Origin of the sequence: Vibrio sp. (assembly GCF_048266485.1) — a bacterium.
Taxonomy (GTDB): Bacteria; Pseudomonadota; Gammaproteobacteria; order Enterobacterales; family Vibrionaceae; genus Vibrio.
Genome location: NZ_JBLWZK010000017.1, coordinates 1 through 57,671 on the forward strand (window position 1 = coordinate 1; position 57,671 = coordinate 57,671).

General features: G+C 42.3%; 56 protein-coding genes (1 of these 56 running past the window's edge). 33 read left to right on the forward strand and 23 right to left on the reverse strand.

Annotated features, from left to right (window positions below):
* Positions 1-189, forward strand: a 189-nt coding sequence (locus ACN0T8_RS14635; RefSeq protein ID WP_417881364.1) for a KTSC domain-containing protein, incomplete at its 5' end; no start/stop codon positions are given.
* A gap of 68 nt (positions 190-257) precedes the next feature.
* On the opposite strand, the gene ACN0T8_RS14640 is transcribed toward ACN0T8_RS14635, so the two are convergent.
* From ACN0T8_RS14640 to dnaA, 5 genes are all read right to left on the reverse strand, one after another.
* Positions 258-695, reverse strand: coding sequence for an Hsp20 family protein (locus ACN0T8_RS14640; protein ID WP_417881365.1), 438 nt, complete (start codon positions 693-695; stop codon positions 258-260).
* Between the two features lie 357 nt (positions 696-1,052).
* Positions 1,053-3,491, reverse strand: a complete 2,439-nt coding sequence (gene gyrB, locus ACN0T8_RS14645) for a DNA topoisomerase (ATP-hydrolyzing) subunit B (RefSeq protein WP_417881366.1) — start codon at positions 3,489-3,491, stop codon at positions 1,053-1,055.
* An 18-nt stretch (positions 3,492-3,509) separates the two neighbouring features.
* Positions 3,510-4,589: a DNA replication/repair protein RecF gene (recF, locus tag ACN0T8_RS14650; RefSeq protein WP_417881367.1), complete on the reverse strand. Its 1,080-nt coding sequence runs from the start codon at positions 4,587-4,589 to the stop codon at positions 3,510-3,512.
* A complete protein-coding gene (gene dnaN / locus ACN0T8_RS14655) occupies positions 4,590-5,690 on the reverse strand; it encodes a DNA polymerase III subunit beta (protein WP_417881368.1) in 1,101 nt (366 codons plus the stop codon). It abuts the gene before it with no gap.
* Positions 5,691-5,753: 63 nt separating this feature from the next.
* Entirely contained in the window at positions 5,754-7,163 is a 1,410-nt protein-coding gene (gene dnaA / locus ACN0T8_RS14660; RefSeq protein WP_417881369.1) for a chromosomal replication initiator protein DnaA, read from the reverse strand.
* A 329-nt stretch (positions 7,164-7,492) separates the two neighbouring features.
* On the opposite strand from dnaA, the gene ACN0T8_RS14665 reads away from it, so the two are divergent.
* The 24 genes from ACN0T8_RS14665 (at position 7,493) to glmU (ending at position 29,603) form a co-directional block, all read left to right on the forward strand.
* Positions 7,493-8,254, forward strand: a complete 762-nt coding sequence (locus tag ACN0T8_RS14665) for an amino acid ABC transporter substrate-binding protein (RefSeq protein ID WP_417881370.1) — start codon at positions 7,493-7,495, stop codon at positions 8,252-8,254.
* Between the two features lie 247 nt (positions 8,255-8,501).
* Positions 8,502-10,241, forward strand: coding sequence for an ABC transporter ATP-binding protein/permease (locus ACN0T8_RS14670; RefSeq protein ID WP_417881371.1), 1,740 nt, complete (start codon positions 8,502-8,504; stop codon positions 10,239-10,241).
* A gap of 8 nt (positions 10,242-10,249) precedes the next feature.
* On the forward strand, positions 10,250-10,921 hold the full coding sequence (locus ACN0T8_RS14675) for an amino acid ABC transporter permease (protein ID WP_417881372.1): 672 nt from the start codon (positions 10,250-10,252) through the stop codon (positions 10,919-10,921).
* Positions 10,918-11,655, forward strand: coding sequence for an amino acid ABC transporter ATP-binding protein (locus ACN0T8_RS14680; RefSeq protein ID WP_417881373.1), 738 nt, complete (start codon positions 10,918-10,920; stop codon positions 11,653-11,655). The genes ACN0T8_RS14675 and ACN0T8_RS14680 overlap by 4 nt, the downstream gene beginning before the upstream one ends.
* 221 nt (positions 11,656-11,876) lie before the next feature.
* Positions 11,877-12,011, forward strand: coding sequence for a 50S ribosomal protein L34 (rpmH, locus tag ACN0T8_RS14685; protein WP_017024264.1), 135 nt, complete (start codon positions 11,877-11,879; stop codon positions 12,009-12,011).
* 46 nt (positions 12,012-12,057) lie between these two features.
* Entirely contained in the window at positions 12,058-12,381 is a 324-nt protein-coding gene (gene rnpA / locus ACN0T8_RS14690; RefSeq protein WP_417881374.1) for a ribonuclease P protein component, read from the forward strand.
* Positions 12,348-12,605: a membrane protein insertion efficiency factor YidD gene (yidD, locus tag ACN0T8_RS14695; protein WP_417881375.1), complete on the forward strand. Its 258-nt coding sequence runs from the start codon at positions 12,348-12,350 to the stop codon at positions 12,603-12,605. Before rnpA ends, yidD begins: the two co-directional genes overlap by 34 nt.
* 2 nt (positions 12,606-12,607) lie before the next feature.
* Entirely contained in the window at positions 12,608-14,254 is a 1,647-nt protein-coding gene (yidC, locus tag ACN0T8_RS14700) for a membrane protein insertase YidC (protein WP_417881376.1), read from the forward strand.
* A 122-nt stretch (positions 14,255-14,376) separates the two neighbouring features.
* Positions 14,377-15,738: a tRNA uridine-5-carboxymethylaminomethyl(34) synthesis GTPase MnmE gene (gene mnmE / locus ACN0T8_RS14705; protein ID WP_417881377.1), complete on the forward strand. Its 1,362-nt coding sequence runs from the start codon at positions 14,377-14,379 to the stop codon at positions 15,736-15,738.
* 13 nt (positions 15,739-15,751) lie between these two features.
* Complete coding sequence (mioC, locus tag ACN0T8_RS14710; protein ID WP_417881378.1) at positions 15,752-16,192, forward strand: FMN-binding protein MioC; 441 nt, start codon at positions 15,752-15,754, stop codon at positions 16,190-16,192.
* A gap of 538 nt (positions 16,193-16,730) precedes the next feature.
* A complete protein-coding gene (gene mnmG, locus ACN0T8_RS14715) occupies positions 16,731-18,626 on the forward strand; it encodes a tRNA uridine-5-carboxymethylaminomethyl(34) synthesis enzyme MnmG (protein ID WP_417881379.1) in 1,896 nt (631 codons plus the stop codon).
* Positions 18,623-19,273, forward strand: coding sequence for a 16S rRNA (guanine(527)-N(7))-methyltransferase RsmG (rsmG, locus tag ACN0T8_RS14720; protein WP_417881380.1), 651 nt, complete (start codon positions 18,623-18,625; stop codon positions 19,271-19,273). Before mnmG ends, rsmG begins: the two co-directional genes overlap by 4 nt.
* Before the next feature lie 10 nt (positions 19,274-19,283).
* Positions 19,284-20,066, forward strand: coding sequence for a ParA family protein (locus ACN0T8_RS14725; RefSeq protein ID WP_417881381.1), 783 nt, complete (start codon positions 19,284-19,286; stop codon positions 20,064-20,066).
* 37 nt (positions 20,067-20,103) lie between these two features.
* Complete coding sequence (locus ACN0T8_RS14730; protein ID WP_417881382.1) at positions 20,104-20,988, forward strand: ParB/RepB/Spo0J family partition protein; 885 nt, start codon at positions 20,104-20,106, stop codon at positions 20,986-20,988.
* Positions 20,989-21,138: 150 nt separating this feature from the next.
* Positions 21,139-21,486, forward strand: a complete 348-nt coding sequence (locus tag ACN0T8_RS14735) for an ATP synthase subunit I (protein WP_417881383.1) — start codon at positions 21,139-21,141, stop codon at positions 21,484-21,486.
* A 12-nt stretch (positions 21,487-21,498) separates the two neighbouring features.
* Positions 21,499-22,275 (forward strand): F0F1 ATP synthase subunit A, encoded by a 777-nt coding sequence (gene atpB, locus ACN0T8_RS14740; protein ID WP_417881384.1) that lies wholly within the window; start codon positions 21,499-21,501, stop codon positions 22,273-22,275.
* A gap of 44 nt (positions 22,276-22,319) precedes the next feature.
* Complete coding sequence (atpE, locus tag ACN0T8_RS14745) at positions 22,320-22,562, forward strand: F0F1 ATP synthase subunit C (protein WP_017024253.1); 243 nt, start codon at positions 22,320-22,322, stop codon at positions 22,560-22,562.
* A gap of 50 nt (positions 22,563-22,612) precedes the next feature.
* A complete protein-coding gene (gene atpF / locus ACN0T8_RS14750; RefSeq protein WP_417881385.1) occupies positions 22,613-23,083 on the forward strand; it encodes a F0F1 ATP synthase subunit B in 471 nt (156 codons plus the stop codon).
* A gap of 15 nt (positions 23,084-23,098) precedes the next feature.
* The gene (atpH, locus tag ACN0T8_RS14755) at positions 23,099-23,629 is read left to right on the forward strand and encodes a F0F1 ATP synthase subunit delta (RefSeq protein ID WP_417881386.1); all 531 of its coding nucleotides are present in this window, start codon (positions 23,099-23,101) and stop codon (positions 23,627-23,629) included.
* A gap of 13 nt (positions 23,630-23,642) precedes the next feature.
* Positions 23,643-25,184 (forward strand): F0F1 ATP synthase subunit alpha, encoded by a 1,542-nt coding sequence (atpA, locus tag ACN0T8_RS14760; protein ID WP_417881387.1) that lies wholly within the window; start codon positions 23,643-23,645, stop codon positions 25,182-25,184.
* An 82-nt stretch (positions 25,185-25,266) separates the two neighbouring features.
* Positions 25,267-26,133: a F0F1 ATP synthase subunit gamma gene (gene atpG, locus ACN0T8_RS14765; protein ID WP_089138007.1), complete on the forward strand. Its 867-nt coding sequence runs from the start codon at positions 25,267-25,269 to the stop codon at positions 26,131-26,133.
* 69 nt (positions 26,134-26,202) lie between these two features.
* Positions 26,203-27,606 (forward strand): F0F1 ATP synthase subunit beta, encoded by a 1,404-nt coding sequence (atpD, locus tag ACN0T8_RS14770; RefSeq protein WP_089138006.1) that lies wholly within the window; start codon positions 26,203-26,205, stop codon positions 27,604-27,606.
* Between the two features lie 69 nt (positions 27,607-27,675).
* A complete protein-coding gene (locus ACN0T8_RS14775; protein ID WP_417881388.1) occupies positions 27,676-28,098 on the forward strand; it encodes a F0F1 ATP synthase subunit epsilon in 423 nt (140 codons plus the stop codon).
* Positions 28,099-28,241: 143 nt separating this feature from the next.
* Positions 28,242-29,603 (forward strand): bifunctional UDP-N-acetylglucosamine diphosphorylase/glucosamine-1-phosphate N-acetyltransferase GlmU, encoded by a 1,362-nt coding sequence (gene glmU / locus ACN0T8_RS14780; RefSeq protein WP_417881389.1) that lies wholly within the window; start codon positions 28,242-28,244, stop codon positions 29,601-29,603.
* Positions 29,604-29,712: 109 nt separating this feature from the next.
* Here the strand turns inward: glmU and punC are convergent, their stop codons facing one another.
* Complete coding sequence (gene punC, locus ACN0T8_RS14785; RefSeq protein ID WP_417881390.1) at positions 29,713-30,900, reverse strand: purine nucleoside transporter PunC; 1,188 nt, start codon at positions 30,898-30,900, stop codon at positions 29,713-29,715.
* A gap of 162 nt (positions 30,901-31,062) precedes the next feature.
* Between punC and punR the strand changes: the two genes are divergently transcribed.
* On the forward strand, positions 31,063-31,962 hold the full coding sequence (punR, locus tag ACN0T8_RS14790; protein WP_417881391.1) for a DNA-binding transcriptional activator PunR: 900 nt from the start codon (positions 31,063-31,065) through the stop codon (positions 31,960-31,962).
* A gap of 44 nt (positions 31,963-32,006) precedes the next feature.
* Here punR and murQ read toward each other — a convergent pair whose 3' ends face one another.
* The 6 genes from murQ to ilvG form a co-directional block, all read right to left on the reverse strand.
* Complete coding sequence (gene murQ / locus ACN0T8_RS14795; RefSeq protein WP_417881392.1) at positions 32,007-32,906, reverse strand: N-acetylmuramic acid 6-phosphate etherase; 900 nt, start codon at positions 32,904-32,906, stop codon at positions 32,007-32,009.
* A gap of 115 nt (positions 32,907-33,021) precedes the next feature.
* Positions 33,022-34,569, reverse strand: coding sequence for a threonine ammonia-lyase, biosynthetic (gene ilvA / locus ACN0T8_RS14800; protein ID WP_417881393.1), 1,548 nt, complete (start codon positions 34,567-34,569; stop codon positions 33,022-33,024).
* 5 nt (positions 34,570-34,574) lie between these two features.
* Positions 34,575-36,416, reverse strand: coding sequence for a dihydroxy-acid dehydratase (gene ilvD, locus ACN0T8_RS14805; protein WP_417881394.1), 1,842 nt, complete (start codon positions 36,414-36,416; stop codon positions 34,575-34,577).
* A gap of 201 nt (positions 36,417-36,617) precedes the next feature.
* Positions 36,618-37,553, reverse strand: a complete 936-nt coding sequence (ilvE, locus tag ACN0T8_RS14810) for a branched-chain-amino-acid transaminase (protein WP_417881395.1) — start codon at positions 37,551-37,553, stop codon at positions 36,618-36,620.
* Positions 37,554-37,581: 28 nt separating this feature from the next.
* Positions 37,582-37,839: an acetolactate synthase 2 small subunit gene (gene ilvM, locus ACN0T8_RS14815; RefSeq protein ID WP_193000045.1), complete on the reverse strand. Its 258-nt coding sequence runs from the start codon at positions 37,837-37,839 to the stop codon at positions 37,582-37,584.
* Positions 37,839-39,485 (reverse strand): acetolactate synthase 2 catalytic subunit, encoded by a 1,647-nt coding sequence (ilvG, locus tag ACN0T8_RS14820; protein ID WP_417881396.1) that lies wholly within the window; start codon positions 39,483-39,485, stop codon positions 37,839-37,841. The genes ilvM and ilvG overlap by 1 nt, the downstream gene beginning before the upstream one ends.
* Positions 39,486-39,923: 438 nt before the next feature.
* Between ilvG and ACN0T8_RS14825 the strand changes: the two genes are divergently transcribed.
* Positions 39,924-41,447 carry a YifB family Mg chelatase-like AAA ATPase gene (locus ACN0T8_RS14825; protein ID WP_417881397.1) on the forward strand — a complete coding sequence of 508 codons (1,524 nt, stop codon included), beginning with the start codon at positions 39,924-39,926 and terminating at the stop codon, positions 41,445-41,447.
* Between the two features lie 144 nt (positions 41,448-41,591).
* On the opposite strand, the gene ACN0T8_RS14830 is transcribed toward ACN0T8_RS14825, so the two are convergent.
* The 5 genes from ACN0T8_RS14830 to ACN0T8_RS14850 all read right to left on the reverse strand — a co-directional run bounded on the left by ACN0T8_RS14830 (position 41,592) and on the right by ACN0T8_RS14850 (position 45,357).
* Complete coding sequence (locus tag ACN0T8_RS14830) at positions 41,592-42,191, reverse strand: thiol:disulfide interchange protein DsbA/DsbL (protein ID WP_417881398.1); 600 nt, start codon at positions 42,189-42,191, stop codon at positions 41,592-41,594.
* A 32-nt stretch (positions 42,192-42,223) separates the two neighbouring features.
* Positions 42,224-43,225, reverse strand: a complete 1,002-nt coding sequence (locus ACN0T8_RS14835) for a serine/threonine protein kinase (protein ID WP_417881399.1) — start codon at positions 43,223-43,225, stop codon at positions 42,224-42,226.
* 60 nt (positions 43,226-43,285) lie between these two features.
* Positions 43,286-44,668, reverse strand: a complete 1,383-nt coding sequence (gene ccoG / locus ACN0T8_RS14840) for a cytochrome c oxidase accessory protein CcoG (protein WP_417881400.1) — start codon at positions 44,666-44,668, stop codon at positions 43,286-43,288.
* A 186-nt stretch (positions 44,669-44,854) separates the two neighbouring features.
* A complete protein-coding gene (locus ACN0T8_RS14845) occupies positions 44,855-45,121 on the reverse strand; it encodes a YihD family protein (RefSeq protein ID WP_027695038.1) in 267 nt (88 codons plus the stop codon).
* A gap of 110 nt (positions 45,122-45,231) precedes the next feature.
* Positions 45,232-45,357 carry a hypothetical protein gene (locus ACN0T8_RS14850; protein ID WP_417881401.1) on the reverse strand — a complete coding sequence of 42 codons (126 nt, stop codon included), beginning with the start codon at positions 45,355-45,357 and terminating at the stop codon, positions 45,232-45,234.
* A gap of 207 nt (positions 45,358-45,564) precedes the next feature.
* On the opposite strand from ACN0T8_RS14850, the gene ACN0T8_RS14855 reads away from it, so the two are divergent.
* Complete coding sequence (locus ACN0T8_RS14855) at positions 45,565-46,350, forward strand: sporulation protein (protein ID WP_417881402.1); 786 nt, start codon at positions 45,565-45,567, stop codon at positions 46,348-46,350.
* 85 nt (positions 46,351-46,435) lie between these two features.
* Positions 46,436-47,086: a PAQR family membrane homeostasis protein TrhA gene (gene trhA / locus ACN0T8_RS14860; RefSeq protein ID WP_417881403.1), complete on the forward strand. Its 651-nt coding sequence runs from the start codon at positions 46,436-46,438 to the stop codon at positions 47,084-47,086.
* Between the two features lie 279 nt (positions 47,087-47,365).
* Here trhA and ACN0T8_RS14865 read toward each other — a convergent pair whose 3' ends face one another.
* The 5 genes from ACN0T8_RS14865 to def form a co-directional block, all read right to left on the reverse strand.
* Entirely contained in the window at positions 47,366-48,811 is a 1,446-nt protein-coding gene (locus tag ACN0T8_RS14865; protein WP_417881404.1) for a TrkH family potassium uptake protein, read from the reverse strand.
* A 15-nt stretch (positions 48,812-48,826) separates the two neighbouring features.
* Entirely contained in the window at positions 48,827-50,248 is a 1,422-nt protein-coding gene (trkA, locus tag ACN0T8_RS14870) for a Trk system potassium transporter TrkA (RefSeq protein ID WP_417881418.1), read from the reverse strand.
* A 68-nt stretch (positions 50,249-50,316) separates the two neighbouring features.
* Positions 50,317-51,597, reverse strand: a complete 1,281-nt coding sequence (rsmB, locus tag ACN0T8_RS14875; protein ID WP_417881405.1) for a 16S rRNA (cytosine(967)-C(5))-methyltransferase RsmB — start codon at positions 51,595-51,597, stop codon at positions 50,317-50,319.
* Positions 51,598-51,716: 119 nt separating this feature from the next.
* On the reverse strand, positions 51,717-52,697 hold the full coding sequence (gene fmt, locus ACN0T8_RS14880) for a methionyl-tRNA formyltransferase (RefSeq protein ID WP_417881406.1): 981 nt from the start codon (positions 52,695-52,697) through the stop codon (positions 51,717-51,719).
* 26 nt (positions 52,698-52,723) lie between these two features.
* Positions 52,724-53,236: a peptide deformylase gene (def, locus tag ACN0T8_RS14885; protein ID WP_417881407.1), complete on the reverse strand. Its 513-nt coding sequence runs from the start codon at positions 53,234-53,236 to the stop codon at positions 52,724-52,726.
* 130 nt (positions 53,237-53,366) lie between these two features.
* Between def and ACN0T8_RS14890 the strand changes: the two genes are divergently transcribed.
* The 4 genes from ACN0T8_RS14890 to ACN0T8_RS14905 are packed head-to-tail and all read left to right on the forward strand — an operon-like array spanning position 53,367 to position 56,819.
* Positions 53,367-54,518 carry a LysM peptidoglycan-binding domain-containing protein gene (locus ACN0T8_RS14890; RefSeq protein WP_417881408.1) on the forward strand — a complete coding sequence of 384 codons (1,152 nt, stop codon included), beginning with the start codon at positions 53,367-53,369 and terminating at the stop codon, positions 54,516-54,518.
* Positions 54,519-54,567: 49 nt separating this feature from the next.
* On the forward strand, positions 54,568-55,719 hold the full coding sequence (gene dprA, locus ACN0T8_RS14895) for a DNA-processing protein DprA (protein ID WP_417881409.1): 1,152 nt from the start codon (positions 54,568-54,570) through the stop codon (positions 55,717-55,719).
* Between the two features lie 24 nt (positions 55,720-55,743).
* Positions 55,744-56,214, forward strand: a complete 471-nt coding sequence (locus tag ACN0T8_RS14900) for a DUF494 family protein (RefSeq protein WP_027695029.1) — start codon at positions 55,744-55,746, stop codon at positions 56,212-56,214.
* A 14-nt stretch (positions 56,215-56,228) separates the two neighbouring features.
* Entirely contained in the window at positions 56,229-56,819 is a 591-nt protein-coding gene (locus tag ACN0T8_RS14905) for a type I DNA topoisomerase (RefSeq protein ID WP_417881410.1), read from the forward strand.
* Between the two features lie 98 nt (positions 56,820-56,917).
* On the opposite strand, the gene ACN0T8_RS14910 is transcribed toward ACN0T8_RS14905, so the two are convergent.
* On the reverse strand, positions 56,918-57,671 hold the 3' portion of the coding sequence (locus ACN0T8_RS14910) for a 5-(carboxyamino)imidazole ribonucleotide synthase (protein WP_417881411.1). The gene runs 383 nt beyond the window's last position; the window shows 754 of its 1,137 coding nt (coding positions 384-1,137); its start codon lies beyond the right edge, outside the window — the gene reads right to left on this strand; its stop codon occupies positions 56,918-56,920.

Genomic DNA, 57,671 nt, shown 5'->3' on the forward strand with positions numbered 1-57,671 from the left:
GCTATGACAAGTTATGGTTACTCATATCTTAGTAAAGTATTTGATATTAAATTTAGAGATTCATCTGTTTATCGGTATAACTACGTACCTAGTGATGTGTTTGAATCGTTTGAAATGGCCGAGTCAAAAGGTGCATTTTTTAATACCGAAATAAAAGGAATCTACCCTTATATTAAACTCTCGGAATAACCCAAAAGGGTGCCCCATTGGCACCCTTCTCTTCCTTTCGTCGCTGACTAGATTAGCCATTTTCTAACTTACTGGTTTTCTAGCAGCTCTTTACCGTTAATCGCGATTTTACGTGGTTGCATCGTTTCTGGGATTTCACGTTCCAGATCGACGTGCAATAAACCATTTTCCATATTCGCGCCTAACACTTTTACGTAGTCCGCGAGCTGGAATTTACGCTCAAAATCACGCTCTGCGATACCTTGATAAACGTAGTTTTTGCCTTCTTCCGGCTGACGTTCACCACGAACGATTAGCATGTTTTCATGCTGAGTAATATCAAGATGCTCTTCCGAGAAACCTGCCACCGCCATTGTAATACGGTAGTGGTTATCGTCTTTTTTCTCGATATTGTATGGAGGGTATCCGCCTGAGGTATTTTTGGCGTTATTGGTTTCCATTAGGTTTAATAAACGATCAAAACCAATGGCGTTACGGTATAAAGGTGAGAAGTCTACATTACGCATAATACTATCCTCTAATTTAAGCAATAGTGTGCAAGTTTTCGACTCGAGCCGAAACTCGCGATTTAGTTTAAGTGCCTACCTATAACCCTATCGGCGAAATAGATTCAGCGTTGCAAGGGTCCACTCTTTATCGTTATCACAAAGTCTTTATAAGAAAAAACTTCAGAGTCAGAGCTTATCGGCATCCCTTTCAAGATCATATATAAGGTCGAAAAAATGGCTTTCAAGAGGATAATTAAATTTTTTAATCTATTTTTCTATTTCCCTAAAAACAAAAAAACCCTTTGCATGAACAAAGGGCTTTTAAAGATTTCAGTTAGCGTTTCAGACTACACGTCTAAATCTAAACATCCAAGTCTAAACATCTAGGTTCGCTACTTTCAATGCGTTGTCTTCAATGAACTTACGACGAGGTTCTACCTGGTCACCCATCAATGTTGTAAACAACTCATCGGATGCAACGGCATCATCAATAGTTACTTGCATCATGCGACGAGTTTCTGGGTCCATAGTGGTTTCCCAAAGTTGATCTGGGTTCATCTCACCTAGACCTTTGTAACGCTGTAATGATAAGCCACGACGTGATTCTTTGATCAACCATTCAAGCGCAGCAGAGAAAGTCGACACTTCTTGAGTACGCTCACCACGTTTCACATAAGCACCTTCTTCAACTAAGCCATCTAATGCTTCAGAAAGATCCGCTAAACGGCCGTATTCTTTAGAGTTTAGTAAGTCTAAAGACACAACGTATTCGTGCATCACACCGTGAGTACGAACCACTAGTTTAGCAATGCTAACACCTAGATCTTCATGTTTTTCAACTTCAAGAGAGTACTGGCTCGCACCAACTTCTTTAGCATTCAATTGCTCAACGAGTTTCTGACCCCAAGCTTGAACTTTTTCAGCATCTTGGCACATTTCAGCGGTTAAACGTGGAATGTAAGTTAACTCGTTAATCATTGCATGTGGGTAGCGACGGCTCATACGCTTAATTAACTTGATACCTTCATTGTATTGAAGAACCAACTTCTCAAGCGCTTCACCTGTCATGGCCGGTGCTTGTGGGTTTACATATAACGCAGCCCCATCAAGTGCCAGCCCCGCTTGGTAAAGCTCCATCGCCTCTTCATCTTTAATATATTGCTCTTGTTTGCCTTTCTTCACTTTATAAAGTGGTGGCTGAGCAATGTAGATGTAACCACGTTCGATAAGCTCTGGCATTTGACGATAGAAGAAAGTCAAAAGTAGGGTACGGATGTGAGAACCATCGACGTCGGCATCGGTCATGATAATGATGTTGTGGTAACGCAGTTTATCTGGATTATATTCATCGCGGCCAATACCACAACCTAGTGCAGTAATTAGCGTTGCCACTTCTTGTGAAGACAGCATTTTATCAAAACGTGCTTTTTCAACGTTTAGGATTTTCCCTTTAAGCGGTAAAATCGCTTGGTTTTTACGGTTACGTCCCTGCTTGGCTGAACCACCAGCAGAGTCCCCTTCCACAATGTATAGTTCAGAAAGAGCTGGATCTTTTTCTTGGCAATCAGCAAGTTTACCTGGCAGACCTGCTAAATCTAACGCACCTTTACGACGAGTCATATCACGAGCTTTACGCGCGGCTTCACGAGCACGAGCGGCATCAATGATTTTGCCACAAACAATTTTCGCTTCATTCGGGTTTTCAATTAAGAACTCAGACAGTTTTTCGCTCATCGCTGATTCAACAGCCGATTTCACCTCTGAAGAAACCAGTTTGTCTTTGGTTTGACTTGAAAATTTTGGATCTGGCACCTTCACCGAAACCACAGCCGTTAGACCTTCACGAGCATCATCACCCGAAGTCGCCGCTTGTGCTTTCTTAGAGTAACCTTCTTTATCCATAAAGTTATTCAAAGTACGTGTTAAGGCACCACGGAAGCCGGCTAAGTGAGTACCACCATCGCGTTGTGGGATGTTGTTGGTAAAACAGTATACGCCTTCTTGGAAGGTGTCATTCCATTGCATTGCCACTTCAACAGTAATGCCGTCTTCTTCACGAGCGTGGTCAAAGTAGAAAATCTTTTGGTGAATTGGCGTTTTGTTGCGGTTTAGATGCTCAACGAAAGCACGGATACCGCCTTCAAACATAAAGTGATCACTTTTATCTTCTTCACGTTCGTCAGTTAATTTGATCGAAACACCTGAGTTTAGAAATGATAATTCACGTAAACGCTTAGCTAAAATATCGTAAACAAATTCAATATTGGAAAAGGTTTCTTCACTTGGCCAAAAACGAATACGGGTACCGCTTTCTTCGGTTTTACCGATCACAGCAAGTGGAGCTTCTGGCACACCGTGTTTATAAACTTGTTGATGGATTTGGCCTTGACGCTTGATAGTTAACTCTACTTTTTCCGATAAGGCGTTAACCACTGAAACACCTACACCGTGCAAGCCACCAGAAACTTTATAAGAGTTATCATCAAACTTACCACCAGCATGCAGTACTGTCATGATAACTTCAGCGGCTGAAACACCTTCTTCTTCGTGCATCTCGGTTGGAATACCACGGCCGTCATCGCTCACCGATACAGAGTTATCTTCATGAATGGTGATTATGATGTCTGAACAATGGCCAGCTAATGCTTCATCAATTGAGTTATCGACGACCTCAAACACCATGTGGTGAAGGCCAGTACCATCATCAGTATCACCGATATACATCCCTGGACGTTTACGTACAGCATCTAGCCCTTTAAGTACTTTAATACTCGATGAATCATAGCTATTTGCAGAATCATTGTTATTCGACATGAATTGTTCTCGCCTTAATTATCCTTGCTCTATTTTGCCATGTTCCACATGAAACATCCTGCTATTTTCACTTTGCATTTCAGCAATGTGACTTGCAGTAATAGAGCTTACAAAAACCTGTGCCTGCGTTTGCTTTAAATATTCTGCAAGACGCCCTCGACGTTGACCATCTAGCTCTGAGGCAAAATCATCAATTAAATAAATACACTGCTTACCTGTGGTGTCGGTTAGGTGCTGACCTTGCGCTAAACGCAAAGCACACACCATGAGCTTTAATTGCCCACGAGACAAAACATCTTCCACTGGCGTCGCATTAATTTTTAGTTTTAGATCGGCTTTATTCGGTCCACTAAAGGTGTAACCGAGTTGCTGATCACGCTCGAAATTTTTTTGTAAAATTTCAGCATAGGGCGTGTCTTTATCCCACCCTCTATAATACTGAATTTTCACTTCAAATTCAGGTAAAAATACACCACAAATGTGTTCTGCCACTTGTTTTAGCTGTGTGACATAGTCAAAGCGCCACTGGCTAATGGTTTCCGCCAATTCGGCCAGTTCTTTATCCCAATAACTCAGCTCTTGATAACCACTTGCGGTCTTCAATAATGCATTTCTTTGTTTAATTAAACGCTTTAAACGTGCCCACTTTTCATAGAAGCTAGGTTGAGTATGAAATACGCCCCAATCAATAAAAGCTCGACGAAACTTAGGCCCTTCCGTCAGCAGTTCAAAGCCCTCGGTATGGATTAACTGTAGAGGCAAAATTTGCGCCAGTTGAGCAATCTTCTGCCCACTTTGGCCACCAATTTTTACTTCACTGCGACCATCTCGTTGTTTATTGATACCAATTGGCAACTCAAAGTTATCCTCAAACAAAAAGCGACCATGGACAAACAACTCGCTTTGTTCATTTTGGATCACTCGCCCTGTTAAGGTGCTTTTAAATGAACGGCCATGTCCAAGCAAATAAATCGCTTCTAATACACTGGTTTTGCCGCTGCCATTTGGCCCGACAAGAAAATTAAAGCCTGATGATAACGAGATATCACAGGCTTCAATATTGCGAAATTGCTTTATAGATAAACGAGTTAATGGCATTTATAAGCGAATCGGCATAACAACATACATCGCAGACGTATCTTCAATATTCTCAACCAAAGCACTCGCGTTAGCATCACTCATCGACATACGCACGGTTTGGCATTTTAGAGTGTTCAAAATATCCAACACATAGCTCACGTTAAAACCAATTTCTAATGGCTCACCTTGGTAGTTCACATCAAGGTTTTCTTCTGCTTCTTCTTGCTCTGGGTTATTAGCAGTAATGCGCATTTCTGAGCCAGCTAAATTCACTCGTACGCCACGGAATTTCTCATTTGATAAAATCGCGGCACGTGAGAATGATTGACGCAACGCTTCACAATCCGCTTCGAGCGTTTTATTGGTTGATTGCGGCATTACGCGGCGATAATCCGGGAAACGGCCATCAACTAGCTTAGAAGTGAAGGTAAATTCGTTTACATTGGCGCGAATATTAGAACTACCAATTTGTAATGTTACTTGCTCCTCAGGGCGGTCTAGTAGCTTAACTAACTCTAACACGCCTTTACGCGGTACGATCACTTGTTGTTGTGAGTACTCACCAACTAATGAGGTTTCAGCCACTGCCATTCGGTGACCATCGGTGGCTACTGAACGTAACGTAGTACCTTCAATTTCAAACAGCATGCCGTTTAGGTAGTAACGTACATCTTGGTTCGCCATTGAGAATTGGGTTTTTTCGACTAAATGGCGCAATTCACCTTGAGTCACGGTCACTTCGGCTTCACTAGTCCAGTCTTCAATATTTGGAAAATCAGACGCTGGCAATGTGGCTAATGAGAAACGACTACGGCCAGATTTAATCAATAAACGCTCATCATCCAGCGTAACATCAATCTGAGCGCTATCTGGTAGACCACGACAAATATCAAGGAACTTACGTGATGGAACGGTCGTGCTACCTGGTTCAAAGTTGTCTTCTAGTGCCAAGCGACAAACTAATTCCACTTCAAGATCGGTCGCAGTAATCGACAATTCACCATTATCAACTTTAATTAATAAGTTACCCAAAATAGGCAAACTTGAGCGACCACCAAGAGCACCAGACACCTGCTGCAAAGGTTTAATCAATTGAGTACGTTCGATGGTAAATTTCATAATCTACTCTAAATAATCTAATTCTATTAAAAACACAGCCAAAACAGCACTAAAGATAGCTTATTAAGAAGACAGGGTACGAATCAAGTTCGAGTAATCTTCTTTAATATCATGGCTTTCTTCTCGTAACTCTTTGATTTTACGACAAGCGTGTAACACCGTGGTATGGTCGCGACCACCAAAAGCATCACCAATTTCGGGTAAGCTGTGGTTGGTTAATTCTTTCGATAATGCCATCGCCAATTGACGAGGACGAGCAACTGAACGAGAGCGACGCTTAGATAATAAGTCAGCCACTTTAATTTTGTAATATTCAGCGACCGTTTTTTGAATATTATCGATAGTCACCAGCTTTTCTTGTAACGCTAGTAAATCACGCAGTGCTTCACGTACGAAATCGATGGTAATTGGACGCCCGGTAAAATTGGCATTGGCAATCACGCGGTTTAATGCACCTTCCAACTCACGTACGTTTGAACGTAGACGCTTAGCAATAAAGAATGCCACTTCATCAGCAAGGGTAATTTGGTGATCTTCAGCTTTTTTCATCAAGATCGCGACACGAGTTTCCAGTTCAGGAGGTTCTATCGCTACGGTAAGCCCCCAACCAAAACGTGATTTCAAACGATCTTCTACCCCGTTGATCTCTTTTGGATAACGGTCAGAAGTCAAAATGATTTGCTGGTTACCTTCTAACAAGGCATTGAAGGTATGGAAAAATTCTTCTTGCGAACGCTCTTTATTGGCGAAAAATTGAATATCATCGATCAGTAAAGCATCAAGACTACGGTAATAACGTTTAAATTCTTCAATCGCGTTATTTTGTAGTGCTTTTACCATATCTTGCACAAAACGCTCAGAGTGCATGTACACCACTCGAGCATCTGGCTTATTTTCAACAATCGCATTACCTACCGCATGTAATAAGTGAGTTTTACCTAGACCCGTACCACCATATAAAAACAGTGGATTATAAGAAACACCGGGGTTATCGGAAACTTGTTTTGCTGCCGCTAGACCTAACTGGTTCGATTTACCCTCTACAAAGTTATGAAACTTATGCTTAGGGTTAACATTAGAACGGTGATTAACATCTATTACCACTTCACGTTCACCGGTATCCCAAGATTTATCTAATGGGCGGCTTTTTTGTAATTGCGCGGGAGCGGATGATTCTGCAGCCACATCGGCAGCAGTTCTTTTCGGTAATTCAACCGTACTTTGAACAGGTTTACTACCCACTTCAAAATGAAGATTTGGCGTATCTGAACCACAAAACTCTTTCAATAAACGGTTAATACTATTGAGATACTTATCACGCACCCAATCCAATACAAAGCGATTAGGGGCAAATAAGGTGAGAGTATTGTCATTGAGTTCAGCTTGCAGCGGTCTTACCCACATGCTGAATTCAGTTGCGGGAAGCTCTTCTTGAAGCTGTTGCGAACACTGCAACCATAACGAAGACGACACATTAACCTCACACGAAATGAAATGATCTGAAAGGAGAGTAATTCTACAGCTATCACTATAAGATCACCAGCAATAGATCCTGAGATCAGTGAATAAGATCTAAGTTATTCACAGTTTTTTTTCGATCTATCCCGATTTTGTGCACGATCAAGTAATTCAAATATTTTAATAAGTCATTTTTGCTATTTGGGGATAAAGTTACCCACAAGGTTAAAACTAAGTTTTGCAGACTTAGCAACACCAATTGTTATGATTAATAACATCTTGTTCTTAGATTTATCAATAGGTGAATAACTATAATGGAACTCCAATAATCTGGAGAATGAAACATGAGCCGAATTTTAAATAAAATTGTTACTGCTACCGCGCTATTTTTTGCTGTTACCAACTTTGCTCAAGCTGCGAATCAAGAAGTAAAAGTCGGCATGTCAGGAACCTACTTTCCTTTTACTTTTCAAAAATTTGATAAGCTACAAGGTTTTGAAGTGGATTTATGGAATGAGATTGGTCAGCGCAACCATTATGATGTGGAATTTGTCACCGCCAACTTCTCCGGTCTTTTCGGTCTACTCGAAACGGGCCGTATTGATACGATTTCAAACCAAGTAACCATGACTGATTCACGTAAAGCCAAATACTTATTCTCAGATCCTTATGTGGTTGATGGCGTACAGATCACAGTGAAAAAAGGCAATGACTCGATCAAAGGTGTTGAAGATCTTGCAGGCAAAACCGTCGCGGTTAACTTAGGTTCAAACTTCGAACAAGTACTACGTAGTTACGATAAAGAAGGCAAAATTAATATCAAAACTTACGATGCTGGTATTGAACAAGATGTGGTTCTCGGTCGTTCTGATGCCTTCGTCATGGATCGCCTATCAGCACTACAACTGATTAAAGCTAGTAACCTACCACTACAGTTAGCTGGTCAACCTTTTGAAACCATCGAAAATGCTTGGCCATTCGTTAATAACGAAAAAGGCAAAAAGCTACAATCGGAAGTAAACACGGCATTAGCTGCGATGCGTGAAGATGGTACTTTGGCTACTATTTCTGAAAAATGGTTTGGTGCGGATATTACTCGCAAATAATCTAACCTTTTCTTTTAACCGTTTACTCCTCTAACCGCTTTCTATATTCCTGATACATAAATCAGGAGTCAAGATAAGCGGTTTTGTATTTTAAACCGTTAAATTAATCAACCACCCGAATATTATAGTCTGTATCAAAATGTCACCTTAATTAGCACTAATGGCGGATTGAATGAACTCTGATTGTTTATGTCGGTCTTTAATGTCCAACTTGCTGAAATTACGTTTTTGAAAGGAACATCTTGATATGACGCTTCGTTTAACGTCCTCTAGCTTTTTAGGTAAAGTCTGGCAATTATCTAAACCTTATTGGCAATCTGAAGAAAAATGGATCGCTCGCGGTTTGTTATTGGCTATTGTAATACTCAACCTTGGCATGGTGTACATGTCAGTGGTTCTCAATAAGTGGAATTCTGATTTTTACAATGCTCTACAAGAGTTAGACAAAGATGTCTTCACCCACTTAATCCTAAAATTCTCCATCATCGCGGCGATTTTTATTGCTATTGCGGTGTATAGAATTTACCTCAATATGATGTTGCAACTGCGTTGGCGTCGTTGGCTAACCAATACCTATTTTAGTGAGTGGCTCAGTGATCGTTCGTACTTTCAATTAGAGCGCGGCAACCATCAAACTGACAACCCAGACCAACGTATTGCTGAAGATATCGACCAATTCACCGGAGATACCCTCAACTTATCTCTTGGGCTACTCAACTCAGTCGTCACGTTAGCGTCTTTTATTACTATTTTATGGGGCTTATCTTCTCCACTAAGCATTGATATTGCCAGTCATCATATTAATATACCCGGCTTTATGGTGTGGGCCGCTTTGCTTTATGCTGTGGTGGGTAGCTTTATCATGCACAAAATTGGTAAGCCGCTTATTGGTCTTAACTTTATGCAGCAAAAATTTGAAGCTAACTTCCGTTATTCAATGATGCGTTTACGTGAAAATGCCGAAGGCGTCGCGCTATATAACGGTGAAGATAAAGAACGTGAACTATTGGAGTTGCGCTTTACGGATGTGTGGAAAAATACCTGGCAAATCATGCGTAAACAAAAGCAGATTGTGGGCTTTAATAGTGGCTATAACCAAATCGCAATTATCTTCCCGATCATTATTGCCGCGCCAAGTTTTTTCTCCGGTGCTATCAAACTTGGTGGTCTAATGCAGGTCAATAATGCTTTTTCCCAAGTCATGGGCGCAGTCAGTTGGTTTGTCAGTTCTTATGCCAGTATTGCCAATTGGAAAGCCAGTGTTGACCGTTTAACCACTTATGACCAAGATATGATAGAGACCAAGCAACAATCAGCGCATTCCAAACTGTTAGTCTCTCGCCATCAAGATGATCATTTAGCCATTAATCAATGTACGATTAAATTACCCAATGGCACTACTTTAAGTAATTTGAACCAACTGACCTTACAAGCTGGTCAACATACTTTGATTTCTGGTAAATCAGGTATTGGTAAGAGTACGTTAATGAAAACCATTGCGGGAATTTGGCCGTTTTCAGAAGGCAACATTGAATTGGCCAAGCGTAGTTTGTTCTTACCGCAGAAACCTTATCTACCGACAGGTACATTACGTGAAGTATTGTGCTATCCGAATGTCGATATCAATATCAGCGATCAAGATATTGAACAATTATTGTCTGATTGCCAATTAACACATTTCAGTCATAAATTAGATGAGACCGAGCAATGGTCACACACAATGTCATCGGGTGAGCAGCAACGTGTCGCGATTGTTAGAGCGTTAATACTCAAGCCAACATGGTTATTTTTAGATGAAGCGACCTCATCACTCGATGAAGAAACAGAAAACTATTTATATCAACTATTAGAAAGCCGATTGCCCGATACCACCTTAGTAAGTATTGCGCATCGCAGTAAAGTTGCCCATTATCATCAATATCGTTTGCACGCACAGGTCTCACAAGGTCAAGTCACCTGGCAATTTTCACCAATACAAGGACAGTAATCTTCAACATGAATTTTGATTTCAATTACATGCTCGACCTACTGCCGATATTATTTCGGTATTTAGGTACCACTTTGCAAATGGCATTGTGGGGTATGCTTTTCGCACTCATACTCTCGGTAGTTATTGCCAATATTCGGGTATTTAAAGTGCCGATATTGAATCAACTGAGTCAGCTATACATCAGTTTTTTTCGTGGTACGCCGCTATTAGTACAATTATTTTTGCTTTACTACGGGCTGCCGCAAATCTTTCCAATGCTGGTCGGTATGGATGCATTTACCGCAGCGATTATTGGTCTCACCCTACACTTTGCCTCTTATATGGCAGAAAGCATTCGTGCCGCAATTATTGGTATTGATCGCAGCCAAATGGAAGCCAGTATTTCGATTGGTATGACACCATTGCAATCCATGCGCCGGATCATCTTGCCACAAGCTTCTCGCGTAGCACTGCCTTCTTTAATGAACTACTTCATTGATATGATCAAATCGACCTCTCTCGCCTTTACATTAGGGGTAGCTGAAATTATGGCAAAAGCGCAAATGGAGGCTTCTTCTAGCTTTCGTTTCTTTGAAGCCTTCTTAGCGGTTGCCCTGATTTATTGGGGAGTAGTATTAGTATTAACACGCGTACAAACTTGGGCTGAAACTAAACTCAATAAGGCTTACCAACGATGATTCGAATTTCAAATTTACATAAATCTTTCGGTAAGACTGAAGTGCTACGCGGAGTGGATATTGAGATCCAAAAAGGTGAAATCATTGTCATTATTGGCTCCAGTGGTACCGGTAAATCGACCCTACTACGCTGTGTAAACTTTTTAGAAAACCCAGAACAAGGTGTCATCGAGATTGAAGGCACTAGAGTCGATACCCAAAACTACAGCAAAGGCGATATGCTCGCACTACGCCGTAAAACTGGCTTTGTATTTCAAAACTATGCGCTATTTGCTCATTTAACTGCTCGTCAAAATATCGCCGAAGGGTTAATTACCGTGCGCGGTTGGAAAAAAGACCAAGCGTTGGCCCATGCTCAGCAAATTTTAGATGATATTGGGCTAGGTAATAAAGGGGATAGCTACCCAGCAGCTTTATCAGGCGGTCAACAACAACGAGTAGGAATTGGTCGCGCAATGGCATTTGCTCCAGAGCTATTATTGTTTGATGAACCAACGTCGGCACTCGATCCTGAATGGGTAGGAGAAGTATTGTCTTTAATGAAGAAATTAGCCAAACAGCACCAAACCATGCTGGTCGTCACTCATGAAATGCAGTTTGCTCAAGAAGTGGCGGATCGTGTGATCTACATGGCTGACGGCAAGATTGTTGAGCAAGGTACGCCGGATCAAATATTTAAAGATCCGACTAATCCACAACTTATTAAGTTTTTAAATCAAGTTGGGATCCAATAGGATCCTTGCACTTGGTTTAAGAACCCGTATAATCCGCACACAGATTTTTAGGCCAACTGGCTTTTTATTATGCGATTTCCGCGTTTATTAAGCCCTGTAGCATTGACTCTTAGTCAGTCAATGATTACAATTCCGCCTCTTTGTTGAGAGGTGTCGGATAAAACATCTTACACCAGGTTTAACAAGAACCTATAAACTACTGATCAGTAAAGGTAATTACCATGAAACGCACTTTTCAACCTACTGTTCTTAAGCGCAAACGTACTCACGGTTTCCGTGCTCGTATGGCAACTAAGAATGGTCGTAAGACAATTAATGCACGTCGTGCAAAAGGCCGTAAGCGCCTTTCAAAATAATTCTTGAATTATTTTGACTAAGTCTACTTTTACTCGGGAGTTACGTTTGTTAACTCCCGAGCATTATCAAAACGTCTTTCAGCAAGCTCATCGAGCCGGCTCCCCTCATTTCACTATTATCGCTCGCAATAATACACTCTCCCATCCAAGACTTGGATTAGCTGTTCCTAAAAAACAAATCAAAACCGCTGTTGGTCGTAATCGTTTTAAACGTTTAGCCCGTGAAAGCTTTCGTCTAAAACAAGCTCAACTGCCAAATAAAGATTTTGTAGTGATAGCGAAAAAGAGTGCTCAAGATTTGAGTAATGACGAAATTTTTAAAATATTTGAGAAGTTATGGCAACGCCTATCTCGCCCTTATCGTGGTTAGCTATTAGGTTAATTTACCTATATAAAGGAATCATTAGCCCTTTAATTGGACCTCGATGTCGCTTTACTCCAACTTGTTCTACTTATGCTATTGAAGCAATTAAAGAGCACGGTTTTGTAAAAGGGTGTTGGTTATCTGGCAAACGTCTATTAAAATGCCATCCTTTAAATGCTGGGGGATATGACCCTGTCCCACTTAATCAAAAACACGACAGAGATAAATAACAATGGATTCTCAACGTAATATCCTGTTAATCGCTTTTGCTCTAGTCAGCTTTTTGTTATTCCAACAATGGAATAACAAAGATGCTCAACCGGCCCAAACTAGCGTGCAGCAGACTAAAACAAATACAGACAGTAGCCTACCGCATGACTCTGCTGAAGCGTCAGCTGATCCGTTAGCTCCTCAGCAAACAAAAACTCTACCAACCGCTTTCAACATTGAAGTAAAATCAGATGTGCTGACTCTAGCGATTACCCCTGTAGGTGGTGATGTGGTTTCAGCTAAGCTGAATAAATACAACGCAACGTTAGACTCGAAAAATTCTTTTGTTTTGCTAGAAAACAACAATGAGCATCAATATATCGCTCAAAGTGGTCTAGTCGGTCCTCAAGGAATTGATGTAAGTACTGCAAACCGTCCTCAATACCACACGAATAAAAAGTCTTATCAATTAGCTGAAGGTCAAGATGAATTACGTATTCCTCTTACCTATAGTGCAAATGGTATTGATTACACCAAAACCTTTATTATCAAACGTGGTAGTTATGCGATTGATGTGGTTTATGACATCAAAAACCATTCAGGACAAGATGCAACATTAGGTATGTATGCTCACCTACGTCAAACCATGATTGAAGGTAGTGGCCATATTGGTATGCCTGTTTATACAGGTGGTGCTTTCTCAACCTCAGACACTCACTACAAAAAATACAAGTTTGATGAAATGAAAGATAAAAATCTTAACATCAAACTAGAAGATGGTCAGGGTTGGGTAGCAATGCTACAGCACTACTTTACTTCAGCTTGGATCCCTCGTGACCAACCAGGCACTACTATCTACTCACGTGTGATTGGCAACACTGCTGATATTGGTGTTCGTACGCCAAATCTAGTGATTGCAAATAACTCTAGCGGCCAAATTACATCAACACTTTGGGCTGGCCCTAAACTTCAAGATGCTATGGAAGCCACTGCTCCACACCTTGATTTAGTAGTTGACTACGGTTGGTTATGGTTTATTGCTAAACCACTGCATTCACTCCTATCTTTCCTACAAGCTCACATTAGTAGTAACTGGGGGATTGCGATTATTTTACTGACTTTCATCGTTCGTGGTGCCATGTACCCACTAACCAAAGCTCAGTACACCTCAATGGCGAAAATGCGTATGCTGCAACCCAAGATTGCTGCAATGCGTGAGCGTCTAGGTGATGACCGTCAACGTATTAGCCAAGAAATGATGGCGATGTACAAAGAAGAAAAAGTGAACCCACTTGGTGGCTGTTTCCCTATTCTTCTACAGATGCCAATCTTCATTGCTCTATACTGGGCATTGATGGAATCGGTTGAATTACGTCACGCACCATTCTTTGGTTGGATCCACGATTTATCTGCGCAAGACCCTTACTACATCTTGCCAGTATTGATGGGTATCTCGATGTTAATCATCCAGAAGATGAGCCCAACAACCGTTACCGATCCAATGCAACAGAAAATGATGATGTTTATGCCAATCATTTTCATCTTCTTCTTCTTGTGGTTCCCATCAGGTCTAGTTCTTTACTACCTAATGTCGAACATCGTAACCTTGGTACAACAAACCGTTATTTACCGAGCGTTAGAGAAGAAAGGTCTGCACTCTAAGAAATAATCTTAGCCAGACGAAAGACTAAATAAGGCGACCGCATTGGTCGCCTTTTGCTTTTTTTGCTTTATAAATTCATAAGGCGAATTACAATTGAAAAAACTTCACCTTTTGAAATAGTTGGAATTATGAATACAGAGACAATTGTCGCTCAAGCTACCGCACTCGGCCGCGGTGGTGTTGGAATTATCCGAGTCTCAGGCCCCAAAGCCACTCAAGTCGCTTTGCAAGTACTTGGTCGAGAGATTAAACCTCGTTACGCCGAATATTTACCTTTTAAAGATGAAAATGGCGTTCAACTTGATCAAGGTATCGCGCTTTATTTTCCAAACCCAAATTCATTTACCGGTGAAGATGTTTTAGAACTGCAAGGTCATGGTGGCCCTGTCGTTATGGATATGCTGATCAAGCGAATACTAAAAATTGATGGCATTCGTGCCGCTCGTCCAGGTGAATTCTCTGAGCGCGCATTTTTAAATGACAAGATCGATCTGACTCAAGCCGAAGCGATTGCCGATTTAATCGATGCTAGTTCAGAAGAAGCCGCTAAATCAGCTCTAAATTCTCTGCAAGGTGAATTTTCCCAACGCATTAATAATCTCGTCGAATCGTTAATACACCTACGTATCTATGTAGAAGCCGCCATTGATTTTCCCGAAGAAGAAATCGACTTTTTAGCCGATGGTAAAGTCAGTACCGACTTACAAACTATCATTGATAATTTAGCTTCTGTACGTAAAGAAGCCAATCAAGGCGCGCTGATTCGTGAAGGTATGAAGGTAGTAATCGCCGGACGTCCTAATGCGGGTAAATCTAGCCTACTCAACGCCCTATCAGGCAAAGATTCAGCGATTGTGACCGATATCGCCGGTACTACCCGCGACGTACTACGTGAGCATATTCATATCGATGGCATGCCTTTGCATATTATTGATACCGCAGGCTTACGTGAAGCATCTGATGAAGTAGAAAGAATCGGTATAGAACGCGCTTGGGAAGAAATTGAGCAAGCCGACCGTGTATTATTTATGGTTGATGGTACCACCACCAATGCCACTGATCCCAAAGAAATTTGGCCTGATTTTGTGGAACGTTTACCAGAAAATATAGGTATGACAGTGATCCGCAATAAAGCCGATCAAACCGGTGAAACACTCGGTATTTGTCATGTTAATAATCCAACATTAATACGTCTATCAGCAAAAACTGGCCAAGGGGTTGAATCCCTACGTGAACACTTAAAAGACTGCATGGGCTTTGCTGGCGGCAGTGAAGGTAGCTTTATGGCTCGACGTCGACACCTAGAAGCGCTAGATAAAGCGTCTGAACATCTGTCTATAGGCCAGCAACAACTTGAAGGCTATATGGCCGGAGAAATCTTAGCAGAAGAGCTGCGCATCACTCAGCAGCACCTAAATGAAATCACCGGAGAATTTAGCTCGGATGATTTATTGGGTCGTATCTTCTCTTCATTCTGTATCGGTAAATAATTAAAGGAATATTATGATCCACATTATTACAGGTAGTACCTTAGGTGGTGCTGAATATGTTGGCGATCACTTAAACGATCTGCTGCAAGCTCAAGGGTTAGAAACTAAGATCCACAACCAACCAGATCTTAGTGAAATAGAAGCTAGTGGGATTTGGTTGATCATCACCTCAACTCATGGTGCGGGTGATTATCCAGATAATATTCAACCTTTTATAGACACAATTAAATCAACACCACCGCGCATGTCAGAGGTCAAGTTTGCAGTAATTGCTATTGGTGATTCAAGCTACGATACCTTCTGTGGCGCTGGTAAAGACGCCCGAACGACGCTGTTAGATATTGGTACTCAAGAGCTTTGCCCGCATTTAGAAATAGATGTCATCGAAACCCCAGTACCAGAAGAACCAGCAGAAGCTTGGTTAAATGATAATATGCCAGCGTTTATCGGCTAATCTTGATAATAGAAAACCAATTAAAAGCAGATCTCGGTCTGCTTTTTTTGGCTTTCTAGTCATGGTTAACTATTTTTTAGAGCTGGAAATCGGTTCATTAAAGTCATAAATCGAAAATGAATAAAACTGTTTGCTGTTTTTTTGAACAAACCATCTGTGGATAAACTACATTTTATCCTGTGATCCTAACAAAGTTATTCATTGGATAACTATTCTTTAAATATTACATGTGGATAACTAGCTATTTAGATCCCAGCTAATACAGCATTAGATCAAGGTTAGATCACAAGAAACGATCCGATCGAACTGCATGATCTTAATGATCATTTACTTCTTATCCACAAGATCGTATTCCCTTAATAGTAGATCTAATAAAAGATCTATATAAAGATCTTATATATATTAAGGCTCTTTGATCGTTTCTTAAAATAAACAAATTGATTCTCAGTTAAGATTAAAAAAGGTAGAATATTGCTCCTTTTATTTTCTAAGATCATTTTGCTTTGATCGTTTCATTTTTAACTCTTGAGGTCTGATCATGTTTTATCACGAAAACTTTGACGTCATCGTCGTAGGTGGTGGCCATGCTGGAACGGAAGCTGCTCTCGCGTCTGCTCGTACAGGCCAAAAGACATTGCTGCTTACTCACAATATCGACACTTTAGGTCAAATGTCATGTAACCCAGCGATTGGTGGTATTGGCAAAGGACACTTGGTCAAAGAAGTCGACGCATTAGGTGGATTAATGGCGCAAGCTATTGATAAAGCTGGTATTCAATTTAGAACATTAAACGCATCTAAAGGTCCTGCCGTTCGTGCAACTCGCGCTCAAGCCGATCGTGTTTTATATAAAAACGCAGTACGCACAACCTTAGAAAATCAACCGAATTTAAGCCTTTTTCAACAAGCTGTTGATGATGTGATCGTCGAGAACGATCAAGTCACCGGTGTGGTTACTCAAATGGGCCTTAAATTTAAAGCTAAAGCAGTGGTATTAACTGTTGGAACGTTCCTTGGCGGTAAGATTCATATCGGTATGGAAAACTTCTCAGGTGGCCGTGCTGGCGATCCTCCGTCTATCGCATTAGCTGATCGACTACGTGCTTTACCATTTCGTGTTGATCGTTTAAAAACCGGAACTCCACCACGTATTGATGCCCGTACGGTTAACCTTGACAGCCTAGAAAAGCAATATGGTGATAATCCAACACCAGTATTTTCTTTTATCGGCCAACAAAGTGATCATCCACAACAGATACCATGTTTTATCACTCACACTAATGAACAAACTCATGATGTGATCCGATCTAACTTGGATCGTAGCCCGATGTATTCAGGTGTGATTGAAGGCATTGGCCCACGTTACTGTCCGTCTATCGAAGACAAAGTAATGCGTTTTGCAGATAAAAATAGTCATCAAATCTTTATTGAACCAGAAGGCTTAACAACAACTGAATTATATCCAAATGGTATTTCAACCAGTCTGCCATTTGATGTGCAAGTGAAGATCGTTCAGTCGATGAAAGGATTTGAAAATGCCCAGATCGTTCGTCCTGGTTACGCGATTGAATATGATTTCTTTGATCCTCGCGATTTAAAACAAAGTTATGAAACCAAGTTTATCTCTGGTTTATTCTTCGCCGGCCAAATTAACGGCACTACGGGTTATGAAGAAGCGGCTGCTCAAGGTTTAATGGCCGGTCTTAACGCTTCGTTATTTACTCAAGGTAAAGAATCTTGGAACCCACGTCGTGACGAAGCTTACATGGGGGTTTTGATTGATGATCTATCTACCATGGGCACCAAAGAACCATACCGCATGTTTACCTCTCGTGCAGAATACCGTTTGCTGCTTCGTGAAGACAATGCGGATTTACGTTTGACTGAAAAAGGTCGTGAATTAGGTTTAGTGGACGATGCCCGTTGGGCACGCTTCAATCAAAAAGTTGAAAATATGGAGCTGGAACGTCAACGTTTAAAAGATATTTGGGTGAATCCTAAATCAACTAATATCGATGCTTTAAATCAATTACTTAAAACACCGATTGCGCGAGAAGCCAATGGTGAAGATCTACTGCGTCGCCCAGAAATGACTTATGAGAAATTAACCACTCTAGAAGTATTTTCTTCAACGATGGAAGATCCTCAAGCAACAGAGCAAGTTGAGATCCAAGTAAAATACGAAGGATATATTCAACGCCAGAAAGAAGAGATCGAAAAATCACTACGCCATGAAAATACCAAATTACCGGTAGAGCTTGATTATGCTCAAGTTAAAGGGTTATCGAATGAAGTGGTGGCAAAATTAAATAATGCTAAACCTGAAACGATTGGTATTGCTTCGCGTATTTCCGGCATTACCCCAGCGGCGATTTCAATTTTGTTGGTGCACTTGAAGAAACAAGGTCAATTAAAGAAAGGGGATGCTGCATGAATCCCAATTTGCTCAATCAGCCATTGAGAGACAAGCTAGATAGTTTATTATCTCAAATTGACCTTGAAGTTTCAGAATTACAACGTGATCAATTAGTTGGTTATGTGCAGATGCTAAATAAATGGAATAAAGCCTATAATTTAACATCAATACGTAACCCAATAGATATGCTGGTTAAGCACATTATGGATAGTATAGTGGTGAGTCCATATTTATCTGGTGAACGCTTTATTGATGTCGGCACTGGCCCGGGGTTACCAGGGATTCCTTTGGCGATAATGAATCCTGATTATCAATTCACGTTACTCGATAGCCTAGGGAAGCGAATTCGTTTTATTAAGCAAGTTTTGCACGAGCTAGCGATTAGTAATGTAGAACCGATACAAAGCCGTGTTGAAGAATTTCAACCTGAAGTGGGTTTTGACGGCGTGATTAGCCGCGCATTTGCTTCTATGATAGATATGGTCGAGTGGTGTCATCATCTTCCAAAACCTGAAAATGGTGTTTTTCTTGCACTTAAAGGTCAATTGCCTGAAGATGAGATTGCACAATTACCTGAATCATTAATGGTTTCTCAGGTGCATATATTGCAAGTTCCAGAATTAGAGGGTGATCGTCACCTAATCATTTTGGAAAAAAAGGGATAACGGGGTACTCGTGGGTAAAATCATTTCCATTGCGAATCAAAAAGGTGGGGTAGGGAAAACGACAACGTGCGTTAACCTTGCTGCGTCTATGGCTGCAACCAAAAGAAACGTCTTAGTTATTGATTTAGATCCACAAGGCAATGCCACGATGGCCAGTGGTATTAATAAGTATGATGTTGATTTTACCGCTTATGATTTATTGGTTGAGCAAACATCTTTTGATGAAGTTGTGTGTCGCAATACGCCTGCTGGCTATGATTTAATTGCCGCTAATGGTGACGTGACAGCTGCTGAAATTAAACTAATGGAAGTGTTTGCTCGAGAACTTCGTCTTAAAAATACCCTTGCTGATGTGTGGCGACAATACGATTATATTTTTATCGATTGTCCACCTTCGTTAAACTTATTGACTGTCAATGCGATGGCGGCTTCACATTCTGTTTTAGTACCAATGCAATGTGAATATTTTGCCTTAGAAGGCTTAACTGCACTGATGGATACCATTAGTAAGTTGGCTGCAGTAGTCAATCATGATTTAAAAATTGAAGGGATTTTACGTACCATGTTTGATCCTAGAAACCGTTTGTCTAACGATGTTTCTGAACAGCTTAAAAAACACTTTGGCGATAAAATGTATCGCACCGTTATCCCACGGAATGTTCGTCTAGCTGAGGCGCCTAGCCATGGTAAGCCCACTATGTATTATGATAAATATTCTGCTGGCTCTAAAGCCTACTTGGCATTAGCTGGAGAAATTTTGCGTCGTGAAGAAGCGCAAGCGATAATGGCTTAACCCTCTCTTGAATTAAGAAATAAAGGAAAACCCTCAGATGTCTAAACGTGGTTTAGGTAAAGGTCTTGATGCTCTGCTTTCTACTAGCTCACAAGCTCGAGAAAAACAACAAAAAGTGGCATATAGCCAAGCACTATCTTCTGAAGGCCAACTGGCAGATATTTCTATTTCACAATTGTCCCCCGGTAAATACCAACCAAGAAAAGATATCCAACCAGAAGCGTTGCAAGAATTATCCTCCTCTATTCGCTCGCAAGGTATTATTCAGCCATTAGTTGTTCGTAAAATCAATGAATTACAGTATGAAATTATTGCTGGTGAGCGTCGTTGGCGTGCCGCTAAACTCGCAGGACTAACTCAAGTACCTTGTGTGGTTAAGAATGTTCAGGATCGTGCTGCCATTGCGATGGCGTTAATTGAAAATATTCAACGTGAAAATCTTAATGCCATCGAAGAAGCGCAAGCATTAGAACGCTTACAAAAAGAATTTGAATTGACTCATCAACAAGTCGCCGATGCGATTGGTAAATCCCGCACAGCGGTAACCAATTTGCTGCGCCTCAATACGCTTGATGAGTCTGTAAAGCATTGCGTTATATCAAAAGAACTAGAAATGGGACACGCTCGAGCCCTTTTATCTCTGGAGTTATGCGATCAAAGTAATGTTGCAAAAATTGTAGTTGCCAAGAAATTAACCGTTAGACAAACTGAAGCTCTAGTCAAAAAACATTTAGAACCAGTGGAAGTGAAACCCACTGAGGAAGATATTCCAGCGTTAGGTCTGGCGGAAAAGCTTTCTGAGCAATTTGGTACGAAGGTGGTGATTCGTCGTAATGCTAAAGGCAAAGGCAAGGTCACCATTGATTTTGACGATATTGAGGAGCTGGAAATGCTCCTTAACACAAAGTTAGTTAGAAATTAACCTTGTTACTATAATATCGCCAAACAATTAACAGAATGTGAAAATAATCATTTTACGCCTTGCTCTTCTCTGTATTAGAAACAAAGTAAGGTGTAATATGTTCTGCGCATACAGCTGAACCAAAAACAAATGTAATTGGGTGTAAATAGAATGTTTTTTTTAGTTTTAACTCAGTTTATTGTAGTTGGTGCATTTAGCTTGATCAGTTTGTATGTTCAGGGAGATATGGCGAGTCAATCTGCCATTTTTGGGGGGCTGGTGTACTGCATCCCGTATATCGTAACACGTTTGTATTTAAACAAGCCTGGGGCGGATACGGCAGTAAAAGTAATGGCGAAAGCCTATATTGGTTTAGCTTATAAGTTTGTAATCACCGTTGCTCTCTTTGTGTATTTTTTCAAGTACACAGAAGTGCATTTAATTACTTTCTTTTCAGGCTACATATTAGCTTTTGTTGTGCAATGCATTATGTCATTTGGTTTTATCAAACGTAATTAGACAGGATATCTAATGGCTGGTTCAGGTGAATTAACTCCTCAGGAGTACATCTCACACCATCTTACGAACTTACAAGCTGGTAGCGGTTTCTGGACGTTTAATATTGATTCATTAATATTTTCGATCCTTTTAGGCTCGTTAATGATGTGGATCTTTTACCGTGTTGGCAAAAAAGCCACTAGCGGTGTACCAGGAAAGCTTCAGTGCTTCGTCGAAATGGTCGTTGAGTTTGTTGATGCCTCAGTAAAAGATATTTTCCATGGGAAGAACGCATTAGTGGCTCCATTAGCGTTAACCATCTTCGGATGGGTATTTCTAATGAACCTAATGGATCTTATTCCAGTCGACTTTATTCCACATACAGCGACGCTTTTAGGAATTCCTTATCTACGTGTTGTACCTACCGCTGACGTTAACATTACGATGTCGATGTCACTTGGTGTATTTATCTTGATTCTTTATTACAGCATTAAGATAAAAGGTATCGGTGGATTTGCCAAAGAGCTTGGCTTACAACCTTTCAATCATTGGGCATTTATTCCAATTAACCTGATTTTGGAAGGCGTAACGTTATTGGCTAAACCAGTCTCTTTAGGCTTGCGTTTATTCGGTAATATGTATGCGGGTGAGTTGATTTTTATTCTGATCGCAGGGCTTTTGCCTTGGTGGTCACAATGGGTTCTATCCGTGCCTTGGGCGATTTTCCATATATTGATCATCACCCTGCAGGCATTTATCTTTATGATTTTGACGATAGTTTATCTATCCCAAGCATCAGAAGAACATTAATAAAAAATTTTTACATAACATTCAGATAAAACTTGGAGTTATAAATGGAAAACTTAAACATGGATCTGCTGTACATCGCTGCGGCTATCATGATGGGTCTAGCGGCAATCGGTGCGGCTATTGGTATCGGTATGCTAGGTGGTAAATTCCTAGAAGGTGCAGCTCGTCAACCAGATCTAATCCCTCTACTACGTACTCAGTTCTTCATCGTAATGGGCCTTGTGGATGCGATTCCTATGATCGCTGTTGGTCTAGGTCTGTATGTGATGTTTGCGGTCGCCGGATAACTTTTCATCCCGGTATTTGTTTTTAAATTGCAAACAAAGGAGAGTGTGCGGTGAACATTAACGCAACTCTGTTAGGTCAAGCGCTAGCATTCGTGCTGTTTGTGTGGTTCTGCATGAAATATGTATGGCCTCCACTAATGGCAGCTATCGAAAACCGTCAGAAAAATATTGCTGATGGTTTAGCAGCCGCTGACCGCGCAGCTAAAGACTTGAGCCTAGCACAAGCTAATGCTTCAGACAAATTGAAAGAAGCGAAAAAAGCTGCTGCTGAGATCATCGATCAAGCGAATAAGCGTAAAAGTCAAATTTTAGAAGAAAGCCAACTTGAAGCTCAAACTGAGCGTCAAAAGATCTTAGATCAAGGCCGTGCTGAAATTGAAACTGAACGTAATCGCGCGCGCGATGAACTTCGTAAGCAAGTAGCTATATTAGCTATCGCCGGTGCTGAGAAAATTTTGGAGCGTTCTATTGATCAGAACGTAAACCAAGATATTCTCGACGATATTACTGCAAAATTGTAACTAGAGGGGCAGCATATGTCTGATTTGACTACAATCGCACGCCCCTATGCTAAAGCAGCTTTTGAATTTTCGGTTGAGAAAGAGGCAGTAGACCAGTGGTCGGAAATGCTTTCTTTCGCTGCTGAAGTCGCAAGAAATAAAGATGTAGTTGGTTTATTGAATAAAGCGCTTGCCGCGGATCAATTAGCTGAAGTCTTTGTTTCAATTTGCGCTGAGTTTGACGAAAACGGTAAAAACTTTTTAAAAGTTCTTGCTGAGAATGGTCGCTTAAAGGCCCTTCCTGAGATTTGTGAAGAGTTCTCTATTCTGAAAAAAGAATTAGATAATCAAGTAGATGTGAGTGTTGTTTCAGCAAGCACACTAACTGAAACTCAATTAGCAGAAATCAGCAAAAAACTCGAGCAGCGTCTTGATCGTAAAGTAAAGCTGAATTGCAGTGTAGATGAGACTCTACTTAGTGGAGTTATTATTCGAGCCGGAGACTTAATAATCGACAACTCAACTCGCGGTCGTTTGAACCGTTTGAGTGACGCATTAATGTCTTAATGGGGATTGGAGCATGCAACTTAATTCCACAGAAATTAGTGAGCTGATCAAACAGCGTATCGAGAAATTCGATGTTGTGAGTGAAGCACGCAATGAAGGTACTATCGTCTCTGTGAGCGATGGTATTATCCGCATCCACGGTTTAGCCGATGTGATGCAGGGTGAAATGATTGAACTACCGGGCGGTCTTTACGCGCTTGCACTTAACCTTGAGCGTGACTCGGTTGGTGCGGTTGTAATGGGCCCGTATGCTAACCTTCAGGAAGGCATGAAAGTAACGGGTACTGGTCGTATCCTTGAAGTACCTGTAGGTCCTGAATTGCTTGGTCGTGTGGTAAACACACTAGGTCAACCAATTGATGGTAAAGGTCCTATTGATGCAAAACTCACTTCTCCAGTAGAAATGATTGCACCAGGTGTTATCGATCGTAAATCAGTAGACCAACCAGTACAAACTGGCTACAAGTCTGTTGACTCAATGATTCCAATCGGCCGTGGTCAGCGTGAGCTTATCATCGGTGACCGTCAGACTGGTAAAACAGCGATGGCGATTGATGCGATCATTAACCAGAAAGATTCTGGAATCTTCTCTATCTACGTAGCAATTGGCCAAAAAGCCTCTACTATCGCTAACGTAGTACGTAAACTTGAAGAACACGGCGCACTAGCAAACACTATCGTGGTTGTAGCATCGGCTTCTGAGTCTGCGGCATTGCAATACCTGGCTCCATATTCAGGTTGTGCAATGGGTGAATACTTCCGTGATCGCGGTGAAGATGCACTGATTGTTTATGATGATCTATCTAAACAAGCGGTGGCTTACCGTCAGATTTCTCTACTTCTAAAACGTCCACCAGGTCGTGAAGCATTCCCAGGTGATGTTTTCTACCTTCACTCTCGTCTACTAGAGCGTGCTTCTCGTGTAAGCGAAGAGTATGTTGAGAAGTTTACTAACGGTGAAGTGAAAGGTAAGACGGGTTCTTTAACCGCTCTTCCTATCATTGAAACACAAGCTGGTGACGTATCTGCATTCGTACCGACTAACGTAATTTCGATTACCGATGGTCAGATCTTCCTACAAACTGAGCTATTTAATGCCGGTGTTCGCCCTGCGGTTGACCCAGGTATTTCGGTATCTCGTGTAGGTGGTTCAGCACAAACTAAGATCATTAAGAAACTGTCTGGTGGTATTCGTACTGCACTTGCACAGTATCGTGAACTAGCCGCGTTTGCTCAGTTCTCATCTGATCTTGATGCTGCAACTAAGAAGCAGTTGGACCATGGTCAAAAAGTAACTGAGTTAATGAAGCAGAAGCAATACGCTCCATTCTCTGTATTTGACCAAGCATTAGTTATCTTTGCTGCTGAGCGCGGTTATTTAGACACGATCGAGCTAAACAAATTAGCTGATTTTGAAGCCGCTCTTCTATCGTACGCTCACGGTCAGTTTGCTGATTTCGTTGCTGAAATCAACAAGACGGGTGCTTATAACGATGAAATCGAAGCCACACTTAAGAAGTTGGTTGATGGTTTCGTAGCAACCCAGACCTGGTAATTCGTAGGTGATGTTTATGATTAATTTAAATCTTAGTTATCAGCATCACCAGTTAGCGAATGTCCATTAAAGGAGAGTAACGATGGCCGGCGCAAAAGAGATTCGTACTAAAATTGGTAGTGTTAAGAGCACACAAAAAATTACGAAGGCAATGAAAATGGTTGCGGCTTCCAAGATGCGTCGTACACAAGACGCGATGGAATCGTCTCGACCATATGCAGAAACAATGCGTAAAGTGATCGGTCATGTAGCCAATGCCAACCTTGAGTATAAGCACCCTTATCTTGAGGAGCGTGAAGCTAAAAAAGTAGGCTACATTATCGTGTCAACCGACCGTGGTTTATGTGGTGGTTTAAACATTAACTTGTTTAAAGCTGCATTAAACGACATGAAGGCATGGTCTGATAAAGGTGCAAGTGTTGAACTTGCAGTGATTGGTAGTAAAGCTACCGCCTTCTTCAGACATACTGGCGCTAAAGTATCTGCTCAAATTTCAGGTTTAGGTGATGAGCCTAGTCTTGAATCTTTGATTGGTTCTGTCGGTGTAATGCTGAAAAAATACGACGAAGGTGAACTTGATCGCCTATACGTAGTATTTAACCGGTTCGTTAACACTATGGTTCAAGAACCTAAGATCGATCAATTGCTACCTTTGCCTAAATCGGATAGCGATGACATGAAACGCACTCATTCTTGGGATTATATTTATGAGCCTGAGCCTAAGCCGTTATTAGATACTTTGCTTCGACGTTATGTTGAATCTCAAGTGTATCAAGGCGTGGTAGAAAATCTCGCATGTGAGATGGCAGCCCGAATGATTGCGATGCAAGCAGCAACAGATAATGCGAGTAATCTGATTGAAGATTTAGAACTTGTGTATAACAAAGCCCGTCAAGCGGCGATTACACAAGAGTTATCAGAAATCGTATCTGGTGCAGCAGCAGTTTAATTTTATTGTTAAATCAGGTTTCGTTATTTGAATGAAGCTTAGGTAAATTAATAGTTTAGAGGATTAACGATGGCTACAGGTAAGATCGTACAGATCATCGGTGCAGTAGTCGACGTAGAGTTCCCACAGGACAGTGTACCTCGTGTATACGATGCCCTGAACGTTGTTGACGCAAAAGAACGTCTTGTTCTTGAAGTTCAACAGCAACTTGGCGGTGGCGTAATTCGCGCAATCGTAATGGGTAGCTCTGATGGTTTACGTCGTGGTTTGGAAGTGGTTAATACAGGCGCTCCAATCTCAGTACCAGTAGGAACAAAAACACTTGGTCGCATCATGAACGTATTAGGTGATGCTATCGATGAGTGTGGTGAAATTGGCGCAGAAGAAAACTATGCGATTCACCGTGCTGCACCAAGCTACGAAGAGCAGTCGAACGTAACTGAACTTCTAGAAACCGGTGTTAAAGTAATCGACTTAATTTGTCCATTCGCTAAGGGTGGTAAAATCGGTCTATTCGGTGGTGCAGGTGTAGGTAAGACCGTTAACATGATGGAACTTATCAACAACATCGCACTACAACACTCAGGTCTATCAGTGTTTGCTGGTGTTGGTGAACGTACTCGTGAAGGTAACGATTTCTATTTTGAAATGCAGGAAGCCGGTGTTGTAAATATCGAAGAGCCTGAAAAATCAAAAGTAGCAATGGTTTACGGTCAAATGAACGAGCCACCAGGTAACCGTCTACGCGTAGCATTGACTGGTCTAACCATGGCGGAAAAATTCCGTGATGAAGGCCGTGATGTACTACTGTTCATCGATAACATTTACCGTTATACCCTTGCGGGTACAGAGGTATCGGCTCTACTAGGCCGTATGCCATCTGCGGTAGGTTATCAGCCAACGCTAGCGGAAGAAATGGGTGTGCTTCAAGAGCGTATCACTTCTACTAAGAATGGTTCTATCACTTCTGTACAAGCGGTATACGTACCTGCGGATGACTTAACTGACCCATCTCCAGCGACAACGTTTGCTCACTTGGATGCAACAGTTGTACTTAACCGTAACATCGCAGCTATGGGTCTATACCCTGCGATTGACCCACTAGATTCTTCATCTCGTATGTTAGATCCACTAGTGGTTGGTCAAGAGCACTACGATGTAGCGCAAGGTGTACAGACTACTCTACAACGTTATAAAGAGTTAAAAGACATCATCGCGATCTTGGGTATGGATGAATTATCTGAAGAAGATAAGCAACTTGTATCTCGTGCTCGTAAGATTGAACGTTTCCTAACTCAGCCTTATCACGTAGCGGAAGTATTTACTGGTGACCCTGGTGTGTACGTTTCTCTAAAAGAAACACTACGCGGCTTTAAAGGTCTGATCGCTGGTGACTACGATGATATTCCTGAGCAAGCATTCATGTACTGTGGTTCGATTGACGACGCAGTAGAGAACGCTAAGAAGCTTTAAGTTTAACAGACAAAGACGTTTAAATTTAAACACTGAGTTTATTAAGCTATAAGCTAATTAGGAGGCAACATGGCTATGACTTTTCACCTAGACATCGTAAGTGCTGAGAAAAAATTATTTTCTGGTACTGTCGAATCTTTTATGGTGACAGGTAGTGAAGGTGAACTAGGTATTTACCCAGGACACACTCCACTTCTGACTGCTATTAAGCCTGGTATGGTGCGTTTAGTGAAACAACACGGCCACGAAGAAATTATTTATATTTCTGGTGGTATGGTTGAAGTTCAACCGGGTACTGCAACAGTACTGGCTGATACCGCAATCCGTGGTGAAGACTTAGATGCAGCTAAGGCTGAAGAAGCCAAACGCAAAGCTGAGGAAAATATTAAGAATCAGCATGGCGACATTGACTTCGTTAAAGCGAGCAGTGATCTGGCGAAAGCAATCGCTCAGTTACGAGTAATTGAATTAACGCGTAAATCACATCGTTAAGTTTTAGCGGTAATAGAGTAAGAATAAAAGGCGGCCTAAGGTCGCCTTTTTTGTTGTTTTTTTGTTAGTGCGTCTCAAACTTTGGTCAAAGTAACTACTTTTAAGGTAGAATCTTTGCAGATTAATCTTATAGGTAATGCTTTATGAATTTTAGTGCTGTCATTCTTGCTGCGGGTAAAGGTACTCGCATGTATTCTGAAAAACCTAAAGTCCTGCACCGCTTAGCTGGTCGTCCGATGGCAAAACATGTCATTGATACTTGTGCCAAAGTGGGTGCTCAAAATATTCATTTGGTTTATGGCCACGGTGGTGATCAAATGAAGGAAGCTTTAGGTGCTGAGCCAGTTAATTGGGTACTACAAGAACAACAACTTGGAACCGGCCACGCGGTAAATCAAGCGGCTCCCGATTTTTCTGACGATGAAAAAGTTCTTATTTTATATGGTGATGTCCCATTAATTTCTAGTGAAACCATTGAAAACTTACTCGATGCTCAACCAAATGGTGGTATTGCGCTACTAACGGTTATTTTGAAAAAACCAGAAGGTTACGGCCGTATTATTCGTAAAAATGGCCCAGTTGTGGCGATTGTTGAACAAAAAGATGCTACGGAAGAACAAAAGCTAATTAAAGAGATCAACACCGGCGTGATGGTTGCCACTGGCGGTGATTTAAAGCGTTGGCTCTCCGCGCTTAAAAATGAAAATGCTCAAGGCGAATATTATCTCACCGATATTATTGCCGCGGCCCATAAAGAAGGCCGTGCCGTTGAAGCTGTTCATCCTGTCAGCCCTATAGAGGTTGAGGGCGTTAATGATAGAGCCCAGCTAGCAAGACTGGAAAGAGCCTATCAGTCAATGCAGGCACAAAGACTATTAGAACAAGGTGTGATGCTGCGTGATCCAAATCGTTTTGATTTACGTGGAGAAGTACACTTTGGAATGGATGTTGAAATTGATGTTAATGTTATCTTAAAAGGTAAAGTTACCATTGGTAATAATGTCCAGATCGGTGCTGGCTGTATATTAAAAGATTGTGAGATTAAAGATAACGCTATTCTTTACCCTTATAGCATTGTTGAAGAGTCTGTTGTTGGTGAAGAATGTACTGTCGGGCCTTATGCGCGTTTACGCCCAGGTTCTGATCTGAAAAAAGCTGCTCACGTGGGAAACTTTGTCGAAATCAAAAATGCCACCTTAGGTGAAGACTCTAAAGCAGGCCATTTAACTTATTTAGGCGATGCACAAATTGGTGATCGGGTAAATGTTGGTGCCGGCGTGATCACTTGCAATTACGATGGTGCGAACAAGTTTAAGACTACCATTGGCGATGATGTATTTGTGGGTTCCGATTCTCAATTAATCGCACCTGTTACGATTGCCGATGGTTCAACCATTGGTGCTGGTACCACAGTAACGAAAGATGTGGCTGAGAATGAATTAGTGATCACACGAGCGAAAGAGCGTGTCATTGCTGGTTGGAAGCGCCCAACGAAAAAGAAATAGTTTATTTCGTTACTATTAAAAAGCCCACTCAAACTGAGTGGGCTTTGTTGTATCTAGCCTCGAGAAACGAGAAACGAGAAACGAGAAACGAGAAACGAGAAACGAGAAACTATACTTCTTCCACTAACTCCGCAGTCACTTCTACTTTTGATACTGAGAACAAGTAACCAGCTAATAAGCCAAGCGTACATAACACAGCAACAAAACCAGTGGTTGGCAGTGCTTGGCTGGCAAACGCCGCCACTAAAGCACTGGCTAAGCCACTGATACAAATCTGTAAGCTATTTTGCAGCCCCGCAGCGGTAGCAGGGCTGTTTTTGCAACTGGATAGTGCACGATTGACTACGATTGGGTATAACGCACCATTCGCGACAGCAATAAAGCAGAACGGGATCAACACAGGCCAAATCGTGCTGATGTTCATTTGCGAGGCAATAAACATCACGATAGATGAAACCGTGAATAGGGCTAATAAAGCTTTTAATACCTTACTATCACCGAGTTTGGCGACATAACGTTTACCAAAGTAACCACCGGCCATAAATGCAATGGTTTGAGGAACAAAGCTTAAACCTATATCTTTCGCGTCATAGCCCATAGATGTCATGATTTCTGGCATACCGGTAAGGTAGGCAAAGAAACATGCTGAAGCCATAGCAAACATTAATACGTTACCTAGGTAAACGCGAGAGCCAAACAAGCCTTTAATATCTTGCTTGATAGACGTCTGTTTTGGTTCGGCTGCTGGATCTTTTGGTTGAGCTAGTGTCATCCAAGTTAGCGCGGCACCAACTACAGTTAAGAAAATAAAGATGCTCGACCAACCAAAGTGGCTCATCAAGAAAACACCAAGTTGTGGTGCGATAGCAGGCGATAAAGCCACTAACGGCATAATCGAAGCAAACACTTGTTGACTAACTGAGCTTGAGTAGCGCTTAATCACCATCGCTTGCCAGATCACCGCTGGCGCACAAACCCCAATTGCTTGAATAAAGCGTAGAGTCAATAATTGCCATACTTCTTGGCTAAAACCTAAACCGAGTGAAGCCAAGGAAAACAACACTAAGCCAGTGGCTAGTGTATTACGATGACCAAACTTATCAGAAGCTAAACCCCATAACAGCTGGCCAGAAGCCATACCGGCCAAAAAGATCGATAAAGATAAAGCAATCGATTCTGGACCAGTAGAAAAATGCGCTTCTAAGGTTTTGAATGCTGGCAAATACATGTCGGTGGCAACAAAGCCCAACATAGATAATGCAGCAAGATAAAATAATTGTGTTTTTGCGATATTCATAAAGCGACCGTTCAGGATAGAAATTGACGTAATGCCAAAGATTAATCACATTATAAATTTTTCTATCTGAGAAATTAAACGTTATAATTTTAACTCATCGTTCAATTTTTTTGATAAATGAATGGGTGGATAAATTGAAAAATGAGCGAAGTGGAAGGGAATATGTATTCAAAGCAATCACTACAAATGCTCGATACTGTAGCACGTATGGGCAGTTTTACTGCAGCAGCAGAGCAATTACACAAAGTCCCTTCGGCGATAAGTTATGCGGTTCGTCAGGTTGAACAAGAGCTTGGTGTGAAATTATTTCATCGATTAACTCGCAAAGTGCAATTAACCGAAGCTGGGGAACACTTTATTAAAGAGGCGCGTCAGTTATTGCGTCAAATGGAAGAAGTGAAAGCACAAACCAAGCGAGTCGAAAGTGGTTACCATAAAACCGTTAAGCTAACCCTAGATAACATCGTCAAACTTGAGCAGTTAAAACCTTTAATTGAGGATTTTTATAATACTTTCGATTATGCCGAATTGCAGATCAACATGGAGGTATTTAATGGCTCATGGGAAGCGATTTCTGAAGGACGTGCAGATGTCGTGATAGGAGCAACTTCGGCGATTCCAGTGAGTGGTGATTATGGTGTTAAACCAATGGGCAGCATTGACTGGGCGTATGTGATGGCCGCCGACCACCCATTAGCGAGTCAAAGCGAATTAACCGATGACGATTTAGCCGCGATCCCAGCCATTTGTTTGGATGATACTTCGACTATTCTACCTAAACGCCATACTTGGCATTCTGCACAGCAGCGTCGTTTATTACTGCCTAATTGGTTTAGTGCGATTGAGTGTTTAAAAAATAAAGTTGGAATGGGGTATATGCCGCGTCACATGGCATCATTTTTTATCGAGCAAGGTGATTTAATTGAAGTGGACCTCACGGGTGATAAACCCTTAAGCGCTTGTTGTTTAGTGTGGCGTAAGAACCAAGACAATAAGCTGGTGGAATGGCTAATAGATTACCTTGGAGATAGCCAGAAAATGTATCAAGATTGGCTTAAATAATAGATTGTGTTAAGTACTACAGGATTGTCTGCAGTACTTTAATTTTACTGATTAAGTGCACTACGAATAAAGCCGTTATGTTGTGTTAAACGCTGTTTTGCTTGCTTAGCATCAATATCAGCTAGAAGCATCAAAATAGCGGTTTTGCAGTGACGGTCACATGCGTTCAGTGCTTGTTCCGCTTGCTCAGTTGTCGCGCCCGTTGCTTCCATCACAATATTGGTTTGGCGCTGAATGAGTTTGGCGTTAGTGGCTTCTACATCCACCATTAGGTTGCCAAAGACTTTCCCACTGCGAATCATCGCGCCAGTGGTTAACATATTCAGTACTAGTTTTTGTGCGGTACCCGCTTTCATGCGAGATGAACCAGTCACCACTTCAGCACCGACAATCGGAGTAATTACGATTTTGGCTTGTGCTTCCATTGGGCAACCCGGGTTGCAAGCCAGTGATACCGTAGTCGCGCCTACTGAATTAGCATATTTCAAACCGCCAATCACATAAGGCGTACGGCCACTGGCGGCGATTCCCACTACCACATCTTTGTTGGTTAGATTTAGTGACTCAAGATCTGACTGACCGAGTTCGAGATTATCTTCGGCATTCTCGACCGCTTTTAAAATAGCTTGATAACCACCCGCAATTAAACCGACTACTAGGTCTGGGTTGCTTCCATAAGTTGGCGGGCACTCACTTGCATCAAGAATGCCTAGTCGACCAGAAGTGCCTGCGCCCATATAAATCAATCGACCACCAGAGGCAAACGCTTGGGTGATCACATCGACTGCTTGAGCAATTTTGGGTAGTTCTGCTTTTACCGCCAGAGGGACTTTTTGATCTTCTTGGTTAATGATGGTCAGCATCTCTTGTGTTGAAAGAGTATCAATCTCAGCACTGGCAGTATTTCGGCTTTCCGTCACTAAGTGGGTTAAATCAATTTTCATTGTATAAACCTCATTATATTCAATGAGTATAAAATACAGAGTGGAGGGGAAAATAGGAAGATATATAAAATGATAGCGGCTTAGTTTTTATTGTAAGCCGCATCAATTTTTCGTATTAACTTAAAAAGAACTTATACGACGGGCTGTCATTTTCATCTTTATATTGGTAACCCAACTCTTTTAAATGAGCTGAAAAGCGTTCTAAATCGGAATCTTCTAGCTCAAAACCACATAACACTCGGCCATAATCTGCACCATGGTTACGGTAGTTAAATAGGCTAATGTTCCAATGAGTGCCTAGGGTGCTGAGGAAGTTCAGTAGTGCGCCAGGGGATTCCGGAAACTCAAAGCTGTATAAACGCTCTTTTAATGGTTTGAGTGGCTTTCCGCCCACCATGTATCGAACGTGTAGCTTGGCCATTTCGTCATCAGACAGGTCTGCTACTGGATAGCCGCCATGGCGTAAATCTTCAACAATATTATCTAACTCTTGTTGACCATCTTGCAGACGAACACCGACAAAAATATTGGCTTGCGTATCATCGTTATAACGATAGTTAAACTCAGTTACGGCACGGCCACCGATTAGATGACAAAATTCAAAGAACGCGCCTTTACGCTCAGGGATAGTGACTGCTAACAAACCTTCACGTTTTTCACCTAGCTCGCAGCGTTCTGAAACATAGCGTAGTCCGTGGAAGTTGGTGTTGGCACCAGAGAGCACCGTACCAAGTTGCTTACCTTGTAGCTGATGTTGTTCAGTAAACTTCTTCAAACCGGCTAAAGCGAGTGCACCAGAAGGTTCCGCAATGGCGCGAGTATCTTCAAAGATGTCTTTGACTGCCGCGCAAATTTCATCGCTCGAAACCGTAATGTGTCCATCAAGGTATGCTTGGCAGACGCGGAAGGTTTCATTGCCTATGATTTTTACTGCCACACCATCGGCGAACATGCTAACGCGATCAAGTGGCACAGGTTTACCTGCATCGAGTGCGGCTTTTAAACAAGCAGAATCTTCCGGCTCAACCGCAATCACTTTAATCTCGGGCATTAATTGTTTGATTAACACTGCCACACCGGCTGCTAAACCACCGCCACCAACAGGCACAAAGATATAATCTAAATGGCCGTTTTGTTGCAGCATTTCCATACCGATCGTACCTTGGCCAGCGATCACTAATGGGTGATCAAAAGGTGGTACATAGGAATAGCCATGTAATTGGGCTAAACGTTCAGCTTCGGCTTTGGCTTCATCAAAGTTACTACCGTGAAGTAATACTTCACCACCAAAGTTACGTACTGCGGTAACTTTGATATCTGGTGTCGTGGTCGGCATCACGATAATAGCTTTGATATTGAGTAAATGACCAGATAGCGCAATACCTTGAGCGTGATTACCCGCCGATGCCGTAATCACTCCGGCTTGTTTTTGTGCTTCGGTTAAACTGGCGACCATATTGTAGGCGCCGCGCAGTTTAAAAGAGTGAACTGGCTGGCGGTCTTCACGCTTGATTTGTACTTTATTGCCTAAGCGTTCCGATAAGCGGGTCATTTCTTGAAAAGGAGTGACGATCGCTGCTTCATAAATGGGGGCGCGCAAAATGTGGCGCAGGTATTCTGCGCCAGTATGTGGCAAATTGAGCGGTTGGGATTCATCTGGCATCAGGTTTACTCCTCAAGCTTAGATTTATCACGTACCGCGCCTTTATCTGCGCTGGTGGCTAACATCGCGTAAGCTTTTAATGCAAAAGATACACTGCGATCTCGAGCGGCTGGTTTCCAACCAAGTTGATCTTGTTTAGCGCGGCGTTCTGCTAATTCTTGCTCGCTCACTTCGAGTTCAATGGTACGGTTAGGAATGTCGATGGTAATCGTGTCACCTTGGTTGACTAAACCGATAGTACCGCCATTGGCTGCTTCTGGAGAGGCGTGGCCAATCGATAAACCTGATGTACCACCAGAGAAGCGTCCATCAGTTAATAGCGCACATTCTTTGCCTAAGCCCATCGATTTTAGGTAAGTAGTTGGGTAGAGCATTTCTTGCATACCCGGGCCACCTTTCGGGCCTTCGTAACGAATAACCACGACATCACCGGCTTTGACTTTGCCACCTAAAATGCCTTCAACTGCATCTTCTTGGCTTTCAAATACGACCGCTGGGCCTTGGAATTTTAGAATGCTTTCATCAACCCCGGCTGTTTTTACGATACAGCCATCAAGTGCAATATTACCGCTGAGTACTGCAAGACCACCATCTTGGCTAAAAGCGTTTGCTTTGGTGCGAATACAGCCATTTTCACGGTCATCATCGAGCGTATCCCAGCGGCAATCTTGTGAGAAGGCTTTAGTGGTACGAATACCAGCAGGGCCTGCGCGGAAAAATTTCTTCACCTCTTCCGATTTCGTTTGCATGATATCGTATTGAGCTAATTGCTCAGACATAGTGAGGCCAAGGACTGTTTTGGTTTGATTGTTGATAAGACCTGAACGATCCAGTTCTGCCAAAATCGCCATAACACCACCAGCACGGTGAACATCTTCCATATGGTATTTTGGAGTAGAGGGAGCCACTTTACAGATGTTAGGAATTTGACGAGACATTCGATCGATATCCGCCATCACAAAGTTAATATCACCTTCTTGAGCTGCCGCTAATAAGTGCAGAACCGTATTGGTTGAGCCGCCCATAGCGATATCGAGTGCCATAGCATTTTCAAAGGCATCTTTATTGGCAATATTACGTGGCAATGCAGAGTCATCATCTTCGAGGTAGTAACGTTTCGTCAGTTCAACAATGCGTTGACCTGCTTTAAGGAAGAGTTGTTCACGGTCAGCGTGAGTGGCCAGCATAGAGCCATTACCTGGCTGGCTTAAGCCTAGCGCTTCTGTTAAGCAGTTCATTGAGTTGGCGGTAAACATGCCTGAACATGAGCCACAAGTTGGGCAAGCAGAGCGCTCGACTTTTTCACTTTGTTCATCAGACACTTTTGGATCCGCACCTTGGATCATGGCATCCACTAAATCCAGTTTGATCAGTTGATCTGAAAGCTTAGTTTTACCAGCTTCCATTGGTCCACCAGAAACAAAGATTACTGGAATATTTAGGCGTAAAGATGCCATCAACATTCCTGGAGTGATCTTGTCACAGTTAGAGATGCAGACCATGGCATCAGCACAGTGAGCATTAACCATATACTCTACAGAATCAGCAATCAATTCACGCGATGGTAGGGAATACAGCATGCCGCCGTGACCCATAGCGATACCATCATCCACCGCGATGGTGTTAAATTCTTTGGCGATACCACCGGACTTTTCAATTTCAGCGGCAACCAGTTGGCCCATGTCTTTTAAGTGGACGTGACCGGGAACAAACTGAGTAAATGAGTTAACTACAGCGATAATTGGTTTACCGAAGTCTTCTTCTTTTACACCGGTGGCACGCCATAAAGCACGTGCGCCAGCCATGTTACGGCCGTGAGTGGTAGTGGCGGAGCGATAAATAGGCATAGTGTTAAATCCTTTTAATCTCTCCTTCGTACTTGAAGCTGCAGCTTTGTTAACTGCGTTCATTCGTCCCCATTTCTTAAAAAGAAGTCTTAGACGAGCTAAGCCCCAGGGGATTTATTCAGTTGTTGCCTCGTTGCAACTTCAATTACTTTGGAGATAGAGTGATATATTTAAATTCTATAAAGTGAGTTAAAAAGTCATTTATTTTGTAGGGTATACTGGATCTAACCAGCCCCATTTGTCTTCGGTAGTACCGTCAAATAAGCCGAAGAAGCTTGATTGAATATGCTCGGTAATTGGACCGCGTTTGCCAGCGCCAACCGTAATTTGGTCGACACTACGTACAGGTACAATTTCAGCTGCAGTGCCAGTCATAAAGATTTCATCGGCAAGGTAGAGTGCTTCACGAGCAATATTGGCTTCTTCAATTTCATAACCGAGCTCTTTGGCTAGGATAACAATTGAATCACGAGTAATACCCGGCAGAATTGAGCTGGTGGCAGGAGGTGTGACAATCTTGCCATTCTTCACCACGAAGATATTTTCACCCGCGCCTTCTGAAATATAACCATTCACGCTCAATGCAATGCCTTCATCGTAACCATGACGACGAGCTTCACCACCGACCAATAAAGAAGAAAGGTAGTTACCACCGGCTTTGGCCGCGGTTGGAATGGTGTTTGGCGCAGCGCGGTTCCAGCTTGAAATCATTGCATCGACACCATTAGCCAAAGCTTCTTCACCTAGGTAAGAACCCCAAGGGAAAGCGGCAATGATCACTTCCATTTCTGAATCGACTGGTGGGCAAACCCCTAGACCAACATTACCGACAAAACCTAATGGACGAATATAAGCAGAATCTAACTTGTTAACGCGTAGAGTTTCACGACAAGCTTCCATCATTTCTTCTACTGAATATGGAATTGGGAAGCGGTAGATTTTTGCTGAATCTTTCAAACGATCCATGTGCTCCTTATGGCGGAACACAATTGGACCATTTGGAGTATTGTAACAACGAATACCTTCAAATACCGAAGTACCATAGTGCATAGCATGCGTTAAGACGTGGACATTAGCCTCAGCCCAAGGCACCATTTTTCCATTAAACCAAATAAAATCTGCGGTATTTGTAGCCATCTCGGTCTTCCTTTTCAATTCGATGTTTTTATTCTTCTACTAAATGTGTTTGCAGCAGTTGAGTTTCGACGGTGCGAATGTCCCATAGCTTCTCAATCTGATTGATCAAAATCGTGATAGGTCGGTTGCTATCAACAATGATTTCCACTGTTGCAACATTACTTTCGTGGTTCACTGTGGCGATCACTTGTCGGATTATAAAACCACGATGTCGAATCACGCGCAACACTCGCTCTAACAATACGGGTTTGTCGTCTGCTTTTATGTTTAATTGATATCTGTCCATTAGGTGTTCTCCAACATATCTTGGTTTGCGGCGCCCGGTGGCACTAATGGCCAAACATTTTCTTCTTCTGAAATTAAAACGTGTAATAAGTAAGGCGTTTCACTGGCGAGCATCTCTTTTAATGCTGGCTCAACTTCTTCTTTGCGAGTAATCGTTTTACCCGGAATATCAAATGCTTTAGCTAGCATGATGAAATCTGGGTTGTCATCTAAAACAGTTTCACTGTGGCGACCATCAAAAAATAGTGATTGCCATTGACGAACCATGCCTAAACGTTGGTTGTTTAGCAGCACCATTTTTACTGGAATTTTGCGACGCTTTAATGTTCCAAGCTCTTGGATGTTCATCATAAAAGAGCCATCGCCAGTGATCAGAATTGACTCATCATTTGGACGTGCAACTTTAGCCCCCATTGCTGCTGGCAAACCAAAGCCCATGGTACCAAGACCAGCTGAGGTGATGTAGTTTTGTGGCGCGCGCGGTTGGATATGTTGAGCTGCCCACATCTGGTGTTGGCCTACGTCAGTCGAAATCATCGAACTGTCTGGCATCATATCTGACAGTTGTTTCAACAATTTTGGCGCATAAATCAAATCACCCGGGTGATCGTAGCGCCATTTGAATTTCTTTCTTAAACGGTCGCAATGTTCGTTCCACTCAGTAACATCATTACTCACTTCCAGTTGCGGCAGTAGTAGGTTGAGATCGCCGCGTAATGGCGCGTGGGCATGACGAAGTTTATTAAATTCGGCTGCGTCAATATCTAAATGAATCACTTTGGCGTGTGGCGCAAAGGTATCTAGCTTGCCGGTTACTCGGTCATCAAAACGCGCACCGACTACTATTAATAAGTCACATTCTTGCACGACTAGGTTAGCGGCTTTGGTGCCATGCATGCCAAGCATACCTAGGTAGTGTGGATAATGACGCTCAATGGTGCCTAAGCCTTTTAGAGTGCTGACGGTTGGGATTGGGTTTAACTTTAAAAACTCACGTACTGTATCGGTTGCATGAGCGAGTTGAACACCGCCGCCGACATATAAAACAGGCTTATGACTATTAGATAAAACTTGCTGAGCTTCTTCGATGGCTTGTTGAGTTGCAACTGGAATCGAAGGGGGAGTAAATTCAGGCAGTATCTTGGTTGGCGCTTGAGCTAATTGAACATCTTTAGCGATATCGACTAATACTGGACCGGGGCGACCAGATTTGGCTAACTCAAAGGCTTCAGAAAGAGTGGGAGCGAGATCGTTGATATCCGTCACTAAGTAACTGTGCTTACAACACGATAGTGACATACCGATTACATCCATTTCTTGGAAAGCATCGGTACCGATATGAGTGCTGGCAACTTGTCCTGTGATGGCAACAATCGGGATCGAATCCATGAGGGCATCGGCAAGACCGGTAACTAGGTTAGTGGCACCGGGGCCGGATGTAGCCATACAAACGGCAACGTCTTGTGTTGAACGAGCCATCCCAATCGCTGCCATTGCAGCACCTTGCTCGTGACGACATAAGATATGTTCGACATCGCCATCATACAGGGCATCGTAAATTGGCATGATTGCGCCACCAGGGTAACCAAATACGGTTTTTATACCTTCTTGCTGTAGTGCGCTGACTACTAATTCTGCTCCATTCATCGTTTAGTCTCCTGCGCGTTTTGCGGTTTGTCTTCCATGTATTGTGTCTGCATGAGGCGTATTCCTTGTCCTACTTTATTGGTATTAATTTATTATTATTGTCATGACCAATGGTAAATTTTTATGTTTAAAAAGAGATAAAAAAAAGCCCCCGACTTAAAGTGCGGGGGCTTGATAGTGTTTGGTGTTACTTATCGCTCACTAATCCCCGCGCGGACCGAATAATGACCACGACTAGGAGAATAATCAGAGTGTGAATACGAGCGATAGGGTTCATTCCAATTCCATTTGAAAGCGTAACGTAATCTGTAGTATTAGTGGTATCACATAAATTGATCATATTACAAGCAAAAACTCACACTTTTTTCACCATATGGCTTACTTCAAAGCTTGTATACAGGAGTACCTAATCAAAATATAAAAGAAGTGGATAGATAAATGGAATTAGCAATCATACATAGTCGAGCCTGTGTGGGGGTAGAGGCGCCAGAGGTGACCGTTGAGGTTCACATAAGCAACGGTATGCCGGGATTTTCTTTAGTCGGACTTCCAGAAACCACGGTCAAAGAAGCTAAAGATCGGGTGCGTAGCGCAATTTTAAATTCAAACTTTGAATTTCCTGCCAAAAGAATCACGGTCAATTTAGCGCCGGCCGATTTACCTAAAGAAGGAGGTCGTTTTGATCTGCCGATTGCATTAGGTATTTTGGCTGCTTCTCAACAAATCGCAATTAATAAACTCGACAGCCATGAGTTTGTCGGTGAATTGGCTTTGTCTGGAGAACTTAGAAGAGTTAAAGGTGTACTTCCCGCAGCATTAGCTTGTATTAAACAACAGAGAACCTTAGTCGTCCCAAAAGATAATGGCGATCAAGCAGCGCTCGTTGGCCAAGAAGTGCATAAATCAGCGACTACCTTATTGGAAGTGTGTGCTGATCTATGTGGTCAGCAAACCATGGGATTATTTACTACTGACAACGTACAACCTAAGACAAATAATGATCGTGATTTACAAGATATTATTGGTCAGCAGCAAGGTAAGCGGGCACTCGAAATTGCCGCGGCAGGTTCGCATAACTTGTTATTTTTAGGCCCACCGGGAACCGGCAAAACCATGTTGGCTTCTCGTTTATGTGATTTGTTACCAGAGATGAGTGATGATGAAGCGTTAGAAAGTGCTTCGGTGGCCTCATTAACGGAATTAGAAATTAATCATCATAACTGGAAAAATAGGCCATTTCGCTCTCCTCACCATTCTAGTTCAATGGCAGCGTTAGTCGGCGGAGGCTCAATCCCAAGGCCAGGAGAAATTTCATTAGCGCACAATGGCTTGTTATTTTTAGATGAAATGCCGGAATTTGACCGCAAAGTGTTAGATTCGCTGCGTGAACCTTTAGAATCGGGTGAAATTATTATTTCTCGTGCTGCCGGAAAAACCCGTTTCCCAGCTCGATTTCAATTGGTTGGTGCACTCAACCCGAGCCCAACTGGGTATTATGAAGGTTCACAAAGCCGCGCTAATCCACAAACTATTTTGCGCTATTTGAGTCGTTTATCTGGTCCATTACTGGATCGTTTTGATATGTCGATTGAAATTCCTGCATTACCAAAAGGAACGTTATCGCAAGGTGGTGATCGCGGAGAACCAACGCAAGTAGTCAAACAGAGAGTCTGGCAAGCTCGTCAATTGATGTTAGCGCGCAGTGGTAAGGTCAACGCGTTATTAAACAGCCGTGAAATTGAGCAAGTATGTAAACTTGCTAAAGCGGATGCGGAATTTTTAGAACAAGCGCTCCATCAATTGGGATTATCGGTGCGTGCTTATCATCGTATCTTGAAAGTCGCCCGTACTATTGCTGACTTATCACAAGCAGAGTGGATTGAAAAAGCCCATTTAGCGGAAGCGTTAGGTTATCGCAATATGGATCGCTTATTAAAGCAGTTAACGGCACAAGCGGTATAGAGTTATAATGCTAGGTTTTTGATTATAGGTAAGCTTATAATTATAAATAAGTTTTAGTGATTTAATGTAGATTTTATCTGCACTGAAAACAAATAAAAAACGGGAAGCCAATTCGCTTCCCGTTTTGTTTATGAGTCGGTTTGATTACTTCTTCAATAAGAAATCAATTAAATCAAAGTACTCATTAATATCTTTAATTTTGCTCGCATCAACAACGTACTTGTTGTTTACCACAACGGTTGGAACACCAGAAAGGCCGCTATCTTTAAAGGCTTTATCAAAGCGACGTACCATTGAATCAACCGCAAAGCTGTTATAAGTACCATCAAAATCAGCCGAAGATACCCCGTTATCTAGGAAAATTTGGCGTAATTCAGCTTCATCTTTTGGCGGATTACGTTGTACATGAATGCGGTTAAACATAACTGGAACCAGTTTGTCTTCTACATCTAGAGAAACCATCGTTGCGTAAGCTTTACTCATTGGCTTGCCCATATTGCCACCCATGAATGAAACCGGCACTTTTTCAAAATCGGCATTTCCATCAAGATGTTTTTTTAGTGCGCCAATCATAGGTTCGAATTCATGACAGTGTGGGCAGTAGAAAGAGAAAAACTCAGTCACAGTTGGTGAGCTAGCAGCCGGTAGGTCAATCACTTTGTAGTAATCACCTTCAGGAAATCGTTCTGCTTGAGCAGCAAAACTCAATACCAGAGCAGCAAACAGGGTAAAGATTTTTTTCATTGTAGAATTAACTCCATTTCATTTTAGGTGAGTTACCATTGTGGTGTTAACGATAACGTCGGTTCTTGCAAAGCTGAAATTTGTTCTTTAAATGCCAGTACTTGATTTTCCCAGTATTTTGCATCGTTAAACCAAGGAAATGCAATCGGAAAAGCTGGATCATGCCAACGTTTTGCCAGCCAAGCCATGTAGTGGACCATTCTAAGACCGCGTAAAGGCTCAATCAGTTTCAATTGATTCGTATCAAAATGTGAAAACTCGCTATAAGCCTCAAGAATAATATCGAGCTGCATTAATTTTTCTGAACGTTCACCACTGAGTAGCATCCATAAATCTTGCACTGCCGGACCATTACGCGCATCGTCAAGATCAACAAACATTGGGCCATCACGCCATAAAATATTGCCGGGATGGCAATCACCGTGTAAACGGATGAGTTGCTTAGGTTCAAACCAATGTCGTTCTAATTGTTCGATCAGCATATCAAGGTCGCTGAAAAAGCTTTTCTCTAAATAGCTTGGAATAAAGCTTGATTGTTGCAGTAATTGACGCGGTTGGTATAAGTATTCATCTAGGCTGATAGTTGGACGATGCTCAAATGATTTAGCTTGGCTGACTTGGTGAATACGCCCCATAAAGCGGCCTACCCATTCCATTTGATCGAGATTATCCACTTCAAACTGACGGCCACCAACACTTTTAAATAGCGCAAAGTAGTAGCCTTGGTATTGATGTAGCGTCATGCCATTAATCACGCAAGGAGGAGCAACTGGAATATCTTGTTCCAGTAATTCTTGGGTGAATTGATGTTCTTCTATGATTTGCGCTTGTGACCAACGTTGTGGGCGATAAAATTTCACTACATAACGTTTTTTATCTTCATCGATAAATTGGTATACCCGGTTTTCATAGCTGTTAAGAGCCAGTAAACCCGATTCGGCTCTGACGCCAATACTTTCTAAGGCATACCACATAAAGTCGGGCGTTAAGGCTTCAAAGTTGAAAGCCATGGTTGGCGCATTATCGTTATTCATATAATAAAAAGGGCCAATTACTTAGCCCTTCCTTATGTGATTGTTAACTTGTTATGTGAATTAAAGCTTCTTAATAAAGCGACTTTCTACATTTAGGTTAAACCCGCTATCGTCGCTGAGTATAAACTTAAACTTGATGATCGGCGAGCTTAACTCATCAGGGTTCACCGCTAGAGTGAGTGGTTTACTCACCAATTGACCAGCAGGAACTTGAATGGTTTGGCTGCCATACCATTTCACATCGGTTAACCCTTCCACATCAATATGATATTGCTGAGTTTGCTGGGTTTTGTTTAGGATTTTTAAGGTGTAGGTATTTTCTATCCAACCTTGATTATCCACTCGATACATTTGGTTGCGATCACGCAGCACACTCATATTAACCGGATCGACTGTTGTCACTTGACTGATAAACAGCCCTAGCATTAAGACGAGAGTAATTCCATAGCCAATTAATTTAGGACGCATGATTTTGGTTTTGTTGCCCGCCAGTTTATGTTCGGTGGTGTAACTGATTAAACCGCGAGGGTAGCCCATGCGATCCATTGTTTGATCACAAGCATCAATACAAGCGCCACAGTTGATACATTCATATTGTAAGCCGTCACGAATATCGATGCCGGTTGGGCACACTTGTACGCATAAGTTACAGTCGATGCAATCTCCTAAATCAGCTGGTTTTTCTGCTTTACGTGAGCGTGGACCTCTTTGTTCGCCGCGCTTGGCATCGTAGCCGACGATGTAGGTGTCTTTATCAAACATTGCCGATTGGAAGCGCGCATAAGGACACATGTGCAAACACATAATTGAGCGCATCCAGCCGGCGTTACCATAAGTGCAAGCAGCAAAGAACCATACCCAAAATGCAGGCCAAAAGCTTAATTCAAAGGTGGCAAATTCACTAAAGAGTTCACGGACGGGAATAAAGTAACCGACAAACACTAAACCAGTGATAATCGAAATAGCCCACCAAGCAATGTGCTTTATGGTTTTACGCAGCATAAGATTGGTTGTGTATTTACTATTATCTTGTTTGCGTCGTTTGTTAGCTGAGCCTTCTAGTTTTTCTTCTAACCAGATAAAAATAAAGGTCCATACAGTTTGTGGGCACAGGTAACCACACCATACTCGCCCTAAAAAGGTGGTGATAAAAAATAAACCAAAGGCTGCGATCACAAAAATGATGGCCAATAAGGTCAAATCTTGTGGAAAGAAAGTCGCGCCAAAGAAAACAAATTGCTGTTTGGGTAAATCAAATAAAATGGCTTGGTGACCTTGATAGGTGATCCAAGGTAGAAAGGCAAACAATACCATTAGGAACCATCCGCCATAACGCCGCATTTTTTGAAATGTCCCTTGGCTTTTTCTTACATATATTTTGCCATTAGCATCCCGGTTGGTGTTCGGGGTTATGATTTTGACATCAATTCTATCTTGGTTCATTGCAGCTCCCTTGGTCCGACATAAAGATACGTTGCCTTTATTTAGTTATGCGGAAATTATTGTGCCACAGTATATCTGATTGAATTGTGATGAGGTGTAATGAGGATCTAGCTTTGAGATTATTATCATTGAAAATGTACTAAAAAGCCAAGTATATACCCAAGTGACTTGGCTTTCCGGTCATCATTACTCAATAATACCACGTGCACGTAACAGTGCGGTTTTAAAGTCATCTTCTTGATCTTTTGCTAGGCCAGGAATCATTTCTTCTTTACCACTATTACGCATTTTGAGATGGTAGATTAGAACATCATCAGTAAGGTCTTCTAATTTGCCTTGATAGCCCGCTTCTTGACTAAGCTTAACGATGAACTCTAGTAGGTTTAGATCAGGATCTTTTTGCCATTCAGGGTGGAGTAGTTCAATTAATTCATTAACGCGATGGCATTTCATTTTTTCACCATAGATAAAGTAAGGACTATTGCAGTACGGTAGCAAATTATAAAAAAAAGCGCAGCACCTAAATGATGCTACGCTCTTGAGATATCGAGTTTTGAGTCACATTACTTTTGCTCTGGAGCTTCTACTGGTGCTTTGGCTGTTTTCGCTACAGGAACCGTAGCAAAACCGTGGCGGCGACGAGAAGCTGAACCGCGAGAAAATGAAGCTCGAACAGGAACAGGACGCATATAGTTATTGCCTATAAAAACGCACATCCGTGGCTATTGTTACCTGATCCAATCATTATGTATTTTGATTGTTTGTCCTAAATTTGACCAGTAATCGAATAATTTTTCGACTATGTAATAGTATAGTCATAAAGAATTGCTAAAGCGATATCCTTTTTATCGCTAAGTGAATAAATTGACAGGAATTTAAAAAAACGAGGAGCAGGTATGTCGTTTTTTAAGAAAACATTAGCGAGTTTAGGTATTGGTTCGGCGCGCGTCGATACGATCTTAAAGCAAGATGTGGTCTATCCGGGGCAGACCGTGTCGGTTGATGTGCATGTTTATGGTGGGGCAACTGAGCAGTCGATCGATAATATTTATCTAAAACTGTGCTGTCGTTATCGTGCTGAGAGAATTAATCCTGAAGGGCGCAAAGTAGAAGGCAATAAAGTAGCGCAAACTTATGTGTTGGATAAGTGGTCTTTACCTGAAGCATTCGATATTAATCCACATCAAGATAAAGTGTTCTCGGTTGATTTACAGGTACCTTGGAACACCCCGATCACACTAGGGGACTCTAAGGTGTGGCTAGATACCACTTTAGATATTGCCTTAGCATCTGATCCTAAAGATACCGATATTTTAACCGTGCGCCCAGATCCATTGGAAGATGGTATTTTTTCTGCTTTAGAAGAAGCGGGACTGCGTATTCGCCAAGTTGAGTGTGAAGCAGTGAAGGGCTTTGATTTACCATTTGTGCAAGAGTTTGAGTTTGTGCCAGTCCATGGTGAATTTCATGGTCGTTGGCGTGAATTGGAAATTGTTACTTATCGGACTGAACATGAATTGAAGATCTGGTTTGAAGTGGATCGTCAAAAGAAAGGTATGGGCGGCATGCTATCAAGCTTCATTGGTAGTAATAAATTGAAGCGTGAATTGGTTTTGCAATATGATGAATCACCGCTTGAAGCGGGTAAGAAGGTGCTGGAGTTTTTAGAGCAAAGCACTTAATTGCAATTATGATTATTTTGGGCTTACACTTGTAAGCTCAATATGTCAAAATAGATACTTCATTGTGTGCTTTAGAGGGTAGGCCATGTCGTCTGCAGAATATACCGCTCGTGAAGAACTCGCCAACAGTATTAGCCATGGCCTAGGGGTAATATTGGGTGTCGTGGCTTTAGTGGTGTTGTTAATGAAGTCTTATGCCAACCATGCAGACACCATGACTTATGTCAGTATGGCAGTGTATGGTACGAGTGTGATAGTGCTGTTTTTAGCTTCCTCGTTATATCATTCAATTTCTTCCCCTAAAGCTAAGCGTTGGTTAAAAACCTTAGATCACAGCGCAATTTATTTATTAATCGCCGGAAGTTATACCCCATTTTTGTTGGTTGGTCTGCGTACTGATTTAGCGATTGGATTGATGATCGTAATTTGGTCGATCGCTCTTTTAGGCGTGATCATGAAGGTTTCATTTGTCTATCGCTTTAAGGCTTTTTCGCTGATTAGTTATTTGATTATGGGTTGGTTATCGCTGGTAGTGGTTTATCAATTGGCGACGCATTTAGATATTCGAGCCGTTATCTGGTTGGTCGCTGGCGGAGTGATTTATTCACTAGGAGTATTTTTCTACACCAACAAACGAATTCCTTATAACCATGCGATTTGGCATCTATTCGTACTTGGTGGCTGTATTTGTCACTTTATAAGTATTTATGGGTACGTGGATCCAGTAACAAGGTAGTTCAGTCGATTGAGGCTGTGTGCAATAGTTGCATGACAATAGCGATATGAGAATCCAGTAGCGATATAAGAATAAAAGTGACGAGCTGATTAGGCTTGCCATTTTTGTCCCTGTGAGATATGTAATACCAATCGCACTAGTTATATGATCATTCTTGCTTGTTAAAAGCCTCGATAACTGTGTTATACCTTTCGTTTATAAAGACGTTGATTGTAGAGCAACTACTTATCGAAAATTTATGCCTTGTTCTAATAGGTAATGAATTGTATTGGTATAAAGTTAAGTGCGCCAAAAAGCAGGGAAGAAAATCACCAAGATAGTCAGAATTTCCAAACGACCCATTAACATGCCAAAGCTGAGTAACCATTTAGCCGCATCTGGCAGAGGCGCAAAGTTACCGGTTGGCCCAATAACACTGCCCATTCCTGGGCCAACATTGGCGACCGCGGTCATGGAAGCACTGATACTAGTAATAGGGTCTAAGCCCATAGCGCCTAATGCTCCCGCGATAAAAATTATCGTCAGAATAAAAGTTAATACAAAGGCAACCACTGAGCGGACGATGTCATCGTTCACTGGGCGTTGATTATAGCGCTGGACAAATACCCCGGATGGATGAATTAATCGCATTATCTGTTTATTGAGCAGAGTGGCGGCTATTTGAAAGCGGAAAATTTTGATACCACCAGATGTGGAGCCCGAACAGGCCCCGACTAACATTAAGAAAGCAAAGATGACTGATGGCAATCCACCCCAAGCGGTAAAGTCATCTAAGCCAAATCCGGTGGTAGTTAAGACTGAAATAATATTGAAGGTTGAAATTCGAATCGCATCTAAAAATGAATAATGGTTACGGAAGGTCATCCATAACGCAACCAACAAACTAGTGGTCACCACTAAATAAAAGAAGCCGCGTACCTGAGCATCAAGGAATAGTGCTTTGGGGGTTCTTTTGCGCAGAGCGGTGACAAACAATAAGAAGGGCAAACCGCCTAAGAACATGAACAGAGAACCTATCCAATGCGCGCCATTCGAAAAGTGATTCATTGAACGATCGCTGGTGGAATAACCGCCTGTTGAAAGGGTAGTAAAAGCATGGTTAATTGCATCAAATAACCCCATACCAGTGTATAGATAGCCAAGAATACATAAAAAGGTTAGCGTGATATAAACCACCACAATGTTCTTTGCGACATTTTTGGCTCTCGGGCTACTTTTATCGGACCAATCAGAAGATTCGGTTTGGAACAGTCTCATCCCCCCAACGTTTAGCATAGGTAGAATTGCTACCGCCATGACTATAAAGCCAACGCCACCAATCCATTGTAGGGTAGAGCGCCACAGTAGAATGCTGGGTGACATATTATCTAAGCCACTTAATACCGTAGAGCCTGTGGTTGTGATGCCTGACATGGTTTCAAAGTAAGCATCAGTAAAGCTGATATGGTTTATAAAAACAAAGGGTAGAGCAGCAAAACAGCTTGAGACACTCCAGACTAAGGTGGTGATCAAGAACATATCACGCACCCCGAGACGGAAGTTTTTGGTACGCCCAAGTGACAGAAAAACAAACGCGGCAAAGTGGGTAATTAATAAAGATTGACCAAATTCAATAAAACCGTCGGTACCGGTAAAAAATGCCATCAGAGTTGGTACGTACATAAATAGTGCGATTTTTGATAACACTAATCCGAGTACGAACGATATGGGACGATAGTTAACCATGCGACTCTCTTACTCTTATAAAAAGAATGGGCTTGGTTGGAATAAGCGTTCTACATCCGGCACATATTTTTTATCGACTAGGAACATCACAACGTGGTCATCTTGTTCGATAATCGTTCTATCGTGAGCGATCAGTACTTCTTCACCACGGACAATTGCGCCAATGGTCGTGCCTGGTGGTAGTTTAATATCGCCAATTGCTTTACCGACTACTTTTGAGGTGGATTCATCACCATGAGCGATTGCTTCAATCGCTTCTGCAGCACCGCGGCGCAATGATGATACGTTAACAATATCGGCGCGACGAACGTGAGTCAGTAGTGCTGAAATCGTCGCTTGTTGTGGAGAAATTGCCACATCAATAGCACCGCCTTGTACCAAATCAACGTAAGCACTGCGTTGGATTAATACCATCACTTTTTTGGCACCGAGACGCTTGGCTAACATCGCAGACATGATGTTGGTTTCATCTTCGTTGGTTAGCGCGATAAATACGTCAACTTGGTCGATATTCTCTTCATTGAGCAGTTCTTGGTCTGCGGCATCACCACAGAATACGATGGTGTTTTCTAACTCTTCAGATAACTGTTCTGCGCGTTGGTAACTACGTTCAATCAATTTAACGCTGTAGTCTTTTTCAAGGCATTTAGCGAGGCTTGAACCGATATTACCACCACCGACGATCATGATACGGCGGTAAGTTTTTTCAAGGCGCTGTAGTTCACTCATTACTGCACGAATATGGTTACTTGCCGCGACGAAGAATACTTCATCATCGGCTTCAATAATGGTAGTACCTTGTGGGCGAATTGGGCGTCCTTGGCGGAAAATTGCAGCTACACGAGTATCAATGTGAGGCATATGTTCACGTAATGTCGATAACGCATTACCCACCAGCGGGCCGCCATAGTAGGCTTTTACTGCCACTAGGCTGACTTTTTTCTCGGCAAAGCTCACCACTTGCAGTGCGCCAGGGTAATGAATCAGGCGTTCAATATAGCTGGTAACCAATTCTTCTGGGGCAATCAGGTGATCGACAGGAATGGCACCGGATTGAAACAGGGCATCTTTTTCGGCTAAGTATTCTGGTGAACGAATGCGGGCAATTCGGCTTGGAGTGTTAAATAAGGTAAACGCCACTTGGCAAGCGGCCATATTGGTTTCATCTGAATTGGTCACTGCCACCAACATATCAGCATCTTGTGCGCCGGCTTCACGAAGGGTATCAGGGTGGCTGGCATAACCATTGACCACACGTAAATCATATTTATCTTGTAGCTCTCTGAGTCGATCAGTATTGCGGTCAATAACGGTAATATCGTTGTTTTCACCCACTAGGTTTTCCGCTAGTGTGCCGCCAACTTGTCCTGCACCAAGAATAATGATTTTCATAATATTTAGTGAACCTTGAGTTAACCTTGCAAAGTGGTGAGGGATTGTCACCACAATATTGAGTTGATGTGCTTCGGGAATGAAGTCACAGTCTCAACAATTTTTTATTTATATTATGCAGTCTTACGTAAGACCGCGTAATAGAATCCATCCATATTTTCTTCACCAGGAAGAATTTGGCGACCCGGATTGTCTCGCTCTGAACCCACTAATTCGACATTGTTAGTGCGGCTCAAGAAGGCGCTAACTTGTTGGACGTTTTCTTGTGGTGTTATGGAGCATGTTGCATATACTAAAGTACCGTTTGGCTTAAGTTGACGCCACATTGCATCGAGTATTTCGCTTTGTAGTTCGGCTAATGCTTCAATATCACTACCACGACGTAGCCATTTAATATCAGGATGGCGACGGATCACACCGGTAGCAGAACATGGTGCATCTAATAAAATGCGATCAAACTTCTCACCGTTCCACCATTCTTCTGGGTAACGGGCATCACCACAAATCACTTCCGCCTGAAGCTGTAAACGCTCTAGGTTTTCATGCACACGTTTTAAGCGGTTGTCATCGCAATCAATCGCGACGACTTCTGTGTTGGCAGTGTGTTCTAAAATATGCGCAGTTTTACCACCCGGCGCGGCGCAGCAATCTAAAATCAATTCGCCATCTTGCGGCGTTAAGTAGTCAACGGATAACTGAGCAGCAGCATCTTGCACTGATACCCAACCGAGATCGAAGCCCGGTAGTGTCATCACATCACAAGGTGACAGCAAACGTAGTGCATCTTGTGCTTGTGGGTGAATGTCCGCTTCGATGTCGTCTCGCTTTAGTAATTCTAGATACTGATCACGAGTGTGATGTTGGCGATTGACTCGCAACCACATTGGCGCTTTGCTGTTATTGGCTTCAACAATTTTTTGCCATTGTTCTGGGTAGGCTTGCTGTAATAATTTTAATAACCAGCTTGGATGCACATATTTACCTGCATTGTGGCTAATTGCATGCGTATCGAGTTGCTCTTGATTGCGTTGGTAGTTACGTAGTACCGCATTAATCAAACCACGTAAACGCGGGCCTTTTAATGCTTGAGCACCTTCTACCGTTTCACCAACAGCGGCGTGTGGTGGAATGCGCATAAAGCTTAATTGATAAATACCAATCAAAATTAAATGATGAAAAACGCGTTGTTTGCCTTTCAGCGGTTTATCCATGAGTTCGTTAACGATGGATTCTAGGCGTGGAAGATAACGCAATGCACCGTAGCACATCTCTTGTAATAGCGCGTGATCTCTTGGGCGAATACTTTGCTGTGCAGTAGGAAGCGCAGAAGAGAGCGAATAACCTTGGTCTACAACTTCAAATAATACTTTTGCAGCAGCGGCACGAACGTTCATGATGTTTTCTCTTGTCGATAACTTACAAGTCGCAAGTTAGATAAATCAGTTACATGGATAAAATAAACAAGGCACATCGCTGCGCCTTGCTTGGTTGGTTATCGTCGTTTAGCGAGCGATTAACCTAAAATATTGCCGACTTCAAACCACTGGCTGCGAGCATTCAAAATGTCTTGTACCGACAATGCTTTTTTACCTGGGATTTGTAGTTGTTCAAGTACTAGGGTGTCTTTACCTGTCGCCACATAGATGCCAGTTTTATCCGCGCGAATAATTTGCCCTACCGGATGGTCTGCTTGTTGCGGCTCGACTCGTGACTGCCATACTTTGATGTTATGTTGCTGGTCATTATTATCGGCAATACTAAAGAAGCTCATCGGCCATGGATTAAAGGCACGAACGCAGCGTTCAATATGCTCGGCGTCATCTGCCCAATTTATCTTGGCTTCTTCTTTGCTGAGCTTTTTGGCGTAATTGGCGTAGTCATCATTTTGTTTTTGCGGGAAGATTTGCCCTTGGCTGATATCTTCTACGCATTCAATCAAGGCTTTCGGGCCAAGCTGCGCCAGTTTTTCATACATAGAGGCACTGGTATCTGTGCTTTCAATTGGCATGGTGGCAATTTTCAACATGTCACCGGTATCTAGGTCAATATCCATTTGCATGATGGTGACACCAGTTTCTGCATCACCAGCCCAAATGGCACGCTGAATCGGTGCTGCGCCACGCCAACGAGGTAGAATCGAGCCGTGTACGTTAATGCAGCCTAAGCGCGGAGTATCCAGAACGTCTTGTGGTAATAACAAACCATAAGCGACAACGATCATCAGATCGGCATTCAATTCTTTGAGTTGCTGTTTCGCCTCATCAGATTTGAAGTTTTCAGGTTGGAATACAGGGATATCGTGCTCTAGTGCTAATTGCTTCACCGGACTCGCGGTGAGTTTTTTTCCACGACCAGCAGGGCGGTCTGGTTGAGTATAAGCGGCGACGATTTGATATTCAGATGCAGAAGCTTTTTGTGCAGAAAGTAACGCCGCCAAGTGACGGGCGGCGAAATCTGGCGTACCTGCGAAGACAATGCGTAAAGACTGGCTCAAGGTAACCTCATTAATGATTGGGGTAATTATTGTTTCTTCTCATTAAAGCGTTTGATTTTTTCAAGCTTATCTTTAATGCGTTTACGCTTTAATGGTGAAAGATAATCAACAAACAATTTGCCCATTAAGTGGTCAAGCTCATGTTGCACACAAATGGCTAATAAATCATCCGCTTCAAATGTGAACTCTTCACCGTCGCGATTTAATGCTTTTACTGTGACTTCCGCTGCGCGAGGTACTAATGCACGAGCGCCGGGAACCGAAAGGCAACCTTCTTCAATGCCATCTTCGCCACGTTTTTCGATGATTTCTGGATTAATCAGCACGATTGGCTGATCACGCTCATCAGAAACATCAATGACTACGATACGCTGGTGGATATCTACTTGGGTTGCCGCAAGACCGATACCTTCTTCGTCGTACATGGTTTCAATCATGTCATCAACGATCTTTTGAATTTCAGGAGTCACCTTTTCAACCGGTTTTGCTACCGTGCGAAGGCGATCATCTGGGAATGTTAATACTTGTAATACAGACATATACACTCTAAATATTGAACTGTGCCGAAAACAGCTTAAACCTAATTGCTCCAATTCTAGACATTTTACAAGGCAAATGACAGCATCCAATCACATTAAGCGACAAAATATCGACCAAGGAATCCAGGTCATGCCTAAAGTTACACAATTTATAGTGAAGTTATTCGTCTTTTTTGTGGTGAGTTTTTCAGTGATTGCCGCCACTCAATCGACTCCGCCTTTAGTCCTAAAAGAGAGCGCGCCAAACACCTATGTGGTGAAAAAGGGCGATACACTGTGGGATATATCCGCGTTATTTCTTGATAGTCCGTGGTTATGGCCGCGTTTATGGCAGGTGAACCCTGACATTGACAACCCGCATTTAATTTACCCAGGCGATAAGCTGACGTTGACTTGGCAAAATGGCCAGCCTTTGTTGAGCTTAAAGCCAATGAAAAAAATCAGACCGCAGGTGCGTAAGAGTCATAAACAAGCAATTTCTACTTTATCGGACGGGTTAATCTCACCATATTTAAAGTCGGATCAGTTATTGACTGACCAACAACTTGAAGAAGCCTTGCGAGTACTGGGCACCAGTGAAGGGCGTAAATTCTTAAGTCGCAATGAGCGCATTTATATTGACGGTAAAGTGACTCATCCTGATTGGGCAATCTATCGTTTAATCGATAAATATCAACGTAGTGGCGATGATGTGGATGCTATCGCTTATTCATTACGTTTAGTCGCCAAAGCGCAATTAAAAGAATCGAATGATAAAGCCAGTGCGTTACAGGTCGTTAGTCAACAGCAAGAGATTTTGCAAAATGATATTGTATTACCAGTGATTGGTGATGACTTAACCTTATCGACGATATTTCAACCTCGTCCAGCTCCGGTTGGTTTGGTCGCCAATATTAAAGGTTCAATAGAAGATCATCACTTTATGGCAGCTAACCAGGTGGTGGTGATCGATCGTGGTACTGATGACGGCTTAACTCAAGGTAGTAGTTTTAATTTAGCTAAGCAAGGTGCGGTGGTTTATGGCAGTAAAGGTGATTACCGCTATGAAAAAGAAATCGGTGTTAATGGCTTTAGTTCTGCAGATTTACCGCCGGTTTCAATTGGTCAAATGGTGGTGATTCGTCCTTATGCTAAATTCAGCTTAGCTTTCATCACTCAGAGCTTAGAGCCGGTTGGCGTCAATTCTCTGGCGGTGTCTCCACTAACCGAGCAACCGGTGATTGAAGGCGTTGATGCGCAAGCGAATCATACAGCGGTACCACAGGCTGATAACGCTTCTTAATGGTGCAAATTTTTATTATAGAAACGTTTGATTATGGAACCGCTTGCAAATGAATGATGCTCAACTGGCGGCTTGGTTAACGCTGAGTTTTACCCCAAAACTGGGTGGAGTGGCGCTGGCCCGCCTGATGAGCGTCGACGCTCCACAAAACTTGGTTGGCTACTCGGCACAGCAGTGGCAAAAGTTAGGGCTGAAAGCTAACCAGATTGACTATATTCAACACAAAGCCGAGCCAGAGGTCGAGCGATGCTTACACTGGCTCGCACAATCTTCACAGCATCATATTCTAACGCCATTAGATGAAAACTATCCTCATCTATTAAGTCAAATGTCCTCGCATCCTCCGGTATTGTTTATCAAAGGGGAATTAGCGGCGGTTAATTCCGCGCAATTTTCTATGGTCGGTAGCCGTCACGCAAGCTTGGATGGTTTGAAGGCATCGAAAGAATTTGCTTATCAATTGGCTCAAAATGGTCTCACCATTACCAGTGGTTTAGCGTTAGGGGTAGATGGTCATGCCCATGATGGTGCTTTATTGGCACAAGGGACGACCGTAGCAGTGTTAGGCTCTGGTGTCGATCAGATCTACCCTTCACGACATAAAGGCTTAGCAGAACGAATTTTACAGCAAGGTGGTGCTTTGGTCTCTGAGTTAAGGCCGGATGCAAAACCTCGCGCGGAAAACTTTCCTCGTCGCAATCGAATTATTAGCGGTTTATCGCAAGGTGTGTTGGTTGTAGAAGCGGCAGAGCGTAGTGGCTCGCTAATTACCGCACGTTATGCACTAGAGCAAAATCGAGACGTGTTTGCTTTGCCAGGTTCAATCTATCAGCCGGGGTTTGCCGGAACTAACCAGTTATTAAAGCAAGGGGCGATTCTAGCGTTGAGCCCACAAGATATTTTGGATGAATTAAATCCGGCGTTATCTCGGTCTTCTTATGTATATCAACCGGTACAAACTCAGCTAAACTTAACACAACAGGCGACGTCGGAAATAACAGTTAATCACTCCCAACCATTGCCATTTCCCCAACTGTTAGCTAACGTAGGAAATGATCCAACACCAGTTGATATTTTGTCTCAGCGTACCCATATCCCGGTACACGAAGTAATGATGCAAATATTAGAGCTTGAGTTAGCTGGACATGTTATTTCTGTTCCTGGAGGTTATATTCTTAATAGTGGGAATAAACCAAGATAAAGTGTTGCCGCGGAGGGTAAAGCTATGATGGACATTCTTATGTACCTGTTTGAAACCTATATTCATAGCGATGCAGACCTCATGATTGATCAAGACGAACTTGAAGATGAGTTACTGCGGGCAGGCTTTCACCAACAAGAAATTTATAAAGCATTAAACTGGCTCGAAGGGTTAGCTGCCTTACAACAAGGTGAACGCCTCGATATGGCGACTGGCTCGGCTAGTTCGACGCGTATTTTTACCCAAGAAGAAATGCTGCGCTTAGATGTGTCTTGTCGTGGTTTTTTATTATTCCTTGAACAAGTCCAAGTACTGACTACAGAAACTCGCGAAATGGTGATTGACCGTGTGATGGGCTTAGAAACCCAAGAGTTTAGTTTGGACGATCTTAAGTGGGTGATCTTGATGGTACTGTTTAATGTACCGGGCAATGAAAATGCTTACACTCAAATGGAAGAGTTACTCTACTCGACTGAACAAGGTTTAGTACATTAATTTGCGTGCTGCTAATGAATAACAAAATCGACCAACAATTATTTTCCGCCCATGAACATGCGTTAGAGCATGAGTCTTGCCCTAAGTGTGGTGAAGAACACCAAGGCAAATTGCAATTACGACATGGTAAGCACGGGCCATTTTTGGGTTGTGTGCGTTATCCTGAGTGTGATTTTATTCGACCACTTCATCAAAACGATGGCCATATTATAAAAGAACTGGGTGTACCTTGTCCTGAGTGTGGTGGTAATGAGTTACCGGGAGAGTTGGTGTTAAGGCAAGGGCGCTATGGCATGTTTATTGGTTGTAGTCGCTTTCCTGAGTGTCATCATATTGAATCTTCCACTCCGCAACCTGAACAAGCGGCAGAATTGAACCTAACTTGTCCTGAGTGTAAAACGGGTAAATTAGTTGAACGTCAATCTCGCTTTGGGAAGAGCTTTTATGCTTGTGATGCTTATCCAAAGTGTAAATTTTCAATCAATTCACTACCGCTTGAAGGTGAGTGCCAACAGTGTGGCTTTCCCTTGTTAATTGAAAAACGTTTAGCTAATGGTATTAAAATTCAGTGTGCTGATCGTAAGTGCCAGCATACTCAAAGCTAGATAGTTAAAGCTTGTGTAGTTTTTATATAACATATCTTTAACATAAGAAGACCCGCCCCCGTTCATTTGTCTGATGCGGGTCTTTTTTGTAGTCGTATTTAAAGCTTAGCGACTCGGTCTTTCAGCTCCGGAAACGCGGCTGGATCTAATACTGAGACCAATTGGGTTAGGGCTTGTTTCATTTCTTGGTGAGAGTCAGCACCAACATTAATGTGCCCCATCTTACGGCCTGGGCGCTGCTCTTTTCCATACCAGTGAATATGACATTGCGGCATCGAAAGAACAGACTCTGGCAGACTATCTTGCCCGAGAATATTGACCATTGCGGTATGACGAATTGCTTGAGTGCTTCCTAGTGGTAAATTGCACACGGCGCGTAAATGGTTTTCAAATTGACAAACTTCAGCCCCTTGTTGCGTCCAGTGACCTGAGTTATGTACTCGTGGCGCGATTTCGTTGACCAGCAATTTGCCTTGGACATCGAAAAATTCAATCGCCAATACACCTACGTAGTCGAGTTGATCAGCAATCGCCGTAAACATTTCAGCGGCTTGAGATTGTAATTCTGGATCATCAATGGCGACCGATAGGCTCAATACACCATTAACATGAACATTTTCAGCAAGAGGGTAGATCGCGACTTCACCGTTTGCACGGCGAGCACCGACTAGCGACACCTCTCTTTCAAAAGGCACAAATTCTTCCGCTACCACCGCTTGATGAGGTGTCGCTTCGATAGCCGCCGAGACTTTTTTCCAGATCTGATCGACTTGCTTCGCATCGGTTAAGCGCCATTGTCCTTTTCCATCGTAACCACCTAGTGCTGTTTTCAGCACCATCGGAATGCCGACA

What these genes read in the sequence shown, in the direction of transcription:
- ACN0T8_RS14865 (WP_417881404.1), bottom strand. Translation starts at nt 48,811, where the DNA reads ATGGTTAACTATCGTCCCATATCGTTCGTACTCGGATTAGTGTTATCA.
- ACN0T8_RS14670 (WP_417881371.1), top strand. Translation starts at nt 8,502, where the DNA reads ATGACGCTTCGTTTAACGTCCTCTAGCTTTTTAGGTAAAGTCTGGCAA.
- ccoG (WP_417881400.1), bottom strand. Translation starts at nt 44,668, where the DNA reads ATGAACCAAGATAGAATTGATGTCAAAATCATAACCCCGAACACCAAC.
- ACN0T8_RS14730 (WP_417881382.1), top strand. Translation starts at nt 20,104, where the DNA reads ATGTCTAAACGTGGTTTAGGTAAAGGTCTTGATGCTCTGCTTTCTACT.
- ACN0T8_RS14835 (WP_417881399.1), bottom strand. Translation starts at nt 43,225, where the DNA reads ATGAATAACGATAATGCGCCAACCATGGCTTTCAACTTTGAAGCCTTA.
- ACN0T8_RS14825 (WP_417881397.1), top strand. Translation starts at nt 39,924, where the DNA reads ATGGAATTAGCAATCATACATAGTCGAGCCTGTGTGGGGGTAGAGGCG.
- ACN0T8_RS14890 (WP_417881408.1), top strand. Translation starts at nt 53,367, where the DNA reads ATGCCTAAAGTTACACAATTTATAGTGAAGTTATTCGTCTTTTTTGTG.
- ACN0T8_RS14640 (WP_417881365.1), bottom strand. Translation starts at nt 695, where the DNA reads ATGCGTAATGTAGACTTCTCACCTTTATACCGTAACGCCATTGGTTTT.
- ACN0T8_RS14905 (WP_417881410.1), top strand. Translation starts at nt 56,229, where the DNA reads ATGAATAACAAAATCGACCAACAATTATTTTCCGCCCATGAACATGCG.
- ilvA (WP_417881393.1), bottom strand. Translation starts at nt 34,569, where the DNA reads ATGCCAGATGAATCCCAACCGCTCAATTTGCCACATACTGGCGCAGAA.
- mnmG (WP_417881379.1), top strand. Translation starts at nt 16,731, where the DNA reads ATGTTTTATCACGAAAACTTTGACGTCATCGTCGTAGGTGGTGGCCAT.
- recF (WP_417881367.1), bottom strand. Translation starts at nt 4,589, where the DNA reads ATGCCATTAACTCGTTTATCTATAAAGCAATTTCGCAATATTGAAGCC.
- rsmB (WP_417881405.1), bottom strand. Translation starts at nt 51,597, where the DNA reads ATGAACGTTCGTGCCGCTGCTGCAAAAGTATTATTTGAAGTTGTAGAC.
- atpA (WP_417881387.1), top strand. Translation starts at nt 23,643, where the DNA reads ATGCAACTTAATTCCACAGAAATTAGTGAGCTGATCAAACAGCGTATC.
- atpB (WP_417881384.1), top strand. Translation starts at nt 21,499, where the DNA reads ATGGCTGGTTCAGGTGAATTAACTCCTCAGGAGTACATCTCACACCAT.
- def (WP_417881407.1), bottom strand. Translation starts at nt 53,236, where the DNA reads ATGTCTGTATTACAAGTATTAACATTCCCAGATGATCGCCTTCGCACG.
- ACN0T8_RS14675 (WP_417881372.1), top strand. Translation starts at nt 10,250, where the DNA reads ATGAATTTTGATTTCAATTACATGCTCGACCTACTGCCGATATTATTT.
- atpG (WP_089138007.1), top strand. Translation starts at nt 25,267, where the DNA reads ATGGCCGGCGCAAAAGAGATTCGTACTAAAATTGGTAGTGTTAAGAGC.
- ilvD (WP_417881394.1), bottom strand. Translation starts at nt 36,416, where the DNA reads ATGCCTATTTATCGCTCCGCCACTACCACTCACGGCCGTAACATGGCT.
- ACN0T8_RS14845 (WP_027695038.1), bottom strand. Translation starts at nt 45,121, where the DNA reads ATGAAATGCCATCGCGTTAATGAATTAATTGAACTACTCCACCCTGAA.
- ACN0T8_RS14900 (WP_027695029.1), top strand. Translation starts at nt 55,744, where the DNA reads ATGATGGACATTCTTATGTACCTGTTTGAAACCTATATTCATAGCGAT.
- mnmE (WP_417881377.1), top strand. Translation starts at nt 14,377, where the DNA reads ATGAATACAGAGACAATTGTCGCTCAAGCTACCGCACTCGGCCGCGGT.
- murQ (WP_417881392.1), bottom strand. Translation starts at nt 32,906, where the DNA reads ATGAAAATTGATTTAACCCACTTAGTGACGGAAAGCCGAAATACTGCC.
- ACN0T8_RS14735 (WP_417881383.1), top strand. Translation starts at nt 21,139, where the DNA reads ATGTTTTTTTTAGTTTTAACTCAGTTTATTGTAGTTGGTGCATTTAGC.
- atpE (WP_017024253.1), top strand. Translation starts at nt 22,320, where the DNA reads ATGGAAAACTTAAACATGGATCTGCTGTACATCGCTGCGGCTATCATG.
- ACN0T8_RS14680 (WP_417881373.1), top strand. Translation starts at nt 10,918, where the DNA reads ATGATTCGAATTTCAAATTTACATAAATCTTTCGGTAAGACTGAAGTG.
- mioC (WP_417881378.1), top strand. Translation starts at nt 15,752, where the DNA reads ATGATCCACATTATTACAGGTAGTACCTTAGGTGGTGCTGAATATGTT.
- ilvM (WP_193000045.1), bottom strand. Translation starts at nt 37,839, where the DNA reads ATGGACAGATATCAATTAAACATAAAAGCAGACGACAAACCCGTATTG.
- ACN0T8_RS14855 (WP_417881402.1), top strand. Translation starts at nt 45,565, where the DNA reads ATGTCGTTTTTTAAGAAAACATTAGCGAGTTTAGGTATTGGTTCGGCG.
- glmU (WP_417881389.1), top strand. Translation starts at nt 28,242, where the DNA reads ATGAATTTTAGTGCTGTCATTCTTGCTGCGGGTAAAGGTACTCGCATG.
- trhA (WP_417881403.1), top strand. Translation starts at nt 46,436, where the DNA reads ATGTCGTCTGCAGAATATACCGCTCGTGAAGAACTCGCCAACAGTATT.
- punC (WP_417881390.1), bottom strand. Translation starts at nt 30,900, where the DNA reads ATGAATATCGCAAAAACACAATTATTTTATCTTGCTGCATTATCTATG.
- ilvG (WP_417881396.1), bottom strand. Translation starts at nt 39,485, where the DNA reads ATGAATGGAGCAGAATTAGTAGTCAGCGCACTACAGCAAGAAGGTATA.
- dnaN (WP_417881368.1), bottom strand. Translation starts at nt 5,690, where the DNA reads ATGAAATTTACCATCGAACGTACTCAATTGATTAAACCTTTGCAGCAG.
- gyrB (WP_417881366.1), bottom strand. Translation starts at nt 3,491, where the DNA reads ATGTCGAATAACAATGATTCTGCAAATAGCTATGATTCATCGAGTATT.
- ACN0T8_RS14775 (WP_417881388.1), top strand. Translation starts at nt 27,676, where the DNA reads ATGGCTATGACTTTTCACCTAGACATCGTAAGTGCTGAGAAAAAATTA.
- ilvE (WP_417881395.1), bottom strand. Translation starts at nt 37,553, where the DNA reads ATGGCTACAAATACCGCAGATTTTATTTGGTTTAATGGAAAAATGGTG.
- dprA (WP_417881409.1), top strand. Translation starts at nt 54,568, where the DNA reads ATGAATGATGCTCAACTGGCGGCTTGGTTAACGCTGAGTTTTACCCCA.
- ACN0T8_RS14830 (WP_417881398.1), bottom strand. Translation starts at nt 42,191, where the DNA reads ATGAAAAAAATCTTTACCCTGTTTGCTGCTCTGGTATTGAGTTTTGCT.
- ACN0T8_RS14665 (WP_417881370.1), top strand. Translation starts at nt 7,493, where the DNA reads ATGAGCCGAATTTTAAATAAAATTGTTACTGCTACCGCGCTATTTTTT.
- atpH (WP_417881386.1), top strand. Translation starts at nt 23,099, where the DNA reads ATGTCTGATTTGACTACAATCGCACGCCCCTATGCTAAAGCAGCTTTT.
- punR (WP_417881391.1), top strand. Translation starts at nt 31,063, where the DNA reads ATGTATTCAAAGCAATCACTACAAATGCTCGATACTGTAGCACGTATG.
- atpD (WP_089138006.1), top strand. Translation starts at nt 26,203, where the DNA reads ATGGCTACAGGTAAGATCGTACAGATCATCGGTGCAGTAGTCGACGTA.
- yidD (WP_417881375.1), top strand. Translation starts at nt 12,348, where the DNA reads ATGGCAACGCCTATCTCGCCCTTATCGTGGTTAGCTATTAGGTTAATT.
- yidC (WP_417881376.1), top strand. Translation starts at nt 12,608, where the DNA reads ATGGATTCTCAACGTAATATCCTGTTAATCGCTTTTGCTCTAGTCAGC.
- rsmG (WP_417881380.1), top strand. Translation starts at nt 18,623, where the DNA reads ATGAATCCCAATTTGCTCAATCAGCCATTGAGAGACAAGCTAGATAGT.
- rpmH (WP_017024264.1), top strand. Translation starts at nt 11,877, where the DNA reads ATGAAACGCACTTTTCAACCTACTGTTCTTAAGCGCAAACGTACTCAC.
- ACN0T8_RS14850 (WP_417881401.1), bottom strand. Translation starts at nt 45,357, where the DNA reads ATGCGTCCTGTTCCTGTTCGAGCTTCATTTTCTCGCGGTTCAGCTTCT.